Raw genomic sequence first — 55,181 nt, 5'->3', positions numbered from 1 at the left:
GCGCCACTGCAGCACCTTCACCGGGTCGAAATCGTGCCCCTCGATCTTCTTGACCAGATCCTCGTCGAACGGATCGACCTGGCCGGTGACGCCGAAGGTGCCGTCGCGCAGGTGTCGGCCGGCACGCCCCGCGATCTGGCCTAGCTCGGCGGCGGTCAGGTTGCGGTATTGGTAACCGTCGAACTTGCGGTTCTGGGCGAAGGCGACGTGCTCGAGGTCGAGGTTCAGGCCCATGCCGATGGCATCGGTGGCGACGAGATAGTCGACGTCGCCCGACTGGAAGATCTCCACCTGGGCATTGCGGGTGCGGGGACTGAGCGCGCCGAGAACGACGGCAGCACCGCCCTGCTGGCGGCGGATCAATTCGGCGATGGCATAGACCTCGTCGGCGGAGAAGGCGACGATCGCCGTGCGCCGCGGCAGGCGGGTGAGCTTCTTCGAGCCGGCATAGGCAAGATGCGACAGCCGCGGCCGCGTCACCACCGAGACGCCCTTCAGCAGGCGTTGCAGGATGCCGTGTATGGTGGCGGCGCCCAGAAGCAGCGTCTCCTGGCGGCCGCGCAGATGCAGGATGCGGTCGGTGAAGATGTGGCCGCGTTCGAGGTCGCCGGCGAGCTGCACCTCGTCGATGGCGACGAAGGCGGCATCGGTCTCTCGCGGCATCGCCTCCACGGTGCAGACGGAATATCTCGCGCTCGCCGGCACGATCTTCTCTTCGCCGGTGATCAGCGCCACCTTGCTGGCGCCGACCTTCTCGCAGACGCGTGTATAGACCTCGCGGGCAAGGAGCCTCAGCGGCAGACCGATGATGCCGGTGTCGTGCGCCACCATGCGCTCGATGGCGAGATGGGTCTTGCCGGTGTTGGTGGGGCCGAGCACGGCCGTCACGTCGCGGCCGGAAAGGATCAGCGGCTGGGAGGGTTTCGGCTGGATATTCATCGGCTCGGAAATGAGGCTTTCTGCCGCTCGTTGTCGGGGACGCGGCGGTGCCGCCGCGTGTGACAGGGCACACATAGGGATTTCAGACGCGAAGCGAAAGCGGAATGTTCTCATCAACAGATGGCGCGACGACAGGCAAGGTCAAAATCCGCGGTCGATTAACCGTTGGAACGAGTCTGGAACGAATCGGCGACGAATCACTGACTCACTCTGATTCAGGTTTTGTTCACGGCTATATGTGGATTTTTTGGCCATGAGTCTCACCACATGCTGAATCTGTGAACTGGCCCGTTTCGTGCTTGGCTCGCGCTGGTTCCGGAGCGTCGTTAACCTTTGCGGGGGAGCGACCGCGACGGACTCGAGCGCGGCCGCGAACATTATGAAATGGTTGATCTTTCCTAATCGTCGTTAATCTTTTTCGCGCTGTTTCCGGCGTGGCCCGTTAACCTTTTGGCCAAAGCCGGAACGAATCGGCGACGAATCAGCGATCTGCAAAAATTCCCGGTTTGTTCACCCCTAGATATGGTGTTGTCCAAAGCTTGTGCACCGAAAAATTCACAGCATGTGAACCGGGTTTCCACAGGGCGCGGGGAGGCCGTTAAGTATTGCGTGCCAAATTGAGGCATGCCCACCCGGTGCCGCCGGAGCGCAGACAAAAACAGGCGGCCCGTTTGCGGCGGGCCGCCTGCCATCGGTGTCAGAAGAGTTCAGCCGAATAAGATCTCAGGCGAAATACTGGCCGCCATTGGCGCTTATCGTCGAGCCGGTGATGAAGCCTGCGTCTTCCGAGGCGAGGAAGACGACGCAGCGCGCAATCTCCTCCGGCTCGCCGAGACGGCCGACCGGGATCTGAGCGATGATCGATTCCCGCACTTTTTCCGGCACGGCCATGACCATGTCGGTGGCGATGTAGCCGGGGCAAACAACGTTGACGGTGATGCCGGCGCGGGCGCCTTCCTGGGCAAGCGCCTTGGTGAAGCCGATGTCGCCGGCTTTCGAGGCCGAATAATTGACCTGGCCCATCTGGCCTTTCTGGCCGTTGATCGAGGAGATGGTGATGACGCGGCCGAACTTCCTATCGCGCATGCCGTTCCATAGCGGATGCGTCATGTTGAAGACGCCGGAAAGGTTGGTGTCGATGACCTCCTTCCACTGCTCGCGGGTCATCTTGTGGAACATGGTGTCGCGGGTGATGCCGGCATTGTTGACCAGCACCGAGACCGGACCGAGATCAGCCTCGACTTGGGCGATGCCGGCGGCGCAAGCGTCATAATCGGCGACCGACCATTTGTAGACGGGGATGCCGGTCTCGGCCTTGAATTTCTGGGCCGCCTCGTCATTGCCGGCATAGTTCGCGGCGACCGAATAGCCGGCATTCTTCAGGGCCACCGATATCGCCGCACCGATGCCGCGCGATCCGCCCGTGACGATTGCTACCTTGCTCATGCATTTCCTCCCTTTGGTCGGGAGAGCGAATAGGGAGTGGCGAACAGCGAGTAGGGATCCGATAGCCCGTCGTGCAACGCCATTTCCCCCTATTCGCTACTCCCCATTCGCTATTCGCTCAGTTCGCCATTCGCTCAGTTCAAGGCTTCCACACACATCGCAACGCCCATGCCGCCGCCGATGCAAAGCGTCGCGAGGCCCTTCTTTGCGCCGCGGCGGCGCATCTCGTAGACCAGCGTGTTGAACACGCGGGCGCCCGAGGCGCCGATCGGATGGCCGATGGCGATGGCGCCGCCATTGACGTTGACGATCGAGGGATCCCAGCCCATGCCCTTGTTGACGGCGCAGGCCTGCGCGGCGAAGGCCTCGTTGGCCTCGACGAGATCGAGGTCCTTGGCCGACCAGCCGGCCTTCTCCAGCGCCCGCTTCGACGCCGGGATCGGGCCGGTGCCCATGATCGCCGGATCGACGCCGGCGGTCGCCCAGGAGGCGATGCGGACCAGTGGGGTGATGCCGCGCCTGGCAGCCTCGGCCTCGCTCATCAGCAGCGCGCCGGCGGCTCCGTCATTGATGCCCGAAGCATTGGCGGCGGTGACGGTGCCGTCCTTGTCGAAGGCCGGCTTCAGCTTGGTCATGGCATCCAGCGTAGCGCCGTGGCGGATGTATTCGTCCTGGTCGACGATGGTGTCGCCCTTCTTGCCCTTGATGGTGACGGCGACGATCTCGTCCTTGAACTTACCGGCCTTCTGTGCCGCCTCGGCCTTGTTTTGCGAGGCCAGCGCGAACTCGTCCTGGACTTCGCGGGTGATCTGGAACTGACGAGCGACGTTCTCGGCGGTGTTGCCCATATGGTAGCCGTTGAAGGCATCCCATAGGCCGTCCTTGATCATGGTATCGATCATCTTGTAGTCGCCCATCTTGACGCCAGCGCGCAGGTGCTGGGCGTGCGGCGACAGCGACATCGATTCCTGGCCGCCGGCGACGATCACCTTGGCGTCGCCGGTGGCGATCTGCTGCATGCCGAGCGCAATGGCCCTCAAGCCCGAGCCGCAAACCTGGTTGAGGCCCCAAGCAGTCGTCTCCTTGGGCAGACCGGCATTGACGGAAGCCTGGCGGGCCGGGTTCTGGCCCTGAGCGGCGGTCAGCACCTGACCGAGGATGACTTCGTCCACCTCCGCCGGATCGACCTTGGCACGCGCGAGCAATTCCTTGATGACGACCGCGCCGAGCTCGTGCGCGGGCGTGGTGGCGAAACTGCCGTTGAAGGAGCCGACTGCTGTGCGGGCTGCGCTGGCGACGACGATTGAATTGGAAGCGGACATTTTCTTCTCCAGGCTTCGAGGTGTCGTTAGGCTATCCTTGGAGACTTTCTTGCCCGTTCAAGCACCTGAGTCAAACCGGAAATCGGCATGGCCGCCATGCGCGGCAAGCAAGTCGAGCGCTTATCGTGACGGCGTGGCCATCGCGCTGCAGCACAATTTGGCCCGCCCTTTCGGCATTAATTGATGCCGCACTGCACAAACCGCTTGGAATTGTGACGCTTTTGCGCATATCCTCGACAAATGGCGCAATCGTTACCGGCCGCTTACTGTGAACGCGCCGGTATCCTGGGGAGGATACGGATGGCCGCAAAAGACGACCCGATCGTCATCAAGAAGTACGCCAACCGCCGGCTCTACAACACCGGCACCAGCACCTATGTGACGCTCGAAGATCTGGCCGAGATGGTCAAGAAGGGCGAAGAATTCACCGTGCAGGACGCCAAGACCGGCGACGACATCACGCATCCGGTGCTGACCCAGATCATCTTCGAGCTGGAGAACAAGGACGGGCAGAACATGCTGCCGATCCCGTTTCTGCGCCAGCTGATCTCCTTCTACGGCGACCAGATGCAGATGATCGTGCCGAGCTTCCTCGAACAGTCGATGATCGCCTTCTCCAAGGAGCAGGAGCGCTTCCGCGAGCAGCTGAAGGGCGCCTTCGGCAAGGCACCGATCGACATGATGAAGACGCCGATGAAGGCGCTGGAGGAACAGACGCGGCGCAACGTCGAGATGTTTCAGAACGCGATGCGCATGTTCACGCCGTTCCCGTCGGGCGGCCCCAATTCCGCGGCGCCCGCCGAGCCGCCGAAGAAGGACGAGAAATCCGACGACCTGCAGGAATTGAAGGCGCAGATCGCCGCCATGCAGCGCAAGCTCGACACCATGTCGTGACGGCTAGCCGTCAGGTGTTCCTGCAGGGCCGTCATAGCGGGCTCGCGGCCTGATCGGCCTGTTGCTCGTCACCTGCTCGATGGCATGCGCCGTCCAGCCGATGCTGCGACCGAGCGCGAACAGGCGAAAGGGCGCGTCGGCGGGGAGATTGAGGCTGCGCGTCAGCGCGGCCAGCGCGAAGTCGACATTCGGGCGCATGCCGGTCGCGGCAAGGACGGCGTCGCGCAGATGAAGCAGATCGTCAGCGATGTCAAGGTCGGGCAGCAGAGCCTCGGCGCGCGGATCGCCTTCGGGATAGAGCTGATGGCCGAAGCCGGGCAGCGGCCGGTCGTGGGCCAGCCAGCGCGCGATCGTCTCGTCCGGCCCGAGCCGCTCGGCATCCTCGACCAGCGCGATGGCCGCGGCGCCGGCGCCGCCATGACGCGGGCCGGTAAGGGCAGCGAGCCCGGCAAGCAGGCAGGCCACGATCGGCGCGCCGGTCGAAGCGGCGACGCGTGCGGCGAAGGTCGAGGCGTTGAGCTCGTGATCGGCCAAAAGCACCAGCGCCTTGCGGATGAGATCGGCACCGGCAGCGTCGACCGACCAGCCGCGCGCCAGCCTTTCATGCACCGGCTCCGCCCCCGGGCTTGCACCGAGTGACGTCGCGAGCACGCTGGTGGCGCTGGCGCCATCCTGCTGCAGCATGCCCGGCCTGCGGCCGAGCGAAGGCCGGCCAGCCGCGGCAAGCGCCGACAATCTTGCAAAGGCCGTCGGGGTGCCGCTCTCGCGAACGATCGAAGCGGTCAGCGACGCGAAGGATATCGCGGTGCCGGATGCCCAAAGCAGGCTTGCTGCATCTTCCAGCGTCGCTGTCGCGGCAAGCGCAACGGCATCCTTGCCGCGATAAACGAGGCGGCCATGCAGCACGGTCGAGATGGCGGTGGTGATCGCTGGCTCGCCCCAGGCGATGGCGCTTTCGGCGATCGCCCGGGGGCTGCGCCCGCGCGCCCGGCGGGTGGCGAGCGCGGCTATGTCGTCGGCTCGATACTGGCTGCGGCGCGGATCTGCCCCGTCGGGCCGCATGCCGATGCGGCCGCGGCTGACATAGGCGTAAAGCGTCTGCGGCCGGACCTTGAGCCGCGCCAGCGCTTCCTCCCGCGTCAGCCATTCGGACAAGTTCGCACCGCCTCATATTGATTCAGTTGATCAAGATTGATGCGTTGATTGTAGAGCATTAACTGCAGTGCACAAAGGGTCAAGGAGACAGTCATGGCAAATGGGCTCGATGATGTTGTGGCGGCGGAGACGGTTCTTTCCGATGTCGACGGCGCGGGCGGCCATCTCACCATCCGAGGCCATTCGTTGACGGAACTCGCCGGGCACTGGCGCTACGGCCAGGTGGTCCGCCTGTTGTTCGACGGGTCCTTCGACGAGCTTCCCGGCGACAGCGAGCTGGAGAAGGCGATCGGCAATGCGCGTGTCGAGGTTTTCGAGCGGCTGCAGCCGATGCTCGCTGAACTTCCAGCGCTCGATGTCTACAGCGGCATGCGCGCCGGCATCGCCCTGCTGCCCGACGGCGACTCGCTCGCCGACGCGCTCCGGCTGATCGCGGCGCCGGCGGCGCTAACCCCGGCCCTGCTGCGGCTCGGACGCGGCGAGAAGCCTGTTCCTCCGGACGCACGCGCCGATCATGCGACCGACATGCTGCGAATGCTCTCCGGTACGGCCTCGCCGGCGCTTGCCAAGGCGCTCGATACGTATCTGGTGACGGTCTGCGACCATGGGCTCAATGCCTCGACCTTCGCAACGCGGGTGGTGGCGTCGACGCAGGCGGGCTTGACCTCGGCGATCCTGGCCGGGCTCGGCGCGCTCAAAGGCCCGCTGCATGGCGGCGCGCCGGGGCCGGTGATCGAGATGCTCGACGCGATCGAGGCGAGCGGCGACGCGGCCGCCTGGCTGCGAAACGAGATCGCGCGCGGCGAGCGCATCATGGGCTTCGGCCATCGCATCTACCGCGTGCGCGACCCACGTGCCGACGTGCTGAAAGCCGTCGTGCGGCGGCTGGGCACACGTTATGAGACCGGCAGCCGGCTGGCCTTCGCCGAGACGGTGGAACAGGCGGCACTCGACGTGCTCAGGGTCGCCAAGCCGCAACGCTCGATCCAGACCAATGTCGAATTCTATACCGCGCTCCTGCTCGAAGCCGCGGGCTTCCCGAAGGAGGCGTTCTCCAACGTCTTTGCCGCCGGCCGCGTCGCCGGCTGGATTGCGCATGCGCGCGAGCAGCAGGCGACCGGACGCCTGATCCGGCCGCAGTCGCGCTATGTCGGGCCGGTGCCCGATCTCGTCGCCTGACGCCGCGAGCAAACCCCAATGCAATACTCCGCGTCCGGCAGCGGACAGTTTTTTCATGAGCGAAATTTCACCCGATCACGCTTGTGTGCTCGTGTTCTTGCCTTGGTCCGTCCTTATATGCTGCGCTGCAACATAGGCTGACGGCAGCGGTCCCGCTCCAATGACGCAGGGGCAGGCCGGCACATCGAGACAAGGAACGCCATGGCGAAGAACGGCAAGGCGGGGGACAAGAAGAAGATCAACATCGCGCTTCAGGGCGGCGGTTCGCACGGCGCCTTCTCCTGGGGCGTGCTCGATCGTCTGCTCGAAGACGGGCGGCTTGAGATCGCTGCCGTGTCCGGCACCAGCGCCGGCGCGATGAATGCGGTGGCGCTGGCCGACGGCTTCGTGCGCGGCGGTGTCGAGGGCGCGCGCACAAAGCTCGATGATTTCTGGCGTGCTGTGGCCTCGAAGGGGCGGTTCAGCCCGGTGCAACGGATGCCGTGGGACGTGGTCTGGGGGAACTGGTCGATCGAGAACACGCCCGGCTATTTCTTCTTCGACACCATGTCGCGGGTCTTCTCGCCCTACGTCGCCAATCCGCTCGGCCTCAACCCGCTGCGCGATGTGGTCGAGAAGGAGATCGACTTCGGCAACGTGCACGCCTGCAAGTCGATGGAGCTCTTCATTTCGGCGACCAATGTCGAGACCGGGCAGTTGCGCGTCTTCTCGGATGGCGAGATCGACATCGACACGGTGATGGCGTCGGCCTGCCTGCCGCAATTGTTCCGCGCCGTCGAGGTCAAGGGCGTGCCCTATTGGGATGGGGGCTATGGCGGCAATCCGGCGCTCTATCCGTTCTTCAAGACTGCGGCGACCGAGGACGTGCTGCTCGTGCAGATCAACCCGGTGGTGCGCGAAGGCACGCCGAAGAGTGCCAACGAGATCCAGAACCGCATCGACGAGATCACCTTCAATGCCGGGCTGCTGCGCGAATTCCGCTCGATCGCCTTCGTCAAGGAACTGATCGCGGCGGGACGCCTGCCGCATGGCGAATACCGCGACATCCGCATGCACCGCATCGATGCCGACGAGGCTTTCAAGGATCTGTCGGCCTCGTCCAAGGTCAACGCCGAATGGGCCTTCCTCGCCTATCTGCGGGACCTTGGCCGCAGTGCGGCCAGCGACTGGCTGGAGGAAAACTACGACGCGGTCGGCAGCCGAGCGACGCTCGACCTCTCGGGCGAGCTCGACGACGGCTTCAAGCCGATGCGCGGCCCGGCCCCGGGCCGGCGGGTCAAGGAATTCCTCGCCGCGCGCATCAAGCCAGAGTCAGCGCGCCGGCGAGCCTAGTCGCCCAACCCTGTCGCACGTTTCAGCAGGCGCTGAGGTTTCCCTTGCGGAACCGGCGATATGCTGGATTCACCTCCGTCGCGCGAGTAGTTTACCTCGACGTAAACGGGAGGTAGCGATGCTGCAGACCAGACAGAACTCTCTCGGGGTCAAGTTTGAGGCGCAGTGCAGGGCCTTCGAGAAGGACCCCTTTCCTGGCCTCGCAGTGCGCAAGGACCGGCTGAAGCGGCTGCTGGCGCTGACCGAAAAGCATGAAGCCGAGATCTGCACGGCGATCGACAGCGATTTCACTGGACGGGCGGCGCAGGAAACACGGCTTGCGGAACTGTTCGTCGTTCGCGCCGGCATCAAGCACGCCATCCGGCATCTGCGCGGCTGGATGCGCGAGCGCCGCGTCGCCACCAGCCTGCCGTTCCTGCCGGGGCGCAACCGCCTTCTGCCGCAGCCGCTCGGGGTCGTCGGCATCGTCTCGCCCTGGAACTATCCGTTCCAGCTTGCCATCGCGCCGGCAACTGCCGCTCTAGCCGCCGGCAACCGGGTGCTGCTCAAGCCGTCCGAGCTGACGCCGAACTTTTCGGACCTGCTCGCCCGGTTGGTCGAAGAGCATTTTTCTTCCGACGAGATGAGCGTTGTGGTCGGCGATGCCGAAGTCGGCAAGACATTCGTGTCCATGCCTTTCGATCATCTCCTGTTCACCGGCTCCACCGCGGTCGGCCGGCAGGTGGCGTTAGCCGCGGCCGCCAATCTGACGCCGGTGACGCTCGAACTTGGCGGCAAGTCGCCGGCGATCTTCGATGCGTCGTGCGATCTCGACGCTGCGGTCGCGAGCGTCGCCTACGGCAAGCTCTTGAATGCGGGCCAGACCTGCATCGCACCCGACTATCTGATGGTCCCGCAAGGGCAAGGCGCGGCGATCGCCGCAAAACTTGCCGGCGCGATGGCGCAGCTCTATCCGCGCCTGGGCGACAATCCCGACTACACGGCGATCGTCAGCGAACGGCACCAGCGGCGCCTGAGCGACATGGTCGCCGAGGCGCGCGAAAGCGGCGCCGATGTCACCGAGGTCAACCCGGCAAATGAAAGGCTTGGCGTGAGCGACCGCAAGATGGCGCCGGTGCTGGTCAGGAACGCCGGCGAGAGTTTGCGGCTGATGCGCGAGGAAATCTTCGGGCCGGTGCTGCCGATCGTTGAATACGGCGCGGTAGATGAGGCAATCGATCACGTGAACCGCGGCGAGCGTCCGCTGGCCCTCTATTGGTTCGGCAAGAACAGCGCCAATCGCCAAAGGATCATGCGAGAAACCGTTGCCGGCGGCGTGACGATCAACGACAGCATGATGCATCTGGTGCAGGAACGGCAGCCATTCGGCGGCGCCGGCGAGAGCGGCATGGGCGCCTATCACGGCGAATGGGGTTTCCGCACCTTCAGCAAGGAAAAGCCGATCTTCGTCCAATCCAGGCTGAGTGCCGGGGCCCTGCTCAGGCCGCCTTATGGCCGCACATTCGAGCGGCTGTTCCGCTTGCTTAACCTGATCACCTGATCGGATTTATTTTCGGATTGGGCGCGTCCTCTGATTGCCCCATGCCAATACGACATGTCATTTCGCAAAAAAATTCTTCATCATACTGACGCCTGCTGCCATTGAGTGTCCGATCGGCTGAAAAACCGGCCCCGATTGAGAAAAGCCAAGCAGTCCAGCATGTAAAACGCGGAAAAAACCAGCGCCCCAAGCTCGGCGGCGCAATAATCCATCAAAGTTTCTGACTGTTTTGCGCAACGGCTTTGCGGTAGAAGCGCGCTTCGCCGATCACGGCAAATTGAAGATGGCTCTGCGCGCCCCCATATCGGCCGCGCGCCCGGGGATCGAAACCGTCGACCCCGCCCAAGCCTGCAACGGAAAAAATGACGATGCCGAAAATCAGGTTTCACAAGCTTGCAGCCATTGCTGTGCTCATCGGATCCGCTGCCTGGATGGCAACGGGCGAGTTCTCGTCCGTGGGCAGCGCCGCCGATCACCAGAAGGACGGAGAAGCAGGCAAAGCCGCGCAGTCCGGCGCCGAAAAGCCGAAGACGGCGGAGGCCGAGCAGAAGGCAGCATTGCGCACCGTCGCGGTGGTGACGCCGCCGCGCAAAACCTTCGCGCGGGCGATACGGATCTCGGGCCTGACCGAAGCTGACAAGCGCGCTGTGCTTGCTGTCCGCGTCGCCGGTGTCATCGATAAGCTCCCGGTCAAGCAGGGCGATCACGTCAAGACCGGCGACCTCGTGCTGATGCTCGCCGCCGAGGAGAAGCTCTCGAATGTCGACAATGCCAGGCAGTTGCTGGCGCAGCGCAAGGCCGAGCTCGACGCAGCCGAGCGGCTGGCCAAGACCGGCAACCTGCCCAAGCTGCAGCTCGACACTGCTCGGTCGAACCTGACGGCGGCGCAGTCCATGCTGGAGACGGCGCAGGCCGAACTCGACCGCAATGAAGTGAAGGCGCCTTTCGACGGCGTCATCGACCGCGTGCCCGTCGAGCTCGGCAGCTCGGTGATGCAGGGCGGCGAGGTGGCCACCATCCTCAAGCTCGACCCGGTGATCGCGCGCGGCGAGATCAGCGAGCGCGACCTGCGCTACATCAAGATCGGCGACCAGGCCAATGTGCGCCTTGTCAACGACCAGAAAGTCACCGGCACGGTGCGCTACATCAGCCGTGACGCCTCCTCGCAGACCCGCACCTTCCGTGTCGAGGTGGCGATCCCCAATGCCGACGGCTCCATCCCCGCCGGCATGACGGCCGAGATCACGCTCAGCGCCCAGCCGACCGATGCGGTCATGCTGCCGCGCTCGGTGGTGACGCTGGGCGACAAGGGCGACCTCGGCATCCGCGCCGTCGGCAAGGACGACAAGGTGGCGTTCTTCCCGATCGACCTCGTCGACGACACGCCGAAGGGACTGGTGCTCGGCGGCATACCGCAGGACGCGCGCATCATCGTCGCCGGCCAGGAACTGGTGAAGGAAGGCGATGTGGTGAAGCCGGTCGAGGCCGACCAGGCAACCATCAACAAGCTGATCAGTGAAGCCTCCGCCGGCACGCAATAGCGCGGTCGCCGCGCCGGCTCGGCCGGCGCCGCTGGCCAATGTCGCGGCTTCCAGGGAAACAGCAGGCATAAGTCATGGACATCGTCAGACTCGCCATTCACAACGCCCGCCTCACAATATCGGCGCTGATGTTCCTGCTCGTCGCGGGCTGGGTCGCCTATCAGTCGACGCCGAAGGAAGCGGAGCCGGACGTTCCGATTCCGATGATGTATGTCAGCCTGATCTACCAGGGCATATCGCCGGAGGACTCCGAACGGCTGCTGCTCAGGCCGATGGAAAGCAAGCTCAAGAGCCTGAAGGGGCTCAAGGAGATGCGCTCGGCCGCCTTCCAGGGCGGCGGCTACGTGCTGGTCGAGTTCCAGCCGCAGACCAATCTGGCCACCGCGCTGCAGGACACGCGCAGCAAGGTGCAGGACGCCAAGGCCGACCTGCCGCAGGCGGCGGAGGAGCCGACCGTCACTGAAGTTAACGTCTCGGAATTCCCGGTTCTCGTCGTCACGCTTTCCGGCGACGTGCCGGAGCGCGTGCTGACGTCGGCGGCGCGCGAATTGCGCGACCGCATCGAGGAGGTGCCAGGCGTGCTCGAAGGCTCGCTGCAGGGCGCGCGCGACGATCTGGTCGAAGTCGTCATCGATCCGGTGAAGCTCTCCTCCTACGGACTCCAGCTCGATCAGGTGATCCAGGGCGTCGGCGCCTCCAACAGCCTGGTCGCGGCCGGCAATCTCGAAGGCTCCGAGGGCAAATACGCGGTCAAGGTGCCGTCGCTCATCGAGACGCCCGAGGACGTCGCCAAACTGCCGGTCGTCGCCACGCCCAATGCCGTGGTGCAGGCCAAGGACGTCGCCACCATCCGCTCCACCTTCAAGGACGCCGAGACGGTGACCCGCCTCGACGGCAAGCCGGCGATCGCCATCGAGGTGAAGAAGCGCATCGGCGCCAACCTGATCGACACGCTGAACCATGTCCGGGAGGTGTCGGACACCTTCATCAAGACGATGCCGGAAGGCATGCACGTCACCTACACGCAGGACAAGTCGGTCTTCGTCAACCAGCTTTTGGGCGACCTGCAGAACCATGTGATGATCGCGGTCATCCTGGTGTTCATCGTGATCCTCTACGCGCTGTCGGGACGCGCCTCGCTGCTCATCGGCCTCGCCATTCCGTCATCCTTCCTGATCGGCATCCTGCTGCTTGCGATGATGGGCTACACGATCAACATGATCGTGCTGTTCAGCCTCATCCTGGCGGTCGGCATGCTGGTCGACGATGCCATCATCGTCACGGAATTCGCCGAGCGGCGCATGAGCGAGGGCATGCCGAAGGCCGATGCCTTCGCGCTAGCCGCCAAGCGCATGGCCGGCCCGGTCATCGCAGCGACAATGACACGCATCGCCGCGTTCTCGCCGCTGCTCTTCTGGCCCGGCATCATCGGCGACTTCATGAAGTACATGCCGATCACGCTGATCGTGACGCTGTCGGCCTCGATGCTCTATGCGCTGGTCTTCGCGCCGACGCTCGGCGCCATCTTCGCCAAGGCGCCGGCGCATCACGAGGACAGCGATCGCGACGGCTGGTATATGGCGCTGGTCAAGCAGGCGGTGCGTTTCCCGATGACCGTCATCCTGCTCACCGTAGGCCTGCTGGTCGGCGTCGGTTTCGCCTATTCGAAATACGGCGCCGGCGTCGAGTTCTTCCCCAGCGTCGAGCCGGATTACGGCCTGCTCTATGTGCATGCCCGCGGCAACCTTTCGCTGGCCGAAATGGACGCCGCAACCAAGACGGCGGAAAGCCGCCTGCTCGGCTGGCCCGGCGTGAAATCGGTCTACACGCGCGTCGGCAAGACGCAAGGCGGCGGCCAGGACATCCCGGAAGACGTGGTCGGGGTGATCCAGTACGAATTCGTCGACTGGCGCGAGCGCAAGTCCGCCAACCAAATCCTCGACGATTTGCGTGGCGTCATGGCCGGCATTCCCGGGGTCGACGTCGAAGTACGCGTGCCGGAGGCCGGCCCGCCGACCGGCAAGCCGATCCAGATCAGGCTTTCGGCCGCCGACCCGGCCGGGCTCGACGACAAGGCGCGCGCCGTCGCCGCGCGCATCGCCAAGGTCCGCAACGTGATCGATGTTTCCGACGGCCTGCCGCCGCCCGGTGTCGACTGGGCGCTTGAGGTCGATCGCGCCAAGGCGGCGCAATACGGCATCAGTCCGACCTCGGTGGGCACGGTGGTGCAGCTGGTGACGAACGGTCTCAAGCTGTCGGAGTACCGGCCGGCCGGCGCCGACGACGCCGTCGACATTCGCCTGCGTCTGCCGGAAGACCGGCGCACGCTCTCGACGCTCGACGAGCTCAGGGTGCAGACCTCGCAAGGCTCGGTGCCAATCTCGAACTTCGTGGTCAGGAAGCCCGAGCCGACAGTCGGCGTCCTCAACCGCATCGATGGCGCGCGCACCGTGGTGGTGCAAGCCAATGTCAGCGCCGGCGCGCAAGTGGCAGCGGTGCAGGCGGAAGTCACCAAGGCCGTGGCCGACATGGATCTCGGCAGCGGCATACGCTGGAAGCTCGCTGGCTCCAACGAGGACAGCGCGGAAGCCAGCGCCTTCCTCAGCAAGGCTTTCGGCGCCGCGATCTTCCTGATCTTCCTGGTGCTGCTCGCGCAGTTCAACAAGTTCACCAGCGTGTGGCTTGTTCTCTCCTGCGTCGTCATGGCGACGATCGGCGTGTTCCTCGGGCTGCTTCTGACAGGGGAGGCCTTCGGCATCGTCATGTCGGGCATCGGCGTCATTGCGCTTGCCGGCGTGGTGGTGAACAACAACATCGTGCTCATCGACACCTATGACCGGCTGCGCGAGGAAGGCTGGGACAAGATGGATGCCGTGCTGCAGACCTGCCGCGAACGCGCCAGGCCCGTGGTGTTGACGGCGGTCTCGGCGATCCTCGGCGTGCTGCCGATCGCCTTCGGCCTCGGTCTCGAAATCTTCCATCACGAGACGACGATCAACGCGCCATCGACGCAATGGTGGATTTCGCTGTCGTCGGCGATCGTCTTCGGCCTGTCCTTCGCCACCTTGCTGACGCTGGTGGTGACGCCCTCGATGCTGATGGTGTTCACCCGCGCCAAGGTGAAGCCGGGCGCCCGGCGTGGCTGGTTCGGCCGCCTGTTCCGCCGCGGCAAGGGCGAGCTCTCGACAGGCGAGCCGGTAGCGGAAGCCAATGCCGAGCCGGCGGTCGCCTTCCCGAAAGCCGCCGAGTAGGGCGACTTCGCAACTCAGGTACATGGAAGCCGCTCGGGAACTACCGGGCGGCTTTTTGCATTGTTCCCTCGAAGTTCAACCAGACGGCGAGGGTTTTCAATGACGATCGGTACAATTCTCGTAATAATCCTGATCCTGATCCTAATCGGAGCCGTGCCGGCATGGCCGCACTCGCGGTCTTGGGGCTATGGGCCTTCGGGGATTGTGGGAGTCATTCTGGTAGTGTTGCTGATCCTGCTTTTGATGGGCAGGATCTGAACCGACGACCATTTGCGGCCGGGCCTTGAAGTCCGGCCGTTTTCATCTTGAGGTTGTTCTTTGCTCAGGCGGCCTGACGCATGGGCGCGCCGGCTATGCCGATGTCTTGCATGGCTTCCGCCACTGCTCGGGCGAGCGGGGTGTGCGGGATTTCGCCGATGACCTCTTCCAGGCGCGCTGACGCCAGCCGGTGCGGCTCGAAGCGCAGGTAGGACATCGAGACGATCTCGCGCCACATGGTTACGAACGGGCTGCCGGCGCGCAGCACCCACCAGGGCATGAAGGTGAGTTTCAGCTTGCGGCCGAGCGCCTTTTCGGCGGCAGCCTTGATGTCGAGATCGGTGACGGCGTGGCCGGGGAAATTGATGGCCTCGTAAAAGCCGAGCTTATCGAGATTGCGCGCCAGTGCGACAAAAGCCACCGCGAAGTCGGGCAGATAGGCCCATTCGTGCACGAGCTTGGCCGGGCCGGCGGCGGTGTAGACCCCCTTTTCCATCTTGGCGGCGACGACGAGATCGAACCAGCCGCCGCTGCCGGTGCCGCCGAAGAAGTCGCCGGCCCTAAGCAGAATGGTGCGCACGCGGCCCGCATCGGCTTCGCGACGGAAAAGCTCCTCCATGGCGACGCGGATGCGGCCCTTGTCGGTGGTAGGATGGAAAGTCGTTTCCTCGGTGATCACCTGCGGCATCGGCGAGCCGTAATTATAGACAGTGCCCGGGAAAAGATGCAGCGCGCCGTTCGCCCGACAGGCTGCCATGACGTTCTCGGCCATCGGCAGGCATTTGCCCCAGTCGGTATAGATCGGGTTCAAGCCATTGAAGATGATGTCGACGCCTTGCGTGGCCCGGATCAGCGACTGGCGGTCCAAAGCGTCGCCAGCGACGGCAATAGCGCCCTTGAGCTCGGGCGGCACCTTGCCGGTGCGGGTGACAGCGCGGACGTCGAAACCGGCGTCGATGAAGGCCTTGGCAACCACGCGTCCGAGCCGGCCATTGGCGCCCAGAATTGCGATCTTGGTCATTGTTCGTCTCCGTTGTTTGCGTTTGCCCGCTTAATCTGACGTCTACAAAGCCGAATGGAAATTGACTAAGATCGGCACCCTGTTATGCAAAAACGAATGAATGAATTCGACTGGAATCTGATCAAGAGCTTCGTCGCGGTGGCCGAGACCGGCAGCCTTTCGGCCGCCGCGCGCAAGCTCGCATCAAGCCAGCCGACGCTCGGCCGCCACATCGCCGAGCTGGAGCAGGCGCTCGGCGTCACGCTGTTCCGGCGCGGGCGGCGCGGCTACGAACTGACGGAGGCAGGCAGCGCACTCTACGAGCGCGGAAAGGCAGTCAGCGAGCAGGCCAATGCATTCTCATTGCTTGCGCTGGGCTCGGTCGAGGCGATCGAGGGTACGGTGCGCATCGCTGCCTCGGAGGTGGTTGCGGCCTGCGTGCTGCCGCAGATCACAGCGCGCCTTGGCGAGGAAGAGCCGGGCATCGAGGTCGAGATCGTCGCTTCCAACCAGGTCGAGAACCTGCTGCGGCGCGACGCCGACATCGCCATCCGCATGGTCAGGCCGGCGCAGAACGAGCTGATGGCGCGCAAGGTCACCGATATCGCGCTCTGCATATGTGCTGCGAAATCCTATCTCGACCGACATGGACGCCCGCAGAAGCCGAGCGATCTCGTCGACCATCCTTTGGTCGGTTTCGACCGCAGCGATGAGATCGTTCGCGGCCTCACCGCGTTTGGCATCCCGGTCAGCCGCAGCAACTTCCGCTTCAGGACCGACAACCAGATCGTGCTGTGGGAGGCGGTGCGGGCCGGCAATGGCATCGGCATCGGCCAGGAGCCGCTCGCTAGCCGCGATCCTCGACTGGAGAAGCTGTTGCCGGAGGTTCCCTTGCCCGAGCTGCCGGTGTGGCTTGCAATGCACCGTGACGTGCGCACCAGCATGCGCATCCGCCGCGTCGCGGATTTCCTGCATGAAGAGCTGAAGCGCTACTCCGCCGGCGCAGGCTCGGCGGCAAATTCGGCGCGGTAAGCGAGGTTCGCCATCAACAGCACGATGACCAGCAGGCCGGAAAGCGCTACGAAGATCGGGCCGAAGCTCGAATGCTCGGCGACGAAGCCGATCGCCGACGGCGCCACCAGGATTCCTGAATAGCCCATCGTGGTGACGACGCTCATGCCGGTGCCGGAAGACAAGCCTTCCTGGTTGCCGCCGGCCGAAAACAGGATCGGCACCATATTGGCGATGCCGAAACCGCAGAAGGCGAAAGCGGCAATGGCAAGATAAGGCGAGGGGGAGAGGCCGGCCACCAACATGCCGGCGGCAGCGACAAGCGCCGAGCCGCGCAGCGTCGCCACCGCGCCGAAGCGGTTGCGCACGCCGTCGCCGAGAAAGCGCATGAGCGCCATGACGCCGGAGAAGGCAGCATAGGCGAGGCCGGCAATCGCAAGGTCGGCGCCGAGCTCCTGCTGGAGGTAGAGCGCGGCCCAGTCGAGCACGGCGCCCTCTGAGACCATGGTGAGCAGCGCCATCAACCCGACCAGATAGACAATTGTGTGCCGCGGCAGCGTAAATTTCTGATGCCCGGCGGCCTGCGGCCTGTCGTCGGCGATGAGGTAGCGAACAGCAAAGGCGATGACCAAAAAGGCGAGCGCCGTCACCGCAATCGCATGCGCGAGATAGCCGTAGTTCTGAATGGAATAGCCACCAAGCGCGCCGCCGGCGAAGCCGCCGAGGCTCCAGAAGCCATGCGAGGACGACATGATGGCGCGGGAGAGCCGTCGTTCGACGATCACCGCGTTGGAATTCATGGCGACGTCCATGCCGCCGATCGAGCCGCCGAAGACGAGCATCGCGAGGGCCGCGAGCGGCACGTTGGGCGCAAGTGCCACGACCAGCAGGCCGAAACTGCCGCAGATGCCGAACCAGCGCAGCACGGGGCGCGAGCCGTGCCTGGAAATGAGATGGCCGCACCAGGTCATCGCCATCACCGCGCCGACACCAAACAACAGGATCAGCAGGCCGAGGGTGAATTTCGAGATGTCCAGCCGGGTCAGAAACACCGGGATCTGCGGCGCCCAGCTGCCGGTGAGAAAGCCATTGGCCAGGAAAATGCCGGCAACGGCCCAGCGGCCGCGCGTCGCGGCTTGCCTTGTGGTTTGCACGCTCATGGTTTGAAGTCCGAATGGCTTTGCGCGGCAAATTAGATCGATTCAATTTGTAGTCAAGAAGCGCTATGGCAGAAGCGTTGGACCAAGAGGCGCGGACCTGTGAGGAATGGGCCCTACTTTGGAGATTTGGCCGAAACGCCTCCTTTGACATCCATGGGCGAAGCAGGAGCGAAGCGACGCGCGCAGACCCTGGGATGACAAAGCAGCAGCGGCGAGCCAAATAGGACGGTTCAATGATCCTTCGGCCGCCTGGCCTCGAACTCAGCCTTCGTGGCCTCGGAGGCTTCGGTCTGGTTGAGCGCCTGCCATTCGGCATAGGGCATGCCGTAGATGATCTCGCGCGATTCGTCCTTTGTCAGCGCAATGCCGTCGGCCTCGGCCGCCTCGCGATACCAGTTCGACAGGCAGTTGCGGCAGAACCCGGCCAGGTTCATCAGGTCGATGTTCTGGACGTCGCCGCGTGCGCGCAGATGCTCGACCAGCCGGCGGAAGGCGGCGGCCTCGAAATCGCGTTTCCGTTCTTCGCTGAGTTCGGTCATTTCGTGGTCCCCGGCCTCTCGGCCGTTTTTTAGGCCGGCCCGGTGCGCGAGCCGAACATCTTCACCTCGTGTATATCGGCACGGCGGTCGACGGCGTCAACGATCGGAGCCAATCGCTCCGCCCATTGAAGAGCGCCAGCGCGGTCGGCGATCAAGTCCTGACGGATCTCGAGCAGGGCATGGGCATAGCCGTTGACAATGGCATGGCGGAACATGGTGTCGCCGCGCAGCGCGCCGTCATAGGGCTCGTTGTCCCCAACGATGAGCGCCTTGTCTTCGGCCAGCATGTCGATCAGCGGCCGCGCAACGCGGTCGTCGCGGTCCCACAAGATGCCGACATGCCAGGGTCGGATGAAGCCTTGCATGCGAGGGGTGAAGGAATGCACCGAGAAGATGAACGGCGCTTTGCCGGAGGCGTGCGCGACCGAGGAAATCATCGCCCCGACGGCGTCGTGATAGGGGCGGTAGAAGCGGTCGAGCCGTCTCTCCCGCTCCTGGGCGGCCATGGGATAGTTTCCGGGCACGACGGTGCCGTCATAGAGCTGGCGGATCAGCGTCGGGTCGTCCTCGCCCCGGTTGGGGTCGATCAGAAGGCGGGAGAAGCCGGCCAGGACGGCCGGCGCATCGAGCGCCGCCGCCAACTCGCGCGTCACCGTCTCGACGCCGATATCATAGGCGATGTGGCGCTCGAACTCGGCAGGCGGCAGGCCGAGGCTGCCATATTCTTCCGGCAGGTCGCGGCGGGCGTGATCGGCCAGAAGCACGATGCCCTTCTTGCGGTCGCCCTCGACGATGTCGAAGGGCGTGAAAGCTGTGGATCGGGTCATCGGCTGAAAACGGTCTGTTCGCTGGCGTCCGGGCGGGGTGGTATCGTCATTCCACGAAGAGGACTGAGGCGCAATGCCGTTGTTTGGCCACGGTTTCTGCAAAGAATCCCGGATGGGACGCCAAATTGTCCACCGGACCCTTCTAAATCGATTGGAATTGAATAAAACGGCGCGTTGACATGCGCCCGGAGTTTGCTGAAAAGGTGCTTCGACGATGCAGATGTGGTTCGCCAAGGGTTTTGGATTGGGTTGCGCCGGCAGGCTGCGCAAGCGCCTGAGCCTGCCGGTCCTGATCTTTGGCGCGGGCCTGTGCGCGCTCGCCGCGACCTCGCCGGCGCTCGCCGACTTCCGCGTCTGCAACGCGACGCAGAACCTGGTCGGCGTCGGCATCGGCTATCGGGCGAAGGCCGGTTGGATCACCGAGGGCTGGTGGCACATCGAGGGATCGACCTGCAAGACGCTGATCGAGGGGCCGCTGTCATCAAGGTTTTACTATCTTTATGCAGAAGATGCCGAGCGCGGCGGGCGTTGGGACGGCCCGATCAACATGTGCGTCGCCGACAAAGAGTTCAAGATTGCCGGCGTGAATGATTGCGTCGCCCGGGGCTTTCAGCGCGCCGGATTTCAGGAATATGACACGGGCGAGCAGGCAAGCTGGATGGTCCAGCTGACTGACGAGCCCGCAACGGGCGGCGCGCCAGCGGCCCCCGCTCCGGGAACGAACAATCAATGAGACGTAACCGCAAGGTCAAGATCCTCGCCACCATCGGTCCGGCTTCCTCCTCCGAGGAGATGCTGCGAAAGCTCTTCGAGGCAGGCGCCGACGTCTTCCGCATCAATATGAGCCATACCGACCACGAGCTGATGCGCACGCTTGTCGGCCGCATCCGGGCCGTCGAGGCGGCGGTCGGGCGGCCGATCGGCATTCTCGCCGATCTTCAGGGGCCAAAGCTCAGGGTCGGCAAGTTCGCCAATGGCAAGGAAGCACTGACCGTCGGCCAGACCTTCACGCTGGATGACAGTCCGGAACCCGGCACGTCGAAGCGCGTCTACCTGCCGCATCCGGAAATCCTGAACTCGGTCGAGGCCGGTCACCGTCTTTTGATCGATGACGGCAAGCTGGAGCTCAAGGCGGTCAAGAGCGACGGCAAGTCGATCGCCTGCACGGTGGTCGCCGGCACCGGCATCTCCGACAAGAAGGGCGTCAGCCTGCCCGACACCGATCTGCCGGTCGGCGCGCTGACCGAGAAGGACCGCGCCGATCTCGACGCGGTGCTGGCGGCAAGCGTCGACTGGGTGGCGCTGTCGTTCGTGCAGCGGCCGGAGGATCTGGCCGAAGCGCGCAAGATCGCGCGCGGCCGGGCCCTCATCATGGCCAAGATCGAAAAGCCGCAGGCGGTGGCGCGCCTGGCCGAGATCATCGAACTCTCCGACGCGCTGATGGTCGCGCGCGGCGATCTCGGCGTCGAGATGCCGCTCGAGGCCGTGCCCGGCATCCAGAAGCAGATCACGCGCGCCGCCCGCCGCGCCGGCAAACCGGTGGTGATCGCGACCCAGATGCTGGAATCGATGATCACCGCACCCGTGCCGACCCGCGCGGAGGTCTCGGATGTGTCGATCGCCGTCTTCGAAGGCGCGGACGCGATCATGCTTTCGGCCGAATCCGCCGCCGGCGCCTACCCGGTCGAGGCGGTCGCGATGATGAACCGCATCGCCACCAAGGTCGAAGCCGACCCGACTTATGCCGGCATCATCAACGCCCAGCGCTCGGAACCGGAAGCGACCGGGGCCGACGCCATTTCGCTCGCTGCGCGCGAGATCGCGGAGACGCTGAAACTGTCGGCGATCATTTCCTACACCGCCTCTGGAACAACTGGTCTGCGCGCCGCGCGCGAACGGCCGCAAGTGCCGATCGTGGCGCTGTCGCCGATCGTCAACACGGCGCGCCGGCTCTCGCTTCTGTGGGGTACGCATTGCGTGGTCTCGGAGGACGCTATCGACCTCGACGATATGGTCGACCGCGCCTGCCGCATTGCCCTCGAGGAAGGCTTCGGCAAGCCGGGCGACCGCGTCATCATCACGGCGGGCGTGCCGCTGAGGACGCCCGGCTCCACCAACATGCTGCGCATCGCCTATGTCGGCTCAGAGACGCACTAAGGTATGCCCGTATTCAGGTGGGACCGGCCTGTGAGGCGCGCCTTTCCTGCGCTTCCGGGGCTCATGTGGTCAAGTCGCTCCGCTCCGGTTCTGGGAATCCGCTCTGCTCGGCTCGGCCTAATTTGAATCTCGACACCTTCCGGTCCCGAGCTTAGCCCGGCGCCAGCTCGGCGTCCGGCACCTTCAGTTCCGGGTACCTGTCAGCGCCTTGCGCGTCGCCGGCGATCCGGCTTTCCACAACTCGCCATCGACTGCAAGTCGACCGGCGCGCCGGCCGCCCTTTCGATGGCGCCGACGACGAGGTCGGGGGCGATCCAGTCGGGCTTGTGGCCGAGATTCGCGACCCAGACCAGCTCGGCGCCGGGAATGTCGCGTTCGAGGCCGACGGAATGGACCGTGGCATAGACCACCTTGTCGCGATCGCCGGAGATGACCAAGGTCGGCGCCTTGATCTCACGGTAGCCAGGCGAGGCAGCGCGCACATAATCGTAAAGTCGGGCCACATCGCGGGCGTTGGCGCGGAAGGCAGGCGGCCTCAGAACAAGCGGAATGGAAGCCTTGCCGATATAGCCCGTCGGCACATTGTTCGGTGAAAACACGCAGGCCGTGGCATTGCCGATCCGCAGCATGCCCGCCGCGTAAGCAATGGTCTCGGAAAACAGCCAGCCGACCACCGGAACAGCCGTCAATTTGTAATACCAGGCGGTCGCGCCGCCCGGCCACGGATGGCTCACGGGCGCCAGGAAGACGAGGCCGAGCGTCTTTTGCGGATGCTGGCGCGCGAAGGCGGTTGTGACCGCGCCGCCGAAGGAATGGCCTATGATGATCGCCCTTGCGATGCCGAGCCGATCCATCAACGCGGCGACAGTGTCGGCCTGCGCCGCCAGCGTTTCGTTGTCGCCGCGCTCCGACCAGCCGAAGCCCGGTCGGTCGAGGAACAGCAGCTCGGCGCGGCCCTCGAGCAAAGGCCTCAGCGGCAGCATCTGGTCCTTGAGATTGGCACTGGCGCCATGGATGAAGACGACAGGCGGCAGATCGGCGCCGGCGGCGGGGACGTGGACATAATGGATGCGGGCACCATCGATGTCGGCGAATGCGCCGATCGGCGGATTGCGGCGCTCGATCAGCCAGACGCCGGCGCGGGTAATGCCGGCAAGGGCGATGAGGAAGGCAACGAGGGGGAGGAGCGCGAGGCAGATGAGGTCCATGCGGAAAGTACGGGCGAGTGGATCTAATTTAGGAGCGCGATGAGTTTGGCGAGCTGGCGGCCTGCTGCCAGGCCAAATTATTGCCCGCTTCGGTGGAGTATCGCAAACGTTCGGCTTGGCCGGGCTTGTCAAGGTCGTCGTCACCTTGCGCGAAGGCTGCAGCGGAGCAGAGTTCTGCACCACCGTCGCGGCGCGGAAAAGTCACGGCATGGGTCGTTGGCTCAAGCCCGAGGATGACGAAAAGCTGCCCCTCAAATGCCCTCGCCGGCCAGGTCTTCCGACAGCGTCGAGACCTGGCCCTGGGCGCTGCGCATCATCGGATAGATGGTGAGCACCTTCTGCCAGGCTTCCAGCGCCGACTGCTTGTGGCCGGTCTCGGCCATGATCTGCGCGAGACCCGACAGCGCGCCGAAATGGCGCGGTTCGAGCCGCAGCGTGTGGTCGATGTCCGACATCGACTTTCCATAGTTCTTCATCAGGAAATGCACGGTAGCGCGGCGGTTCCAGCCTTCGGCATAATCGGGCTGCAAGGTCACCACCTGATCGAGGAAATCGAGCGCGACGTCGAATTTCTGGTCTTCCGCCGCCCTTTGCGCCCATCGCATCATCAGGTCGATCGAGGCGCTGCCGGACTGGTTCCACTCATTCCAGATGCGGCCGGCGATGCGTTCGGCGGCCTTCTCGTTGCGCTCGCGTCTGAGATCGGCAAAGAGCTGGTCGAGCCGTCCCTGCCTGGTCGAGGCGACCGGCGGAGGCGTGATGGCGGGCGGCGGCGAAGCGGCGGGCGGCGTGGCCTCATCCTGCGCCGAAGCGGGCAAGGTCGTTCCGGAAAGGACGAGGGCAATGAAGAATGCAAAAAGAATCCGCATGTCCGGAATCTAGTCCCGGACGGCGGATCGTCAAAATGATTTTAGCGTGAGGGTCCGGCGAACCGGCAGTCGACATCAGCGGCGCGGCGCTTAGCGCCGCGCGCAAGTCTCAGCCCTGGCGCGCCTTGTACCGCGGAGCGGTCTTGTTGATGATGTAGATGCGTCCCTTGCGGCGAACCAGCCGGTTGTCGCGGTGACGCGCCTTGAGCGCCTTGAGCGAATTCTTGATCTTCATGGTCTTGCCTGTTCGGTCGGGGGCCCGGTCCCGGGCCGAATTTTAAAGGCGCGCCCGAAAAAAGCGCGCCTTGAACTTGCGTGGCTCATAAACGAGGAGCCTTGCCCGTGTCAACCGCAAGCGGGCGGCTCTTATGCCGCAAATGGTGCGCTGATCAAATATTCGCCATAGGTAACGCGCGGCATTGCGCGACTCAGAGGCGGCTGGAATGTTGCGGGCCACGCCAGAGCGGGACATAGGTCCCCTCCGGTTATGTCTATTTGTTTAGCCGCATTTCTGCGACGCCAAGCGATTCCTCTAGGTTGCAGATGCTCTCAGCGAAACGGAGTCTTATCATGCGCCGTCTCTTTCTGCCCGCATGCCTTGTCCTCATCGCGACGGTTCCGGCTGCATGGGCCGAGGACTGCGATCGCAGCGACGACAGCCAGTCGATGATGAATATCTGCGCCAATGCCGATTATCAGGCGGCCGATGCCAAGCTCAACGCCGCCTACAAGGATATTGTCGGCCGCAATGACGAGAAGGCCAACAAGTTGCTGCAGACCGCACAGCGCGCCTGGATCACCTTCCGCGACGCCGAATGCGCCTATTCGACCGCCGACAGCGAGGGCGGTTCCATCCACCCGATGGAGGTTTCGCAATGCCTGACGGAACTGACCACCGAGCGCACCAAGCAACTCACCTCCGGCCCCAACTGCCAGGAAGGCGATCCGAGCTGCGCCAGCCCGGACGAGGACGAAGACGTGCAGTAGTCGGCGTTAGCGCCGACGCTCAATGCGCGTGAAATGGCCCATCTTGCGGCCGGGCCGCGACTCGGCCTTGCCGTAGAGATGCAGCATCACGCCGGGCTCGGCGAGCAGCGCCGGAACCTTCAGCATGTCATCGCCGATCAGGTTTTCCATGACACAGTCGGAATGCCGTGCAGGCGAGCCCAGCGGCAGGCCGGCGATGGCGCGGATATGCTGTTCGAACTGCGAAACGATGCAGGCGGCTTCCGTCCAGTGGCCGGAATTGTGGACACGCGGCGCCAGCTCATTGGCTAAAAGCGAACCGTCGGCAAGCACGAAGAACTCGACGCCGATGACGCCGACATAGTCGAGCGCCGCAAGGATTTTTGCTGCCGCTTGCTTCGCCGCCGATGCGGTGTCCGGTGCGATGGCGGCCGGCAATGTCGACGTTCGCAATATGCCTTCGCGATGGATATTCTCGGCCGGATCGTAGGCTGCAACCGAGCCGTCCTGCCCGCGCGCGGCAATCACCGAAATCTCGCGCTCGAAAGCGACCAGCGATTCGAGGATCAGCGGCACATTGCCCATCGCCTCGCAGGTGCCGGCAAAGCCGCCGGTCTCCATGTTGCGGAAGACGCGCTGGCCTTTGCCGTCATAGCCCATGCGGCGCGTCTTCAGCACGCCGCTGCCGCTGAATTTCTTCAGCGCGGCCGTCAGCTGCTCGTCATTGTCCACTGGGCAGAATTCGGCTGTGGGAACGCCGATGCCGTTCAGGAAGCTTTTTTCGGTCACGCGATCCTGCGCGATTTCCAGCGCGCGGGCCGGCGGACAGACGGGAACGCGCGCCGCGAGTGTCTGCGCCGCTTGAACCGGGACGTTCTCGAATTCGTAAGTGACGACAGCGCTGGCGCCGGCCAGTTCGGCAAGGGCCGCCGGATCGTCATAGGCGGCGACGATCTGCCGGTTGGCGACCTGCGCCGCCGGGCAATCGGCCTCCGGCTCCAGCACGACCGTGCGGTAGCCAAGGCGAGCGGCTGCCATAGCCAGCATGCGGCCAAGCTGGCCGCCGCCGATGATGCCGATGGTCGATCCCGGGGCCAGACTCACGGGGTATCTGCCGGTTCGGTGGCGACCTTGGCGGTCTGTGCGGTGCGCCAGGCATCGAGGCGGGCGGCGAGTTTTTCATCGCTCAGCGCCAGGACGGCTGCGGCGAGAAGGGCCGCGTTGGCAGCACCGGCCTTGCCGATGGCCAAAGTGCCGACCGGAATGCCGGCCGGCATCTGCACGATGGAGAGCAGCGAATCCTGGCCGGACAACGCCTTGGATTCCACCGGCACGCCGAAGACGGGCAGCGGCGTCATCGCCGCCGTCATGCCGGGCAGGTGCGCCGCGCCGCCGGCGCCGGCGATAATCACCTTGTAGCCGGCCGCCTTGGCGCCCTTGGCGAATTCATAGAGGCGGTCCGGCGTGCGGTGTGCCGAGACGATCAGTTTTTTGTGCAGGATGCCCAGCGCATCCAGCGTTTCCGCCGCCTGGCGCATCGTCGCCCAGTCGGACTGGCTGCCCATGATGATGGCGACGTCGGCACGCTGATCGGTCAAGGTTTTCGCTCCCGGCGGCAAAGGCGCGCCTTAGCGGAATTCGCCGGCAGCCGCAAGGATTGTCGCGGCTGTGGGCCGACGGTGGCGAGGTCTAGTCCGGCCAGCGCAGCGCCCCGGATGAATCCTTGCGCGCCGCTTTCATGGCATCCGCGGGACGCTCCTCCGCGGTCAGCACGGCTCGCAGCCGCTCGGCGACGATCTCGGCCTCGCCGGGATGCAGGTTGCACGGGTCGAGGAAGAAGTGTCCGCGCTCGACCTCATGGTTGCGCACGATGACGGGCGGTGAGCCGGCGGCCAAAGCCGAGGCTAGGCCCGCGGCGGTGAAGCGGCTCTCCGGACGGACGAAGACCTGCAGGCGGTCGAGCGGGTTGGCGGTTGGGTCGGGCACGATCTCAGCGCCGATGCCCGGAATGCCTTGCAGCGCATCCTTCCACAGATCGAGCGCCGCCTCTTCGCGCCGGCGAATGCCGGCATGGTCGCGCTTTTCCCAAGCGTCGAGCGCCGCCATGGTGCCGGCGATGCTTTCCTTGCCGACCTTCATGGCCCGCGCGACGCCGCGATTTTGCAGATAGGCGGCGCGCACCAGGTCCTTGCGGCCGGTGACGATGCCGCTGGTCGGGCCACTCAGGAATTTGTGGCCGCTGTAGACGACGATGTCGGCGCCGCGCGCGAGGAAGGTACGCAGATCGTATTCCGAAGCGGCATCGACGATCACCGGCACATTCTTGGCGTGGCAGATCTCGCAGAACTCCTCTAGCGAAAGCATGCCGTATTGCACCGTGTGGTGGGCGACGACGTAAAGCGCGGCCGCGGTGCGCTCGTTGATCGCCTCGCGCACGTGGTAATCCTGCGTGACGCTAACGGTGCCCGCCGGAATGACCTTGGCGCCGGCCACGCGGATCGACTGATCGATCGGCGCGCCGTAATTGACGATATGGCCGAGCTGGATGACGACCTCCGATTTCAGCCCTTCGGTGTCGTCGGGCAGCCTTTCGATGGCCAGCAGGTTGGTGCCGGTCATCGCTCCGGCGATCGCCATGGTGATGCCTGAGGCGCAGCAGGCGGTGATGAAGCCGGCCTCGCCGCCGGTGAGACGGGCGACGACTGCGCTCGCGGCGCGCTGCAAATCGTCCATCTCCACCCATTGCGAGGCGATCTCGGCCATGGCGCTGATCGCTTCCGGGACGATGATGGAAGCGCCGAGTGTCGTCATCGTGCCCGAGACGTTGATGATCGGACGCAGTCCCAGCCGCTCGCGGATCGTGGTGTTGGAGCCGGTCTCGGAATAGGTTTTCATGGCAGCAGATCCCAGTGTCAGGCGGCGATCTCGACGACCGCTTCGATTTCGACGGTGATGTTTCCAGGCAGCGAGCCGACGCCGATCGCCGAACGCGCGTGGCCGCCGATCTTGTCAAAGACATCGGCGAAGAGATCGGAGCAGCCGTTGACCACCTTCGGGTGATCGCTGAAGGTCGGCGTCGCATTGACGAAGCCGAGCAGCTTGACGACGCGCACGATGCGCCCGAGGTCGCCCGCCGCCGCGTGCATGACGGCAAGCAGGTTGAGGCCGGTGAGCCGGGCATGCTCATAGGCCTGTTCGACGGTGACGTCCTCGCCGACCTTGCCGGTGCAAAGCGTGCCATCGGCACGCAGCGGCCCCTGGCCCGAGAGGAAGATCAGCCGGCCGCTCTCGGCATGAGTGACGAAGTTGGCGATGGGCGTTGGCGGCTCGGGCAGCGTCAGGCCGAGTTCGGCGAGCCGGGTGTAAGGCGTCATGGAAGAATGCTCCTTGGATGGCATTTGCCATCCGATGTCAGAATTGCGAGGCACGGAAGCGCGCCAAAAAAGTCCGCAGGCGCTCGTTCGTGGTCTCCGCGGCAAGCACCTCCTTCGGCGGCCCGACGGCACTGACGCCGCCGTCGGCCATGAAGACGATGCGGCTTGAGGCGTCGCGGGCGAAAGCCATCTCATGCGTCACCATCACCATGGTCATGCCGTCCTCAGCGAGGCTTTTCACCACGGCCAGAACCTCGCCGACGAGTTCCGGATCGAGGGCCGAGGTGATCTCGTCGAGCAGCAGGATCTTTGGTTCCATGGCGACCGCACGCGCAATGCCGACACGCTGCTGCTGGCCGCCGGAAAGCTCGGCGGGCAGGCTGTCGGCCTTGTGGGCGAGACCGACACGACCCAGCCAGTGCTCGGCGATCGAGCGCGCCTCGGCGCTGCTCTTGCCGCGTACCTTGGTGAGGCCGAGCATGATGTTGCCGGCCGCCGTCAGATGCGGGAACAGGTTGAAGCCCTGGAACACCATGCCGGTCTCGGCGCGCATGGCGGCCAAGTCGCGCTCGCTGCGGCGCTGGCGCGCGCCGCCGTCGCGAAAACCGACCTCCTTGCCGTCGATGCGGATCGAGCCGCTGTCGTAGCTTTCGAGGAAGTTGACGCAGCGCAGCAGCGTGGTCTTGCCGCTGCCGGACGGTCCGATGATGGCGACCACCTCGCCCTTCGCCACCTTGAGGCTGACCGAGCGCAGCACCTCGACCGAGCCAAAGGATTTCGAGACCTCGGCGATATCGAGAAGCGCAGGGCTGTTATCGGAAGTGGGGGCCATCGTGCTATTCCCGGATGAAGGCAAAGCGCTGCTCCAGCCGTCGGCTGGCAAGCGAAAGCGCGTAGTTGACGCCGAAATAGAGAAGGGCGCCGAGGATATAGAGCGGCATGGCCTCATAGGTACGGCCAATGACCTGGTTGATGGCCTGCATCAGATCGGTGATGCCGAGCAGCGAGACCAGCGCGCTGCCCTTGACCGCGTCGGTGACGCCGTTGATCCAAGGCGGCAGGAAGCGGCGGAAGGCCTGCGGGAAAATCACGTAGGTAAGGCGCTGGCGAAAGGTCAGGCCGATCGCCATCGCCGCTTCCGACTGGCCTTTCGGGATCGAGGCGACCGCGCCGCGCAGATATTCGACGACCTGCGCGGTCTTGAACAAGGTCAACGCCAGCACCGCCGCCCAGAAGGACTGGAGATGCACGCCGACGGCCGGCATGCCGTAATAGACGAAGAAGATCAGCACCAGGATTGGGATGCCGCGGACGGTGTCGCTGAAGATCCGCACCGCCCAGCGCAAGGGTGCGGGCCCGTAGACGAGGCCGACGCCGAAGACAACGCCGGCGATCAGCGACAGCACCACGACGAGCAGCGACACCCAAAGCGTCAGCGCGAAGCCTTCGGCGAGGAACGGCAGGGCGTAGGCGATCTGGCCAAGCATCAGCGCGCCGTCCTATACCAGCGCTCGACCAGCCGGAGCGCGAAGAGCAGGGCGTAACCCGTCACCAGATACATCGCCGTCACCACCAGATAGACCTCGACGATGCGGAAGGTGTTGAAGTTGATCCACTGCGCGCCATAGGTCAGCTCGGGCACGGAGATGACGGAAGCGACGGAGGTGTCCTTGAACAGCGAGATGAAGGTGTTGGAAAGCGCCGGCAGGGTGATGCGCATCATCGTCGGCAGCCGCACATGGACCAGCCGCTGCCATGGCGTAAGGCCGATCGCCTTGCCGGCATCGATCTGGCCGCGCGGCACGGCTTCGAGGCCGGATCGGAACACTTCGACCAGATAGGCGCCGCTGTAGACGGCAAGCGTGGCGACGAAGGACGTCTGCGCGCTGTAGGCCAGGTCGATGACGGTCGGCAGACCGTAGAAGACCAGATAGACCAAGAGGATCAGCGGCACGTTGCGGATGAATTCGACGTAAGAGGCGATAATGCCGCGCACGACACGCCCGGCCGAGACATACCAGACGGCCAGTACCAGTCCGATGACAATGCCGATGGCGATCGAGATCACGGCAAGCTCGAGGCTGAGCAGCAGTCCGCCCCAGAGCTTGTCGAAATGGCGCCAGATCAGGTTGAAATTAAGCGTATAGCCCATGCGTCCGTCTCAATGGCCTGTGGTGACGATCCAGAATTCGCCACTGCAGGAGCCCGTGTCGAGGAGAACAGGCGGAAGGGCGCTTGCTGCGGCCCTCCGCCGGCTAAAGTCAGACAGGCCTCGTCAGATGACCGGGAAGCCCGGATGGCGCGGCGGCGGTTCCTGGCCGAAATATTCCTTGAAGGCAGCGTCGTAGAGTGCCGTCTCGTGGCCGAACATGGCGATGGTGAAGGTCTGGTTGACGTAGGTCAGCCAGTCGAGGTCGCCCTGCCTGATGGCCGCGCCGTAAAGCATCGAATACCAGCTCTTGCCGGCGTCGAAATATTTGTCCGGGTTGCGCGAGGCGAGCCAGCGCACGGTGGAGAGGTCGACCGCGGCGGCGTCGACACGCTTGGATTCCAGCGCCTGCAGCACGTTGGCCTGGGTGTCGATCTGCATGACCTGCGCCTGGGGCAGGGCAAAGTGCACCGAGTTTTCGGCATCGACATTCTGCAGGATCGAGATGCGCGTGGCGGAGCCGTTCGCCAGCAGCTTGTCGAAAGTCTTGTTCTCGGACCCCGGCAGCGTCAGCAGCGCGACGCCTTCGACATAGTAGGGGCGCGAGAAGTGGATCAGCTGCGAGCGCTGCCCCGTCATGGTCATGAACTGGATGGTGATATCGACCTTGTTGGTGGTCACGTTCGGAATGCGCTGCGCCGGATCCTGCATGACGAATTCGACCTTGGTCGGGTCATCGAAAAGGCCCTTGGCGAGGATGCGCCCCATGGTGATGTCCATGCCGACCAGCTCGCCGGCATCGTTCTCGAAATGCCACGGCGCGTTGGTGCTGCCGGTGCCGACGATCAGCTTGCCGCGATCGAGCGCGGTCCGCAGCACGCTGTCGGACGCGGCTTGCGCGGCGGCCTTCTCGGCGCTGACCGCGGTGAGCGCGCCGGCGGTAGCAAGTCCGGCCATTCCCAATTTCAGAAAATCACGTCTTCCGGATGTGTCGTTCACGGCGACCTCCTTTGGTGGTGTGTTCCCCATCAATACACGCGTCAGCAATCGACATACGATTGTCTCTTACAAGAGACGTATGTATCCTGTACAAGACAGATACTAACACCGGGAATCGACAATGCAAGATGGCGAAGCGCTGACCAAGTGGCAGGCCGCAGGTTCTGAGGAAGAGAGGCCCGCGAACTCTCGCGAAAAGGGTCTCAACCGCGCGCTGCACATTCTGGAGTTCCTGCATGCCACGCAGCGTGCGATCGGCATCGGCGAGCTGGCCAAGGGGCTCAACGCCCCCCGCTCGACGACCTACACGCTGGTTCGGGAACTGGTCGGTGCCGGTCTCCTGGAGATGGCCGGCGACGGCAACCGCGTCTATTTCGGCAAGAAGCTTTACCTCTACGGAATGGCCTATATGCGTGGCAACGACCTGCTCAGACGCGGGCGGCAGGAGGTCGACACGCTGTCGCGCGAGACGGGCGAGACCTCGGAGCTGTGCATGCTGCAGAGCGGCCGCTACACGATCGTCCATTCGAGCCCGGGCACCAGGCCGTTCCGCATCAGCTCGGCGACCGGTCTGCAGATCCCGCTGCCTTGGACCGCGTCGGGCCGGCTGCTGCTCGCCGGCCTGGAACGCAGCCGGATCGAGGCGATGATCTCGCGGGACGACCTCGTGCTGCCGGACGGCCGCAAGATCGAGCTCGACGACTTCATCGACGACATCGCGAAAGCCCGCGTCACCGGCTACTGCGTGACGTCGGGCCTTGTCGACGCCTATACCAAATGCCTGGCGGCGCCGGTCTTTTCAGCGCCCGGGAAGATCGAGGCGACGATGTGCCTGGTGGTTCCGATCGACACGTCGGAGGAACGGACAGGTGAGCTGGTCGCGCTGCTGCGTGACCGGGCCGCGCGGCTTTCGATCCCGTAGTCGTCGAGCGAAGGAAGCTGCCGGTCAGGCGATGATGTCGGGGATGATGCGGTCTTCCAGCGCCATCAGCCGGTCCTTCAGCATCAGCTTCTTCTTCTTCATGCGCTGGATCTGCAGCGGGTCGCAACCCATGGCGATCATCGCGTTGATGGCGGCGTCGAAATCGGCGTGTTCCTGTTTGAGCCGGGAATATTCGAGGCGTATCTCAGCCTGTTCCTGTTCGGACATTATCTACCGTCTGCGTATGCGTCGCCCAGGGATGGGCCTTTGGGCGGGGCCGGTGGGTTTGTGACCGGCGCGCCGCTGATATCACATTTCACATTGTCGTGGAATGCTACCACGCGGCATTCGACATCGAGATTGGTTGGTGGCAAACTGTCATCGTGCCGTCACAGTTGCGACCTGCGGTGGACGTGCCTGAGACGGCTGCAATCGAGGAATCCATGAAAGGGAGAACCAATCATGTCTCTTGCATCCCATCTTGATGAGCTGCAGCGGAAGCACGGCGACATCGAGCGCGAGCTTATCGACGCGATGAATCATCCTTCGGTAGACGACCTCGAGATCGCCACTCTGAAGCGGCGCAAGCTGGCAATCAAGGACGAGATTGAAAAGCTGAAGGCGAAACCGACGGCACACTGAAACTCCTCTAGGCAGCATAAACCGCACCCGTCGGGTGCAACCCAACCGGTGGCAAGAATGCCGCCGGTACGGTGAGTTTACGCTGAATTTCCCGAGTCTTCCCGGAATGCAACCGCAGCCCGATGTGGGCTGCTGAACCGCGCGGCCGCCAACCAAGCGCAGCCGATTTGCGGACCGTGGCTGTCACCGGCCATTGACAAGCCATCTTTGCTCCGCCACCTCATGCCCGGAACTTCCAGATGAAGGCGGCCGGCATGACCGGATATTTTTCTTCTCCTTTCCCGCGGCGCGCATCGGTCGGCGTCGATGTCGGCGGCGTGATGGTCGGCGGCGGCGCGCCGGTCGTCGTGCAGTCGATGACCAACACCGATACCGCCGACATCGATCAAACCGTTGCCCAGGTGGCGGCGCTGCATCGCGCCGGCTCGGAGATCGTGCGCATCACTGTCGACCGCGACGAGAGCGCCGCTGCCGTGCCGCGCATCCGTGATCGGCTGGCCCGGCTCGGCGTCAACGTGCCGCTGGTCGGCGACTTCCACTATATCGGTCACAAGCTGCTCGCCGATCACCCGGCCTGCGCCGAGGCGCTGGCGAAATACCGCATCAACCCCGGCAATGTCGGCTTCAAGGAAAAGAAGGACCGCCAGTTCGCCGCGATCGTCGAGATGGCGATCAGATACGACAAGCCGGTGCGCATCGGCGTCAACTGGGGCTCGCTCGACCAGGAGCTCTTGACCCGGCTGATGGATGACAACCAGGGCCGGGGCTCGCCGCTCACCGCCCAGGAAGTCACCCGCGAGGCGATCGTGCAGTCGGCGATCCTGTCGGCGGAGATGGCGGAAGAGATCGGGCTCGGCCGCGACAAGATCATCCTGTCGGCCAAGGTCAGCGGCGTGCAGGATCTGATCGCCGTCTATACCGAGCTTGCGACCCGCTCCAACCATGCGCTGCATCTCGGGCTGACCGAGGCCGGCATGGGCACCAAGGGCATCGTCGCTTCCTCGGCTGCCATGGGTATCCTCCTGCAGCAGGGCATCGGCGACACGATCCGCATGTCGCTGACGCCGGAGCCGAACGGCGACCGCACGCGCGAGGTGCAGGTGTCGCAGGAACTTTTGCAGACGATGGGCTTCCGGCAGTTCGTGCCGATCGTCGCGGCCTGCCCCGGCTGCGGCCGCACGACCTCCACCGTCTTCCAGGAGCTGGCCCAAAGCATCCAGGCCGACATCCGCAAGAACATGCCGGTGTGGCGTGAGAAATATCCGGGTGTTGAGAACCTCAAGGTCGCGGTGATGGGCTGCATCGTCAACGGCCCCGGCGAATCCAAGCATGCCGATATCGGCATATCTTTGCCCGGAACCGGCGAGACGCCGACAGCGCCGGTGTTCATCGACGGCAAGAAGGCGGCGACGCTGCGTGGCCCCTCAATCGCGCAGGATTTCGAAAAGATGGTCGCAGACTATATCGAGCAGCGGTACGGACACGGCAAAGCCGCCGCGGAATGAGCCATGCAGCGCTTGCTCAGGACGGCACTGATCCTGATTTGCGCGCTGATCCCTGCCGGTCAGGCATTCGCCGATCCGCCGCAGTCGCGATCGGCCGCAAAGCGGCTGATCAATCGCGTCTGTGACCTGATCGAGACCCAGGCCGAGCAAAATGGCCTACCCAAGGATTTCTTCGCCCGGCTGATCTGGAAGGAGAGCCGCTTCGATCCCAATGCGGTGAGCCCCGTGGGCGCCGAGGGCATCGCCCAGTTCATGCCGGGCACCGCCAAGCTGCGCGGGCTTGCCGATCCGTTCGACATCGGACAGGCGATCCCCGCCTCGGCCAAGTATCTTGCCGAGATGAAGGCGGGCTACGGCAATCTCGGCCTCGCGGCTGCCGCCTACAATGCGGGCGAGAATCGCGTGTCACGCTGGCTCTCCTCCGGCGGCTTCCTGCCGATGGAGACCGAAAGCTATGTCTTCGACATCATGGGCGAGCCGGTCGACAAGTTCTCGGACACCGCCTATGCCGGCACGATCCGGCCGCTCGATCCGAAGATGAGCTTCGCGGCCGCCTGCCGCAGGCTGCCGGTGATCATGTCGCGGACCGTCGCCATGGCCTCGATCAACGTCAAGCCGTGGGGCGTCCAGGTGGCCGGCAATTTCCGCCGCTCCGCCGCAATCAGTCAGTGGTTGCGGGTTCGCGGCCGATTCCCTTCCCTGCTTGGCAGCCATGATCCTGTGGTCAGCCGCGTGCGCACGCCGATCGGCCGGCGCGGCATCTATGCGGTCAGGATCGGTGCCGACTCGCGCGCCGAGGCCAACGGCATCTGCAATAAGCTGCAAAGCGTCGGCGGGGCGTGCCTGGTTATGCGAAATCGGTAGCTCAAGCCGTCTTCGCCGCCACCGTCTCGCTGAGCCAGGTGCCGATCTTGGCGCCGAGGCGGTCGGGAGAGACCGGCTTCGGCAGGTAGTCGTCCATGCCGGCTTCCATGCATTTTTCGCGGTCGCCCTTCAGCGCATGCGCGGTGACGCCTATGATCGGCGTATGGCTGCCGCTCTGCCCTTCGATGGCGCGGATGGCGCGCGTCGCCTCGTAACCGTTCATCTCCGGCATGGAGACGTCCATCAGCACCAGCCTCGGGCGCAGCGAGCGGTACATCTCAACCGCGGTGCGGCCATTGCCGGCAATGCGATAGCTGAGGCCGAGGCCGTTGAGGATCTGGCCGAAGACCAATTGGTTCACGTCATTGTCCTCGGCGATCAGGATATCGATCGGACCGCTCGGCGCCGCCGCCGGTTCGGGCGAGAGGACCGGAACGGCTGGACCACGGATGACGGTGAAGGGCGGCGGAGCCGACTGGACGACGACCGGCTCGCGCACGAAATGCGCCTTGCCGCCTTGCGTGCGCGCCTTCTGGATGGCGGAGATCACGGTGCCGAGCAGCACCGCCGAACGCGCCGGCTTGGTGAGATGCGCGACGATGCCGAAATCGATCACCAGTCGGCCGAAATCGACCTGGTCGACCGAAGTGAGCAGCACGACCGGAATGGAAGACAGGCGGCTGTCGGCGGCGATCGCCTTGGCGACATCGGCGCCGTTCATGCCGGGCATCTGGTAGTCAAGGATGATGCAGTCGACCGAAGCGCCGAGCTGGCAGGCGCGGTCGAGAAAGGCGAGGCCGACGGCGCCGCTTTCGGCCGCGGCGCAGTCGAAGCTCCAGCTGCGCAGCTGCTCGAGCAGGATCTCGCGATTGACCGGGTTGTCGTCGATGACCAGGACGCGGGCGCCGGTGACGTCGACCGGCACGATCTCGTCGCGCGCTTGCTGTTTGTGTGCCGGCAGCGGTACGGCGAACCAGAAGACCGAGCCGCGGCCGATCTCGCTTTCAACGCCGATCTTGCCGCCCATCAGGTCGACGAGGCGGGCGGAGATGGCAAGGCCGAGCCCGGTGCCTTCGTGACGACGGGTGGACGAGCCGTCGACCTGGGCGAATTTCTCGAACACGCTCTGCAGCTTTTCGGCGGGGATTCCGATGCCGGTGTCCTCGACGCGGACCTTGAGCTGGACGGTCCCATCGACCACATCGCCGCCGACATCGATCAGCACATGCCCCTTCTCGGTGAACTTCACCGCATTGCCGAGCAGGTTGGTAACGATCTGGCGGAAACGGCCGGCGTCGCCGACGACGAAGCCAGGCAGGCGCGGGTCGACGCGCACGATGAGCTCGAGGTTCTTTTCGGCAACGCGGGCCGAGACCAGCGTGGCCACGTCCTCGACCGCTTCGGCCAGGCGGAACGGGGCGGGGTCGAGCGTCAGCTGGCCGGCATTGATCTTCGAGAAATCGAGAATGTCGTTGATGATGGTGAGCAGCGCGTTGCCGGATTTGACGATGACGTCGGTGAAGGTCTTCTGGCGCGGCGTCAGCTCGGTCTTGGCGAGAAGCTCGGCCATGCCGAGCACGCCGTTCATCGGCGTGCGGATCTCATGGCTCATATTGGCGAGGAATTCCGATTTCGCCCGGTCGGCCGCCTCGGCCTTGAACAACGATGCGGCGGTTTCGGCGAAGGCGCGGCGGATCGCGTTCTCCATCGGCCGGAAGATCAGAACCGCGGCGATGGCGATGACGGCGATCAGCAGACCGCTCGCCCATAGGAGCAGCCGGTCGCTGGCGGCATCGGCGAGGCGCCGCTCGTCATCGAGCGCGGTGCGCACGCGAACCAGCATCGGCTGGGCGAAAAGATCGTTCTGGTTGCGGATCTCGCGGTAGCTCCATTCGTCGACTGTCTGGGCCACCGACATCAGGTTGAAATTGCGCACCATGTCGCGCGCCGACCAGAACAGATCGTCGTTCACCGAAGCGGATTCGAGCGCATTGAGCGTATTCTTCGACAGCCGCGGCCTGATCGCCGCGAGCTGCGCGTTCAGGATTTCGATCTCGCCCATCAGCCGTTCGGAATGGCCGCGCGCGGCTGCGGTCAGCCCATCGCGGGTCTCGGCCCGCCACACGGTTCCGGTCGTCTCGGCGAAATTGGTGGCGTTGCGCAGGTCGCGCGAGAAGATGACGAAATTGGCGCTCAAGGCATCGACTTCGTGGCGGTATGAGTTCACGCGGTTGAGCGCGAACATGACGGCCGCCGAGGCCAGGGCAAAGACGAGCAATCCCGAAATATAGCGGACCCGGATCGACCGGATGAAGGAGGAATACTCCGGCATGCGTAACCCCAACCCAAACGCACAATTTTAACGGTCGGGATTACGCTTGATTTACATTAAGATTTCGTTGGTGCGGCTGCCTGTCTTGCCTGCGCATTTAGGGCTCAGGGGCAGATTTAAGCACGTCAATCCGTCCACAGGGAAAACTCGTTGGCGATGGTGACGTGGTGGTGAATGCGTCCCTCGAAATACTTGGCCAACACCGCCTCGGTCGCGGCGCGAGATTCCGCGCGGGCGGGGCTCGCGAGCGCGGCCTCGACCGCGGCCATGTCGCGATAGTTGATTGCCAGGATCATCGGGAATTCCGGCGCGCCGTCGTCGCGCTTCTCGGCAAAGCTGACGCGTACGTCTAGTGCGCCCGGGAAAGCCTTCCACTTCGGCAGGACGGTTCTGATCACATCCTCGCGGAAGGCTTCGGTTTGGCCGTCCTTCACCTTGCCTTCAAACAGCGCATAGCGTGTGATCATGCTGCGGGCTCCTCATCCTTGCGTCGGAAAAATTCCATCAAAGCGGCCTGGTCCTCGCCACCCAGTCCGGCGGCCGTCAACAGCCGGTGCACTTCGGCGCAGACGGCCGTCAGCGGCATTGCGGTGTGCGTGCGCCGCGCCAGGTCCTGCGCGGCGTTGAGGTCCTTGACCATATTGTCGATGCGGCCGGTGCGCCGGTAGTCGAGGGTCGCAAAACGCGGCAGGTATTCCTGCAGAATGGCGCTGTCGGCGCGGCCGCCTTTCAGCGCCTGCGGGATCTTGAGAGCGTCCACGCCGGCGTCGAGCGCCAGCCGGGTCGCTTCCGCCACAGCCATGAAGTTCAGGGCGCAGAGCACCTGGTTGATCAGCTTCGTCGTCTGCCCCGCACCGGCCGGGCCCATATGCGTATAGTTGCTGGCGACGTGGTGGAGCACCTTGTGCGCGTCCGCCACATCTTCCGCCTTGCCGCCGGCCATCAGCGTCAGCTCGCCGACGAGGGCTTTCGGCGCCCCGCCCGAGAGCGGGGAGTCGACCCAGCGCAGACTCTTTTCGGCGGCGTCCGCCGCCAGCTGGCGCGTCGCGTCGGGGTCGATGGACGACATGTCGATGATCAGCGTGCCGGGCTTCGCGCCAGCGGCGACGCCGCCATCTCCGAACACGGCGCGGCGCACGATCGCAGCGGAATTGAGGCTGAGGATGACGAAGTCGGCCGCTGCGGCGGCCGCGGCCGCGCTGGCCGCGGCGCTGGCGCCCTTCGCAACCAGCGTTTCCACCTTGACCGTGTCGAGATCAAACACGAAGAGCCGGTTGCCGGTAGCGAGCAGGCGTTCGCCGATCGCTCCGCCCATGGCACCGGCACCGATTAGCGCGACTATGTTGGTCATGACGGTCGCTCCTCAAATCTGGACGTTATATCCGCGACAATCTTTTCGAGCGGTGCGTCGATCGCCACCGCGATGGCATACTCGTCCTTGCCTGGCACTTCCAACGTCGCGAACTGGCTGTCGAGCAGGCTGGTCGGCATGAAATGGCCGGTGCGCTCGCTCATGCGCCGGGAAATCAGTTCACGCGAACCATCGAGATAGATGAACAGCACCGGCGCGCGGGCCTGCTCGGTGATGAAATCGCGATAGGCGCGCTTCAGCGCCGAACAACCGACGATGACCGGTGCGGGCTGCAGCCTCAGCGTTCCGCCGACTTTCGCCAGCCATGGCCACCTGTCGGCGTCATCAAGCGGAATGCCTGCGCTCATCTTGGCGGTGTTGGCTTCAGGGTGCAGCTTGTCGCCATCCACATACGTCGCGTGGATCGCACGGGCCAGCGCCTCGCCAACCGTCGTCTTGCCCGAACCGGTGACGCCCATGACGACCATGCGCGGCGGCAGGTCAGATCGAAGCTGTGATGCCGCCATCGACATAGAGGACATGTCCGTTGACAAAGGAAGAGGCGTCGGACGCCAGGAAGACGCAGGCGCCGACCAGTTCTTCGACCTTGCCCCAGCGGCCAGCCGGCGTGCGCTTTTCAAGCCAGGCGCTGAAGGCCGGGTCGGCGACAAGGGCCGCATTGAGCGACGTGTCGAAATAACCGGGCGCGATGGCGTTGCATTGCAGGCCGTGCCTGGCCCAGTCGGTCGCCATGCCCTTGGTGAGATTGCCGACCGCGCCCTTGGTCGCCGTGTAGGGCGCGATCCCCGGCCGGGCGAGCGCGGTCTGCACGCTGGCGATGTTGATGATCTTGCCGCGGCCGCGCCGGATCATGTGGCGCGCCACGGCCTGGCCGACATGGAAGACGCTGGCGACATTGGTCTGCAGCAGGCGCTCGAACGCGTCGGCGGGAAAGTCCTCGAGCGGCGTACGGAACTGCATGCCGGCATTGTTGACCAGAATGTCTATCGCTCCGTGAGCCTGCTCGAACGCATCGATGGCGGCGCGTACCGCATCATGGTCGGTTGCATCGAAGGCCAGCGTCACAGCACCGGGGATTTGCGCGGCCGCAACGGCGAGTTTTGCCTTGTCGCGGCCGTTGAGGACCACTTTGGCCCCGGCACCGGCGAGCCCTTTTGCCAAGGCAAAGCCGATGCCTTGCGAGGAGCCGGTGACGAGCGCGGTGCGCCCGGTGAGATCGAACAAGGTGGACGACATTTTCTCGATTGCCTCTCGTCGCTGTCCGTTTTATGTTATCGATAACATCAGCTGTCAAGTCAAGTGGAGCGAAAACCGATGCAGCGGCCCCATATCCTTCAGGTTGGACCTTATCCCGCGTGGGACGAGGTGCCGCTCAACGAAGCCTTCGTGGTGCATCGTTATTTCGCGGCCGAGGACAAGCCGTCCTTCCTCGCCGACGTCGGGCCGCAGGTCCGCGCCATCGCCACCCGCGGCGAACTCGGCGCGAACCGCGCCATGATCGAGGCCTGCCCGGCACTCGAGGTCGTCTCGGTCTACGGCGTCGGCTTCGACGCGGTCGATCTGTCGGCGTGCCGAGAGCGCGGCGTGCGGGTCACCAATACGCCTGATGTGTTGACCAACGACGTCGCCGATCTCGGCATCGCCATGATGCTGTGCCTGTCGCGCGGCATGATCGGCGCCGAGCGCTGGGTGCGCGACGGCAGCTGGGCCTCTAAGGGCCTTTACCCGCTGAAGCGCCGAGTCTGGGGCCGGCGGGCCGGCGTGCTCGGCCTCGGCCGCATCGGCTATGAGGTGGCCAAGCGTCTGGCCGGCTTCGGCATGGACATCGCCTACAGCGACGTCGCGCCCAAGGATTTCGCCGCGGACTGGGAGTTCGTCGCCGATCCCGTCGCCCTGGCCGGCCGTTCCGATTTCCTGTTCGTGACGCTCGCGGCGTCGGCCGCGACGCGCCACATCGTCAATGGCGAGGTGATCGCGGCGCTTGGCGAGGACGGCATGCTGATCAACATTTCGCGCGCCTCCAATATCGACGAGGGTGCGCTGCTCGATGCGCTCGAGAAGAAGGCGCTGGGGTCTGCCGCGCTCGACGTTTTCGAGGGCGAGCCGAAGCTCAATCCGCGGTTCCTGGCGCTCGACAACGTCCTTTTGCAGCCGCACCATGCGTCGGGCACTATCGAGACACGCAAGGCGATGGGCAAGCTGGTACGCGACAACCTTGCCGCCCATTTTGCTGGCCAGCCGTTGCTGACGCCGGTGCTGTGAAATTGTTTTACACAAGTTTTCACGCAAAGCCTGCCTGCACAATCCGAGGAGTTCGCCTGCCATGAAGTCGATCGTCATCCACGCCGCCAAAGACCTGCGCATCGAGGACCGTCCGGTCGAGGCACCGGGGCCGGGCCAGGTGCTGTTGCGTCTCGCCGCCGGCGGCATCTGCGGCAGCGACCTGCACTACTACAATCACGGCGGTTTCGGAACGGTGCGCCTGAAGGAGCCGATGATCCTCGGCCACGAAGTCTCCGGCGTGATCGAGAGCCTCGGGCCGGGAGTGAGTGGACTGCAGACGGGACAGCTTGTCGCCGTGTCTCCGTCGCGGCCTTGCTATAGCTGCCGCTATTGCCGCGAGGGCATGCACAACCAGTGCCTCAACATGCGCTTCTACGGCAGCGCCATGCCGTTCCCGCATATCCAGGGCGCGTTTCGTGAAATGCTGGTGGCGGACGCGATTCAGTGCGTCCCGGCCGACGGCTTGACCGCCGGCGAGGCGGCGATGGCCGAACCGCTGGCCGTCTGTCTGCACGCGACGCGCCGGGCCGGAGAGATGCTGGGCAAGCGCGTGCTGGTCACAGGCTGCGGGCCGATCGGCCTGCTGTCGATCATCAGCGCGCGCCGCGCGGGTGCGGCCGAGATCGTCGCCGTCGACATCGCCGATTTCACGCTGTCGATGGCCATGCGCGCCGGCGCCGACAAGACCATCAACACCCGAAGCGAGCCGGAAGGTTTGGCGCCCTACCTTGCCGACAAGGGGACCTTCGACATCCTCTACGAATGTTCGGGCGCGGCGTCGGCGCTGGCGCAAGGCATCGCGGCGCTGCGTCCGCGCGGCACCATCGTCCAGCTCGGCCTCGGCGGCGCCGAGATGGCACTGCCGATGTCGACGGTGACCGCCAAGGAACTGTCGATCAACGGCTCGTTCCGCTTCCATCCCGAATTCGCCGTCGGCGTCGAGCTGATGCGCAAGGGGCTCATCGACGTGAAGCCGCTGATCACCCACTCGGTGCCGGTCGACGAAGCGCGTTCCGGCTTCGAGCTCGCCAACGACCGCGGCCAGGCGATGAAGGTCCAGATCGCGTTTGCGTGAGCCGCAACGGCGCGTTGCATTCCGCCGTGATATCGATAACGTACGGCCATGCAATCTTCGCCCAAAAGGCCGACCATGGCCGATGTAGCGCATCGCGCCAACGTCTCGACGATGACCGTGTCGCGCGCTTTCAAGCGCGACGCTTCGGTCAGCGCCGATACGCGCGACCGCATCCTCAAGGCGGCTGAAGAGCTCGGCTATGTCTTCGACAGCATCGCCGCCAATCTGTCGTCGCGGCGCTCCGGCTTCGTCGCCGCGACGATCCCCTCGATCAACAACGCCAACTTCGCCGACACGGTGCGCGGCATGACCGAGGGCCTGCGTGACAGCGGGCTGGAGATCCTGCTCGGCTTCACCGACTATAATGTCGAGGAGGAGGAACGCCTGGTCGGGCAATTGCTGCAGCGTCGCCCGGAGGCGATCATCGTCACCGGCGGCCGGCACACGCCGCGCTGCCGCAAGCTGCTGGCAAATGCCGGCGTTCCGGTCGTGGAGACCTGGGATTTGCCGGCCGACCCCATCGGCCACGTCGTCGGCTTTTCCAATGCCGAGGCCGGGCGGCTGATGGTCGATCATTTCGTTCAGCGCGGCTATTCGAGGCTGGGCTTTATCGGCGGCGACACCTCGCGGGACACCCGTGGTCTGGACCGCCGACGCGGCTTCGTCGCGGCGCTGGAGGACCGCGGCCTCGACGCTTCGCGCGTGATTGCCTCCGGCGTGCCGCCGATCTCGATGCGCGAGGGCGCGACCGCCATGGTCGAGATGATCTCGCGCTGGCCGGACACACAGGCGGTGATGTGCGTGTCCGACCTCTCCGCCTTCGGCGCCCTGATGGAATGCGTTCGACGCGGCATCCGCGTGCCGGACGACGTGGCGATTGCCGGCTTCGGCGCCTATGATCTCGCCGAGCAGTCGGTGCCTTCGATCACCACGATCGACGTCGGCGCGCATGAGATCGGCATCCGCGTCGCCGAGCTGGTGCTCGACCTGCTCAACGGGCGGCGAGCGCTCGATGACCGCGTCGTAGTCGGCATGACGCCCAAGGTTGTTGTGCGACACACGGCCTGAAGCGTCGGAAAAAACGAACGGCCGGCGGATGATCGCCGACCGCTCGCTGATCGTTCTGGATGGCGTCTATTTGCCCCAGATCTTCTTGTATTGGTCGCGGTAGCCGTTGCCCGGGTCGAAACGGTTGTCCGGGCCGCCGTCGAACTCGACATTGTCGGAAGTCACCACATGCAGCGGGGAGATGTAGCCCGACCATTTCTCGCCGGCCATGGCGCGGTTGAGCTCGTCGACAAGCTGCCAGCCCTGCAGGTTCAGCGGCTCGGCCACCGTCACCTTCTGGAACTGGCCGGAGCGGATGCGCTGGTAGGCCGATTCCGAACCGTCGCCCGCCGCGACGTTGATCGGCGCATCGGTGCCGGACTTGCCGGCCGCCGCGAGCGACGGCCCCATAAAGTCGAAATAGAGGTCGTTGATCGCCAGCGAATGGGTCCATTGATCGCCGTATTTCTGCAGCAGCGAGGTGGTGAGCTGCGGCATGCGCTGCGAGGTCTCGGCGATCGGCGTGTCGACATATTCGAGCACCTTCCCGCCGAGATCCTCGATCTCCTTCTTCATCCGGTCCGCCTTGGCGATAGCGATCTGGTAGGTGGAATCGGTGAAGATGATGACGCCGGGCTTGCCCTTGGCGTCGACAAAGGCCCAGTCGGCCGCCGCCTTCGAAACTTGCATTGGATCGGTCGAGACGTTGGCGACGATGCCGAGATCGTCGATCGGGCCGACGGTCGGCGCGGCGTGCCAGGCCACCATCGGGATCTTGGCCGCCTTGGCCTGCTCCATCGCCGGCTTCTGCTCGACGGCGTCGAAGCCGTTGATGATGATGCCATCGGGATTGAGCGCCAGCGCCTGGCCGAAGGCAGCGGTGCGGCCGCCGATGGAGCCGGCGCCGTCAAGCGTCTTGACCGTCCAGCCCAGGGCGGCAGCGGCTTCCTCGACACCCTTGGTGACGCCGAGGATGCCGCCGTTCTTCATGTCGGCGCCGAGCACGACGATGGTCTTGCCGGCAGCCCCTTTCGGTCCCGTGGTCGGTCCGTCCCACTTCTCGACCTTGCTGGCATATTTATCCACCACCGCTTTGGCGTCGGCCATCGGGTCGGCCAGCGCCGGCGAGGCGATGCCAAGCGCCAGGCAGGCAATTCCGAGCTGTAGGACTGTTCTGCGCTGCATATCGTTTCTCCCATTAAGCATTGTCGGTTGTATTTGTTGATTGGCTGGTGGCTGGTCGGCTGGTGGGCGCGGATGCCGGCACCACCGCGCCGCGGCGCCGCTGCGCGTAGCCGGCAATGCCGATCGCGACGAGCAGGGTGACGCCGTTGAACAACGGCTCTACCCAGAACGACCCGCCGAACTGCTGGATGCCGGAAATGCCTACGGCGAGGATAACGACGCCGACGATCGTGCCCCAGACATTGACGCGGCCCGGCTTGATGGTGGTCGATCCGAGGAATGCGCCGACCAGGGCCGGCAGCAGGTATTCGAGGCCAACACTGGCCTGGCCGATCCTGAGCTTCGAGGCCAGCAGCACGCCGCCCAAGGCGGTGAGCGCGCCGGAGGCGACGAAGGCCCCCATGACGAATTTCTGCACCGGAATGCCGTTGAGCGCGGCCGCCTTCGGATTGGCGCCGATGGCGTAGAGGTAGCGGCCAAGCGGCATATATTCGAGCACCAGCCACATCACCAGCGCCAGCACGACCACGTAGTAGCCGGTGATCGGCAGGCCGAACAGCATGGTGCCGTTGAGGGAAAGGAAACCGTCGGGAAGCACGCCGACGACCTGGCGGCCGCCCGTGTACCACATTGCCAAAGCGTAGAGCACCGTGCCGGTGCCGAGTGTGGCGATGAAGGAATCGATGCGCGCCACCTCGACCAGCAGGCCGTTGATGAAGCCGGTGAGCACGCCGAGCAGGATGACGATGAGCACCGCGAGCGGCCAGGGCACGCCGAATGCGGTTTGCAGGCTGATGGCAAGGATGTGCCAGAGCACGATGCCGTAGCCGACGGTGAGGTCGATGCGGCCCGAAGCCATCGGAATCATCGCCGCCAGCGACAAGAGCGCGATGATCGCCTTGTCGGAAACGATCGAGCGCAAATTGAGCAGCGTCGGGAACGTCCGCGGCAGGAGCAGCGAGAAGAGCAGGATCAGGAGCAGCGTCAGGATCGGCAGGCCGTAGACCGGCAGATAGCGCGCCGCCTTCTGGCCGTAGCTCAGTCCGGCGAGCTCCGAACGGGTCGGCTCCAGCGCCGTCGATTTGATCGAGTTCATGGATCCTCCTCAGGCGGCTTCGGACACGGAAGCGGCGCTGATGAGCGCCGCCGTCGTCAAGGCATCGCCGGCGAGCTCGCGCACGATGCGATTGTGCGAGAAGACGAGCGCGCGGTGACAGATGTGGGCGACTTCCTCGAAATCGGTGGAGACGACGATCACTGCCAGCCCGGCTTCGACCGCGGCGGCGATCAGCCGATAGATCTCGGCCTTGGCGCCGACATCGACGCCCGCAGTCGGATCCTCGGCGATCAGAAGCTTACGGCCCGTCGCCAGCCAGCGGCCGACGACCACCTTCTGCTGGTTGCCGCCAGAGAGCGCCTCGATCGGCAGGTGCGGGTCATTGGGCCGCAGCCCTAGCCGTGCGCCGAGCTCCCGCGTCAGCTCGCTTTCCCGGGCCGGCTTCATAAAGGAGAAGAGCCCGCGGCCGACGGCCGAGGGGTTGAGATACATGTTCTCGCGCACTGAGAGCGACAGCGCCACGGATTCCTCGGTGCGGTCACGCGCAATCAGTCCGACGCCGGCGGCAAGAGCGGCGCCGACCGAGGACAGGTCGAGGCGCTTGCCATCGAGCCAGACCGAGCCGTCGAAAGCTTCGGCCCCAAACAGCGCGCGGCCGACGGCTTCCTGCCCGGCGCCGCGCAGGCCGACCAGGCCAAGCAACTCGCCGGACCGTGCCTCGAAGCGAACCGGACCGACACTGCCGCAGGTGAGGTTTTCCACCCTGAGCCGCTCCGGACCGTCCTGCCAATGCGACTTGGCAAACATCTGGTGCGCCGGCCGGCCGACGATGAGATCGACCAGTTCCTGCGGCGTGGTCTCGGCCACCGGCTTGACCGCGACCATGCGGCCGTCGCGCATGACGGCGACGCGGTCGGCGATGCGGAACACCTCGTCCAGCCGGTGCGAGACATAGATCATGCCGACGCCGCGCGCGCGCAGCGGCCGGAGCGCCTCGAACAGGCGCTCGACCTCGTCCGCCGGCAGGCTCGCCGTCGGCTCGTCGAGGACCAAGACGTCGGCCTCGGTGGCCAAAGCCCGGGCAATCGCCACCAGAGACTTTTCGGTGCGGGAGAGGTCCTGCACTCGCGTCGCCGGATCGAAGGCACAGCCGACCAGCGCCAGCGCGCGCTCGGCGCGGCGCTCGGTGTCTTGCCAGTCGATCAGGCTGATGCGGCGCGAAAAACCCTGCGCCATGCCGACATTCTCGGCCACGGTCATCCATTCGATCAAGCCGAGGTCCTGATGGATGAAGGCGACCTTCTGCGGCTGATTGGGGCGGGGCGGGCGATGGTGATAATCCTCGCCGCGAAAGCGGATCGTGCCCTGGTCGCGCTTGTGGATGCCGGCGAGCGTCTTGATGAGCGTGGATTTGCCGGCGCCGTTCTCGCCGAGCAGCGCGACGATCTCGCCCTCATGGATGTCGAGCGAGACCGACTTCAGCGCCAGGGTGCCGCCAAAGCGCTTGGAGATGTCGATGAATTCGATGAGCTTGGGCCGCATTTTTTGGCCTCCTCCCAAGCCAAGCAAATGACTGAATTGCGACCGATGTTATCGCTAACATTTATGCAGGTCAAGTCTTGAAAATGGATCAACGCGCCGGCTATCGATGAGGCGGTTTTCGCGGAGAAGCACCATGTTCGGAGACATTGAAGGCGCTGGGTTCGAAGTTCTCAACGAGCGGTTCGAGCGGTGTTTCGTCGGTCACGTTGCGGTCGAGCGGCTGTGGACCGGCGGGCGCTGGCTCGAGGGCCCGGCGTGGTTCGCCGCCGGCCGGTATCTTCTTTTCTCCGACATCCCGAATGACCGCATCATGCGCTACGACGACACCAGCGGCACGGTCTCGGTCTTCCGCTCGCCGTCAAACAACGCCAACGGCAACACCGTCGATTTCCAAGGGCGGCTTGTCACCTGCGAGCATCGCGCGCGGCGCGTCACCCGCACCGAGCATGACGGCTCGATATCGGTGATCGCCGACCGCTTCGAAGGCAGGCGCTTGAACTCGCCCAACGATGTGGTGGTGCGCTCGGATGGCACGGTATGGTTTTCCGACCCGCCCTACGGCATCGCCACCGACTACGAGGGCGACCGCGCCGAGCAAGAGATCGAGGGATGTCATGTCTATCGTGCCGATCCTGCAACCGGTGAGGTAACGCGAGTTGTCTCGACTATGGCAAAACCCAACGGCCTCGCCTTCTCCCCGGATGAGACGATCCTCTATGTCGGCGACACAGGCGTCACGCATCAGAAGGACGGGCCAAGGCACATCCGCAAGTTCGCTGTCGAGGGCAACAATCTGCGCGAACTCGGCGTTTTCACCACCTGCACGGCCGGTCTGTTCGACGGGTTCAGGGTGGACACGACCGGCCGCGTCTGGGCAGGGGCCGGCGACGGCGTCCACTGCTTCGATCCAGACGGCACGCTGATCGGCAAGATCCGCATCCCGGAGACGGTGGCCAACCTGACTTTCGGCGGTCCCAAGCGCAATCGCTTGTTCATCACGGCGCGGCAGTCGCTTTACGCGGCTTTCGTGGTGGCGAACGCCGCGGGGCGGGGGTGAAAACCGCGACCTGAGCTCCGCGACGTCGGCTGCGGTCTCAGCTGCTCCGCGTGGCGATAAACGTTGCCGCCGCCTTCAGCAAATCCGCCTGCTCGCCATAGGGCTCCAGCAGCGCATGCGCCTGGTCGATCAGGCCGTGGAGCTGCTCGCGCGCCCAATCGGCGCCGTGCAGCGCAGCAAGTGTCGCCTTGCCGGCGGCGGCGTCCTTCTTGGTCGCCTTGCCCATCTGCTTTGCGTCGGCGGTGAGATCGAGCAGGTCGTCGGCTAGCTGGAAGGCAAGACCGATCGCCGAGCCGAACTCCGCCAGCCTTTCACGGTCGACGGCGGATGCGCCGGCGATGATGGCGCCTGCTTCGCAGGCAAAACGGATCAGCGCGCCTGTCTTCATCGCCTGCAGACGGATGATGCCGGCCTCGTCCGGCCGCTTGCGCTCGGCCTCGAGGTCGAGCGTCTGGCCGCCGACCATGCCGCCGGTTCCGGCGGCGCGGGCGAGCGCCAGCACCAGCGCCGCCCGCCGCTCGGCCGGCAACGCCGTCGCCTCGTCGGCGATGATGTCGAAGGCCAAAGTCAACAGCGCGTCGCCGGCAAGGATCGCGGTTGCCTCATCGAAAGCTTTGTGCACCGTCGGCTGGCCGCGGCGCAGATCGTCGTCGTCCATGGCAGGAAGATCGTCATGGATCAGCGAATAGCAATGCACGCATTCGAGCGCGGCGGCGACGCGCAGCGCCGCCTCGTCATTTGCCGAAAACAGCGCCGCGCTTTCCATCACCAGAAAAGGGCGGAGCCGCTTGCCGCCGTTGAGCACGCCATGGCGCATCGCCGCCATCAGGCGTTCCGGCCGGGCGATCTCGCCGGAGAGCAGAGGCGCATCGAAAACCTGCCGCAGCAGGACCTCGACTGCTGCGGCGCGCGTAAAAAGCGCGGATTCGAAGGCCACCTGGTCGTCTTTCAACATGGCCGGACCGGTAGCCGACACTCAGACGTTGCGCAAGCAGCCTCGCGCCATTATGCCGAAGTAGCGGGTGGCACGGGTGGGGCGACTTGACGGAACCGATCGTCGAACATGAAAGCGAAGGGCTGGACATGGCACGGCCGCGGAGCCTGAACCGCGCCGGTCTCAAGCGCCTTGGCCGGCGCTGCCTGGTCGCGGCGATCGTGCTGGCCGCGATGCCGGTCGCGCTCACCTTTCTCTATCTGCCGCCTTTCGTGCATCCGGTTTCGACGCTGATGCTGAAGGATCTTGTCACCTTCTCCGGCTACGACCGGCGCTGGGTTTCGATCGACGATGTGGCGCCGGTGCTCATGCATTCGGTGATCATGTCGGAAGACGGGCAGTTCTGTTTCCATCGGGGCGTCGACCTCGGCGAATTGCGCGGCGTGGTCGACGATGCGCTTGCCGGCGAGGCAACGCGCGGCGCCTCCACCATCACCATGCAGACGGTGAAGAACCTGTTTTTGTGGTCGCGGCCGCTCGGCAGCGTGCGCAAGGTCGTCGAGCTGCCTCTGGCCGTCTATTTCGATGCGGTGATGTCGAAGCGCCGCATCATGGAGATCTATCTTAACATCGCGGAATGGGGGCCAGGCATATACGGCATCGAGGCGGCCGCGCAGCATCATTTCGGCGTCTCGGCCAGGCAATTGTCGCGCCGGCAGGCAGCGTTGCTTGCCGTCAGCCTGCCCAACCCGATCGCGCGCAATCCGGCCAGGCCAGGCCCGGGCTTGAGGCGCCTCGCCAATCTGATCGAGCGGCGGGCCGGGCGTTCGGGCGCCTATGTCGGTTGCCTCGATTAAGGTGAACCGGCGCCGGCTCAAAAAAATTCGTGCCAGTGCTGGCCAAAACGGCGCAAGGCGTGTATAGGCACCCGACTTTCTCAGATTATGGCCTCGATGCGGCCCTTTCGCGAGGGTTGCCGGGGCATTTTGACCATGTAGTGGAGCATATCCATGGCCGTTCCAAAAAGAAAAACCTCTCCGTCGAAGCGCGGCATGCGCCGCTCGGCCGACGCCCTCAAGGCCCCGACCTATGTCGAGGACAAGAATTCCGGCGAAATGCGCCGGCCGCACCACATCGACCTGAAGACCGGCATGTATCGCGGCCGCCAGGTGCTGGAGCCGAAGGAAAGCTGAGAAGCTTGCACGGGAAAGCTGAGAAGCTTCCATGGTTGTGACGTTTTCAGAGGACCGGCCGCTGGCCGGTCTTTTTGATTCTGGCGACCGGATGAAGGTCCTCGCGCTGGCTGGGCACGAGCCGCCGAAAAGGCAGCGGGAAAACGGCTGACATCGTTATTTCATTAGGATTTAGAGCGTGTTCGGCGCCGTCGCCGAAAAGCCTTGACGGCGTGCCCGCCGCGCCTTTTACAAAGGGTGCCTCATTGGAGACGCCTAGATGTTCGGTGCCATCCCGCTGCTGATCGTGCCCTTCGTCCTCTACAACCTCGGACTCCTCGGCTTGTTCGGCGGCGGCGACGATCCGTGGACGATCGAAATGTTCTCGTTCCGGATGATGTCGGGCGGCGTCTTTTCGATGACGCTCGGCGACCTGATGGTGCTGATCGGGCTGATCTTCCTCTTCGTCGAGATATCGAAATCGGTGCGCACCACCAATGCGTCGATCCTGGATCATCTGTTGTCGACGCTGGTCTTCATCGCCTTCCTGGTCGAGTTCCTGCTGGTGAAGGGCGCCGCGCATTCGGTCTTCTTTTCGCTGATGATCATCGCGCTGTTTGATGTGCTGGCCGGCTTCTCCGTGTCGATGCGGTCGGCAAGCCGGGATATCAACTTAAACTAGGATTGCACCCGGCGACCCGCGGTCCAAAACGCCGTCAACCTGCGGCGGCCTGAGGCTTGCGGGCGACAACCGCCTCATAGGCGGCCTGCAGCTGCCGGCGCACGGTCGGCGTGCCGGGCGGCGTCTTCACCGGCGCTCCAAGATGTTCGTGGCGCAATTCGTCCATGAACCGATCCCACAACGGCGGGCCGCCTTTTTCGAGCAGCTCGGCTCGGATCGACAGCTCCTCGCTGACCGGCAGCCAGACGCGGCCCCAGGCGCCGAGATGCGCCATGATCGGCACAAGGGTGATTGCCATCTCGGTCAGGCTGTAGATCGCCTTCTGCTTGTGGCTGGGATCGCCCGCCTTGGTCAGGAGGCCGAGCTCCATCAGCCGCTTCAGGCGATCGGCCAGGATGTTGGAGGCAATGCCTTCGATCGAGCCGTTGAGCAATTCCCGAAAATGACGCCTGCCGCCGAAGATAATGTCGCGCAGGATGATCAGGCTCCAGCGGTCGCCGAAAACTTCCAGCGACAGATTGATCGGGCAGCCGGAGCGGTGCTCGGTGTTCATGCCAGTCTCCAAAAACCGGTTGCACTATGATATCAGCCTGCTTATCGTGCAACTGATTGCAATATGCAAGCAGATTGAGAGATAGAGGAGGGAAGGATGACCGTCTTGCCTCGCCCTGAGATCCATTCGGAAAGCTTCGGCGACCCGGCCGACCCGGCGATCCTTCTGATCATGGGCGCCATGGCCTCGATGCTCTGGTGGCCGGAAGCCTTTTGCCGGGCGCTTGCCGAGCGCGGCCGTTTCGTCATCCGCTACGACAATCGCGACACTGGTCTCTCAACCAAGTATACGCCGGGCGCGCCGCCCTACAGGTTCGAGGACATGGTCGATGATGCCGTCCGTGTGCTCGACGATCACAATATCGCCAAGGCGCAGGTCGTCGGCATGTCGATGAGCGGGATGATCGCGCAGATCGTAGCGCTGAAATATCCCGAACGGGTCAGCGCGCTCACCGTGATCTCCACCTCACCGCTCGGTGTCGATACGTCCGGTTTGCCGGGGACGAGCGAGGCCTACCGAGAGCATTCCGCCGAAGGTGCGGATGTCGATTGGTCGAACCGGCAACAAGTGATCGACTTCATGGTCAGGGACGCTCGCGCAATCGCTAGCACCCTGCATTCGTGCGACAGCGAACGGACACGTGCGATGATCGAGGAGGACTACGATCGGTCCGGCGGTCTCGCCAGCGCCACCAACCACTTCCTGCTGAAGAGCAGCGGCCCGGAGCGGCGAATAAGGGATTTGACCGTGCCGCTGCTCGTCATCCACGGCACTACCGATCCGCTCTTCCCGATCGAGCACGGCGAGGCGCTCGCCGGCGCGGTTGCCGGCGGCAGGCTGGTGCGGATCGAAGGCGGCGGCCACGAACTGCACCGCAACGATTGGCCGCAAATCCTCGAAGCAATCGCCGCATTTGGCTAGCCCGGCGGATTAGGATTGACACCAGCGGTCTGCGAAAATAGTTAAGTGATCACTTCAGTATTGCCTCGACCTCCGCCGACAGGAGAAAAAATGTCCCTGACGCTGTATTTCCATCCGCTCGCTTCCTTCTGCTGGAAGCCGCTGATCGCGGTCTACGAAAACAACACGCCGTTTGCGCCGCAGATCGTCGATCTCGGCGATGCGCCGTCGCGCGCGGCTTTCTTGAAGGTTTCGCCGACGGGCAAGATGCCGGCCCTGCGCGATGACGCGCGGGGCCGCACGGTGCTGGAATCGACCATCGTGATCGAATATCTCGGCGCCTATTATCCCGGGCCGGTCGAGCTCATTCCCGCCGACGTCGACCTCGCCATCAAGGTGCGCCAGGCCGACCGCTTCTACGACTTCTACGTGCAGGAGCCGATGCAGAAGATCGTCGGCGACCGGCTGCGGCCAAAGGACAAGACCGATCCGTTCGGAGTCGAGCAGGCGCGCGAGCAGCTGCGCAATTCCTACGCCATCATCGAACGGGAGATGCAGTCAAAAACGTGGGCGGTCGGCGATCACTTCACTTTGGCCGACTGCGCCGCCTCGCCTGCGCTGTTTTACGCCAACAAGGTCGAGCCGTTCGGCGACAAATTTCCCGCCGTGAAACGCTATCACGATCGTCTGCTCGAACGGCCGAGCTTCGCCCGCGTGATCGAGGAGGCGCAGCCCTATTTCAAGTTCTTCCCCTACAACAATGGCTAAGCCTCGATGCTGCACGATCCCGCCCAGCTCGATCTGATGTTCCAGGCGCTTGCCGATCCCGCCCGGCGCCAGATGGTGGAACGTCTGTCGCGCGGACCGGCATCGGTCAGTGAGCTCGCCGAGCCGCTGGCGATGTCGCTGTCGGCCGTCGTCCAGCATCTCGCCGTTCTTGAGACGAGCGGGTTGGTGAGGACCGAGAAGCTTGGCCGGGTGCGAACCTGCCGGATCGAGCCAAACGCATTGCGGGCAGCCGAGCATTGGATCAACGAGCGGCGACTGGCCTGGGAACGCCGGCTCGACCGGCTCGGCGATTTTCTCACGGACATCAACGACCAAACCTGAAGGGATCCGTCATGACCGAACGATCCGTCGTCCATTCCACCTTCGTCATCGAACGTCTCTATCCGGCGCCGCCCGAAAGGGTCTATTTCGCGCTCAGCGATCCGGCGGCCAAGAAATGCTGGTTTTTCGATCCCGACAGCCCGATGCCGAGCCGGCATGAAATGGATTTTCGCATCGGCGGCAAGGAGGTGAATGCCGGCTGCCCGAGCGACGGGCAGACGCATTTCTTCAACGCCGTCTACCAAGACATCGTACCGAACAAACGCGTCGTCTACAGCTATGAGCTGCTGTTCGGCGAAACCCGAGTCTCGGTTTCGCTGGCGACGATCGAGCTCATCGCGGAAGGCAAGGGAACGCGACTGGTTCTTACGGAGCAAGGGGCCTTCTTCGACGGCATCGACTCGCCGGCCACGCGCCAGCATGGAACGGGCGAACTGCTCGACGCGCTTGGCGCGGCGCTGCAGGCAGCGAACTGAGGCCTCCGGCTGGTGGCCAGCGGTCACTCTCCAGGGGAGAGTTCCCAAAATTGATCCAGCCAGACATTCAGCCTGAGGAAGCCGGCGGTGCTGACGGCGTAGACGCGTCTGGTGCCCTCGGCCCTGGCTTTGACCAGACCGGCGTCGAGCAGGACTTTCAGATGCTGGGAAACGGCCGGGCGCGAAACCGGCAAACCGGCCGCCAACTCATTCACCGTCTTGGGACCGCGCCGGAGCTCTTCCAAGAGATAGCGCCGGTTGGGATCGGCTATCGCCACGAAAGCGTCGGAAAACATCATGCCTCATTTGTGGGGCAAAGTTCCCCAAATCTCAACCATCGGTTTCAACCTTTGTGCGCGGGTCGAGCCGCAAGGCTTCCGGCGTGACGGCGCGGTCGGCCGGCTGCGTCTTGAAGGCATCGCGGTTCTCGATCGGAACCGGCGCGCGGGCGCGGATGCGGAGCAGGGTGTAACCGGCAAGGCAGAGATGCGCGAGCGCTGTCGCAAGGAAGAGCGCTTCGGGGCGCAGCCAGCCCATCAAAGCGGCGGCCAGCAGCGGTCCGATCATGGTGCCGAAGCCATAGAGCAACAGCAGGCCGCCGGAAACCTTGACGAAATCCTCCGCCCGCGCGTGGTCGTTGGCATGCGCGACGGCGATCGAATAGAGCGTGTATGCGAAGGCGCCGTAGGCGGCCGTCAGCAAGATCACGAAAACGCCGGAACGCGGCTCGACCAGAAAGACCAGCACGGCAAACAGTGCCGCGCCGAAGGCTGCGCCCGCCAGCACGAAACGGCGGTCCGTGGTGTCGGATAGCCGGCCCGCGGGAAGCTGCATGGCCGCGCCGGCGATGACCACCAGGCTCATCATGAGCGCGATCTCGGCGGTAGAGATGCCGATGCGGGCGCCATAGACGGCGCCGAGCGTGCCCCAGGCGCCATTGGCTATGCCGATCAGAAGGCAGGCAACCGCCGACACGGGCGAATTGGCGTAGAGGCCTTTGACGTCGAGCTTGACATCCTGCAGCGGCTTCGGATGCGACTGGGTCGACACCGCAGTCGGAAGGAGCGACAGGCAGAACAGGATGCCGGTGATCATGAACAGCGAGGCCGATTTCACATCGCCGCCGGCGACGATCATCTGGCCGCCCATGATCGAAGCATAGGTGACCATCATATAGAGGCCGAAGACGGTGCCGCGATTCTCGTTGGTGGCCTTCTCATTCAGCCAGCTTTCGATGACCATGAAGGCGCCGGCCATGGTGAAGCCGGTGAAGGCGCGCAGCAGGATCCAGAAATACTCGTCGATGATGAGGCCGGTGAGGAGCGCAATGATTGCGCCGGAGGCGGCGAAGGCGC

Annotated in this window: 57 protein-coding genes and 1 pseudogene (2 of these 58 running past the window's edge); 26 read left to right on the top strand and 32 right to left on the bottom strand. The window is 64.6% G+C overall.

Translation table 11 applies throughout. The features are described 5' to 3' along the window. The 3 genes from P9254_RS10300 to P9254_RS10290 all read right to left on the bottom strand — a co-directional run. On the bottom strand, positions 1-939 hold the beginning of the coding sequence (locus P9254_RS10300) for a helicase-related protein (RefSeq protein ID WP_278053462.1). Its footprint begins 2,475 nt before the window's first position; 939 of the gene's 3,414 nt are visible here — the first part of the coding sequence; its start codon is at positions 937-939; its stop codon lies off the left edge, out of view. 723 nt (positions 940-1,662) lie between these two features. Beyond that, the gene (locus P9254_RS10295) at positions 1,663-2,385 is read right to left on the bottom strand and encodes a beta-ketoacyl-ACP reductase (RefSeq protein WP_067319406.1); all 723 of its coding nucleotides are present in this window, start codon (positions 2,383-2,385) and stop codon (positions 1,663-1,665) included. A 134-nt stretch (positions 2,386-2,519) separates the two neighbouring features. Further along, positions 2,520-3,707, bottom strand: a complete 1,188-nt coding sequence (locus P9254_RS10290) for an acetyl-CoA C-acetyltransferase (protein ID WP_095799786.1) — start codon at positions 3,705-3,707, stop codon at positions 2,520-2,522. 300 nt (positions 3,708-4,007) lie between these two features. Here P9254_RS10290 and phaR point away from each other — a divergent pair, with 300 nt between their 5' ends. Further along, complete coding sequence (phaR, locus tag P9254_RS10285; RefSeq protein WP_095799787.1) at positions 4,008-4,601, top strand: polyhydroxyalkanoate synthesis repressor PhaR; 594 nt, start codon at positions 4,008-4,010, stop codon at positions 4,599-4,601. 3 nt (positions 4,602-4,604) lie between these two features. Here the strand turns inward: phaR and P9254_RS10280 are convergent, their stop codons facing one another. Then, entirely contained in the window at positions 4,605-5,756 is a 1,152-nt protein-coding gene (locus tag P9254_RS10280; RefSeq protein WP_095799788.1) for a citrate/2-methylcitrate synthase, read from the bottom strand. Positions 5,757-5,849: 93 nt separating this feature from the next. On the opposite strand from P9254_RS10280, the gene P9254_RS10275 reads away from it, so the two are divergent. From P9254_RS10275 to P9254_RS10250, 6 genes are all read left to right on the top strand, one after another. Beyond that, entirely contained in the window at positions 5,850-6,935 is a 1,086-nt protein-coding gene (locus tag P9254_RS10275; RefSeq protein ID WP_095799789.1) for a citrate synthase/methylcitrate synthase, read from the top strand. Between the two features lie 201 nt (positions 6,936-7,136). Then, a complete protein-coding gene (locus P9254_RS10270) occupies positions 7,137-8,267 on the top strand; it encodes a patatin-like phospholipase family protein (RefSeq protein WP_278053458.1) in 1,131 nt (376 codons plus the stop codon). Positions 8,268-8,385: 118 nt separating this feature from the next. Further along, positions 8,386-9,807, top strand: a complete 1,422-nt coding sequence (locus P9254_RS10265; RefSeq protein WP_278053457.1) for a coniferyl aldehyde dehydrogenase — start codon at positions 8,386-8,388, stop codon at positions 9,805-9,807. A 368-nt stretch (positions 9,808-10,175) separates the two neighbouring features. Next, positions 10,176-11,348 carry an efflux RND transporter periplasmic adaptor subunit gene (locus P9254_RS10260; protein ID WP_278053455.1) on the top strand — a complete coding sequence of 391 codons (1,173 nt, stop codon included), beginning with the start codon at positions 10,176-10,178 and terminating at the stop codon, positions 11,346-11,348. Between the two features lie 74 nt (positions 11,349-11,422). After that, positions 11,423-14,599, top strand: coding sequence for an efflux RND transporter permease subunit (locus P9254_RS10255; protein ID WP_278053454.1), 3,177 nt, complete (start codon positions 11,423-11,425; stop codon positions 14,597-14,599). A gap of 99 nt (positions 14,600-14,698) precedes the next feature. Beyond that, positions 14,699-14,857, top strand: coding sequence for a DUF3309 family protein (locus tag P9254_RS10250; RefSeq protein ID WP_040991775.1), 159 nt, complete (start codon positions 14,699-14,701; stop codon positions 14,855-14,857). A 64-nt stretch (positions 14,858-14,921) separates the two neighbouring features. Here the strand turns inward: P9254_RS10250 and P9254_RS10245 are convergent, their stop codons facing one another. Beyond that, positions 14,922-15,878, bottom strand: coding sequence for an SDR family oxidoreductase (locus P9254_RS10245; protein WP_278053452.1), 957 nt, complete (start codon positions 15,876-15,878; stop codon positions 14,922-14,924). 96 nt (positions 15,879-15,974) lie between these two features. Here P9254_RS10245 and P9254_RS10240 point away from each other — a divergent pair, with 96 nt between their 5' ends. Further along, positions 15,975-16,889, top strand: coding sequence for a LysR family transcriptional regulator (locus tag P9254_RS10240; protein ID WP_278053450.1), 915 nt, complete (start codon positions 15,975-15,977; stop codon positions 16,887-16,889). Here P9254_RS10240 and P9254_RS10235 read toward each other — a convergent pair. The 3 genes from P9254_RS10235 to P9254_RS10225 form a co-directional block, all read right to left on the bottom strand. Then, complete coding sequence (locus P9254_RS10235; RefSeq protein ID WP_067319386.1) at positions 16,847-18,028, bottom strand: MFS transporter; 1,182 nt, start codon at positions 18,026-18,028, stop codon at positions 16,847-16,849. The two genes, P9254_RS10240 and P9254_RS10235, sit on opposite strands and share 43 nt — an antisense overlap. A 230-nt stretch (positions 18,029-18,258) precedes the next feature. After that, positions 18,259-18,567 (bottom strand): DUF1244 domain-containing protein, encoded by a 309-nt coding sequence (locus P9254_RS10230; protein ID WP_095799795.1) that lies wholly within the window; start codon positions 18,565-18,567, stop codon positions 18,259-18,261. Positions 18,568-18,596: 29 nt separating this feature from the next. Next, positions 18,597-19,394 (bottom strand): N-formylglutamate amidohydrolase, encoded by a 798-nt coding sequence (locus P9254_RS10225; protein WP_127325121.1) that lies wholly within the window; start codon positions 19,392-19,394, stop codon positions 18,597-18,599. Between the two features lie 214 nt (positions 19,395-19,608). Here P9254_RS10225 and P9254_RS10220 point away from each other — a divergent pair, with 214 nt between their 5' ends. Together P9254_RS10220 and pyk are read left to right on the top strand one after the other, a co-directional pair. Continuing rightward, positions 19,609-20,127, top strand: coding sequence for a DUF1036 domain-containing protein (locus P9254_RS10220; protein ID WP_206517027.1), 519 nt, complete (start codon positions 19,609-19,611; stop codon positions 20,125-20,127). Further along, positions 20,124-21,551 carry a pyruvate kinase gene (pyk, locus tag P9254_RS10215; RefSeq protein ID WP_067319379.1) on the top strand — a complete coding sequence of 476 codons (1,428 nt, stop codon included), beginning with the start codon at positions 20,124-20,126 and terminating at the stop codon, positions 21,549-21,551. The genes P9254_RS10220 and pyk overlap by 4 nt, the downstream gene beginning before the upstream one ends. A gap of 151 nt (positions 21,552-21,702) precedes the next feature. Here the strand turns inward: pyk and P9254_RS10210 are convergent. The 3 genes and pseudogenes from P9254_RS10210 to ykgO all read right to left on the bottom strand — a co-directional run bounded on the left by P9254_RS10210 (position 21,703) and on the right by ykgO (position 23,863). Further along, positions 21,703-22,759: pseudogene (locus P9254_RS10210) on the bottom strand (alpha/beta fold hydrolase). 251 nt (positions 22,760-23,010) lie between these two features. Beyond that, positions 23,011-23,628 carry a tetratricopeptide repeat protein gene (locus tag P9254_RS10205; protein ID WP_067001924.1) on the bottom strand — a complete coding sequence of 206 codons (618 nt, stop codon included), beginning with the start codon at positions 23,626-23,628 and terminating at the stop codon, positions 23,011-23,013. Between the two features lie 109 nt (positions 23,629-23,737). Beyond that, positions 23,738-23,863: a type B 50S ribosomal protein L36 gene (gene ykgO / locus P9254_RS10200; protein ID WP_040974291.1), complete on the bottom strand. Its 126-nt coding sequence runs from the start codon at positions 23,861-23,863 to the stop codon at positions 23,738-23,740. 335 nt (positions 23,864-24,198) lie between these two features. On the opposite strand from ykgO, the gene P9254_RS10195 reads away from it, so the two are divergent. Continuing rightward, positions 24,199-24,615 (top strand): lysozyme inhibitor LprI family protein, encoded by a 417-nt coding sequence (locus P9254_RS10195; protein ID WP_067002206.1) that lies wholly within the window; start codon positions 24,199-24,201, stop codon positions 24,613-24,615. Positions 24,616-24,621: 6 nt separating this feature from the next. Here P9254_RS10195 and P9254_RS10190 read toward each other — a convergent pair whose 3' ends face one another. The 8 genes from P9254_RS10190 to P9254_RS10155 all read right to left on the bottom strand — a co-directional run bounded on the left by P9254_RS10190 (position 24,622) and on the right by P9254_RS10155 (position 31,116). Then, entirely contained in the window at positions 24,622-25,698 is a 1,077-nt protein-coding gene (locus P9254_RS10190) for a 5-(carboxyamino)imidazole ribonucleotide synthase (RefSeq protein WP_278053446.1), read from the bottom strand. Next, complete coding sequence (purE, locus tag P9254_RS10185) at positions 25,695-26,192, bottom strand: 5-(carboxyamino)imidazole ribonucleotide mutase (protein ID WP_067001929.1); 498 nt, start codon at positions 26,190-26,192, stop codon at positions 25,695-25,697. Before purE ends, P9254_RS10190 begins: the two co-directional genes overlap by 4 nt. 91 nt (positions 26,193-26,283) lie before the next feature. Beyond that, positions 26,284-27,489 (bottom strand): aminotransferase class V-fold PLP-dependent enzyme, encoded by a 1,206-nt coding sequence (locus P9254_RS10180; protein ID WP_278053444.1) that lies wholly within the window; start codon positions 27,487-27,489, stop codon positions 26,284-26,286. A gap of 17 nt (positions 27,490-27,506) precedes the next feature. Then, a complete protein-coding gene (locus P9254_RS10175) occupies positions 27,507-27,968 on the bottom strand; it encodes a RidA family protein (RefSeq protein WP_067001934.1) in 462 nt (153 codons plus the stop codon). Between the two features lie 37 nt (positions 27,969-28,005). Continuing rightward, complete coding sequence (locus P9254_RS10170) at positions 28,006-28,800, bottom strand: amino acid ABC transporter ATP-binding protein (RefSeq protein ID WP_278053441.1); 795 nt, start codon at positions 28,798-28,800, stop codon at positions 28,006-28,008. Between the two features lie 4 nt (positions 28,801-28,804). Continuing rightward, positions 28,805-29,455: an amino acid ABC transporter permease gene (locus P9254_RS10165; RefSeq protein ID WP_095782532.1), complete on the bottom strand. Its 651-nt coding sequence runs from the start codon at positions 29,453-29,455 to the stop codon at positions 28,805-28,807. Then, a complete protein-coding gene (locus tag P9254_RS10160; RefSeq protein WP_067319366.1) occupies positions 29,455-30,120 on the bottom strand; it encodes an amino acid ABC transporter permease in 666 nt (221 codons plus the stop codon). The genes P9254_RS10165 and P9254_RS10160 overlap by 1 nt, the downstream gene beginning before the upstream one ends. Before the next feature lie 123 nt (positions 30,121-30,243). Beyond that, a complete protein-coding gene (locus P9254_RS10155; RefSeq protein ID WP_127215240.1) occupies positions 30,244-31,116 on the bottom strand; it encodes a transporter substrate-binding domain-containing protein in 873 nt (290 codons plus the stop codon). Positions 31,117-31,237: 121 nt separating this feature from the next. Between P9254_RS10155 and P9254_RS10150 the strand changes: the two genes are divergently transcribed. Further along, positions 31,238-32,038 (top strand): IclR family transcriptional regulator, encoded by an 801-nt coding sequence (locus P9254_RS10150; RefSeq protein ID WP_278053437.1) that lies wholly within the window; start codon positions 31,238-31,240, stop codon positions 32,036-32,038. Between the two features lie 24 nt (positions 32,039-32,062). Here P9254_RS10150 and P9254_RS10145 read toward each other — a convergent pair whose 3' ends face one another. Beyond that, positions 32,063-32,266: a YdcH family protein gene (locus tag P9254_RS10145; protein ID WP_067001951.1), complete on the bottom strand. Its 204-nt coding sequence runs from the start codon at positions 32,264-32,266 to the stop codon at positions 32,063-32,065. 234 nt (positions 32,267-32,500) lie between these two features. Between P9254_RS10145 and P9254_RS10140 the strand changes: the two genes are divergently transcribed. The 3 genes from P9254_RS10140 (at position 32,501) to P9254_RS10130 (ending at position 35,049) form a co-directional block, all read left to right on the top strand. Further along, on the top strand, positions 32,501-32,680 hold the full coding sequence (locus P9254_RS10140; protein ID WP_040998838.1) for a YdcH family protein: 180 nt from the start codon (positions 32,501-32,503) through the stop codon (positions 32,678-32,680). A gap of 254 nt (positions 32,681-32,934) precedes the next feature. Further along, positions 32,935-34,185 carry a flavodoxin-dependent (E)-4-hydroxy-3-methylbut-2-enyl-diphosphate synthase gene (gene ispG / locus P9254_RS10135; RefSeq protein WP_278053434.1) on the top strand — a complete coding sequence of 417 codons (1,251 nt, stop codon included), beginning with the start codon at positions 32,935-32,937 and terminating at the stop codon, positions 34,183-34,185. A gap of 3 nt (positions 34,186-34,188) precedes the next feature. Further along, positions 34,189-35,049 (top strand): lytic transglycosylase domain-containing protein, encoded by an 861-nt coding sequence (locus tag P9254_RS10130; protein ID WP_278053433.1) that lies wholly within the window; start codon positions 34,189-34,191, stop codon positions 35,047-35,049. 1 nt (position 35,050) lies between these two features. Here the strand turns inward: P9254_RS10130 and P9254_RS10125 are convergent, their stop codons facing one another. The 5 genes from P9254_RS10125 to P9254_RS10105 all read right to left on the bottom strand — a co-directional run bounded on the left by P9254_RS10125 (position 35,051) and on the right by P9254_RS10105 (position 39,989). Continuing rightward, complete coding sequence (locus P9254_RS10125) at positions 35,051-37,381, bottom strand: response regulator (protein ID WP_278053432.1); 2,331 nt, start codon at positions 37,379-37,381, stop codon at positions 35,051-35,053. A 125-nt stretch (positions 37,382-37,506) separates the two neighbouring features. Then, positions 37,507-37,848 (bottom strand): hypothetical protein, encoded by a 342-nt coding sequence (locus P9254_RS10120; protein WP_278053431.1) that lies wholly within the window; start codon positions 37,846-37,848, stop codon positions 37,507-37,509. Continuing rightward, a complete protein-coding gene (locus P9254_RS10115; protein ID WP_278053430.1) occupies positions 37,845-38,732 on the bottom strand; it encodes an NAD(P)-dependent oxidoreductase in 888 nt (295 codons plus the stop codon). Before P9254_RS10115 ends, P9254_RS10120 begins: the two co-directional genes overlap by 4 nt. Then, entirely contained in the window at positions 38,729-39,265 is a 537-nt protein-coding gene (locus tag P9254_RS10110; RefSeq protein WP_278053429.1) for a gluconokinase, read from the bottom strand. The genes P9254_RS10115 and P9254_RS10110 overlap by 4 nt, the downstream gene beginning before the upstream one ends. Further along, the gene (locus P9254_RS10105; RefSeq protein WP_278053428.1) at positions 39,234-39,989 is read right to left on the bottom strand and encodes an SDR family oxidoreductase; all 756 of its coding nucleotides are present in this window, start codon (positions 39,987-39,989) and stop codon (positions 39,234-39,236) included. Before P9254_RS10105 ends, P9254_RS10110 begins: the two co-directional genes overlap by 32 nt. 78 nt (positions 39,990-40,067) lie before the next feature. Between P9254_RS10105 and P9254_RS10100 the strand changes: the two genes are divergently transcribed. The 3 genes from P9254_RS10100 (at position 40,068) to P9254_RS10090 (ending at position 43,179) form a co-directional block, all read left to right on the top strand. Beyond that, positions 40,068-41,015, top strand: a complete 948-nt coding sequence (locus P9254_RS10100) for a 2-hydroxyacid dehydrogenase (RefSeq protein WP_127241083.1) — start codon at positions 40,068-40,070, stop codon at positions 41,013-41,015. 61 nt (positions 41,016-41,076) lie between these two features. Then, positions 41,077-42,111, top strand: a complete 1,035-nt coding sequence (locus P9254_RS10095) for an L-idonate 5-dehydrogenase (protein WP_278053425.1) — start codon at positions 41,077-41,079, stop codon at positions 42,109-42,111. Positions 42,112-42,186: 75 nt separating this feature from the next. Then, positions 42,187-43,179: a LacI family DNA-binding transcriptional regulator gene (locus tag P9254_RS10090; protein ID WP_278053423.1), complete on the top strand. Its 993-nt coding sequence runs from the start codon at positions 42,187-42,189 to the stop codon at positions 43,177-43,179. 66 nt (positions 43,180-43,245) lie between these two features. On the opposite strand, the gene P9254_RS10085 is transcribed toward P9254_RS10090, so the two are convergent. The 3 genes from P9254_RS10085 to P9254_RS10075 are packed head-to-tail and all read right to left on the bottom strand — an operon-like array spanning position 43,246 to position 46,942. Beyond that, positions 43,246-44,343, bottom strand: a complete 1,098-nt coding sequence (locus P9254_RS10085; RefSeq protein ID WP_127241085.1) for an ABC transporter substrate-binding protein — start codon at positions 44,341-44,343, stop codon at positions 43,246-43,248. A 13-nt stretch (positions 44,344-44,356) separates the two neighbouring features. Continuing rightward, entirely contained in the window at positions 44,357-45,439 is a 1,083-nt protein-coding gene (locus tag P9254_RS10080) for an ABC transporter permease (RefSeq protein ID WP_095799814.1), read from the bottom strand. Between the two features lie 9 nt (positions 45,440-45,448). Beyond that, positions 45,449-46,942, bottom strand: a complete 1,494-nt coding sequence (locus P9254_RS10075; RefSeq protein ID WP_278053421.1) for a sugar ABC transporter ATP-binding protein — start codon at positions 46,940-46,942, stop codon at positions 45,449-45,451. 133 nt (positions 46,943-47,075) lie between these two features. Between P9254_RS10075 and P9254_RS10070 the strand changes: the two genes are divergently transcribed. Next, a complete protein-coding gene (locus P9254_RS10070) occupies positions 47,076-47,999 on the top strand; it encodes an SMP-30/gluconolactonase/LRE family protein (RefSeq protein ID WP_095824049.1) in 924 nt (307 codons plus the stop codon). Between the two features lie 37 nt (positions 48,000-48,036). Here P9254_RS10070 and P9254_RS10065 read toward each other — a convergent pair whose 3' ends face one another. After that, positions 48,037-48,954, bottom strand: coding sequence for a polyprenyl synthetase family protein (locus P9254_RS10065; protein WP_278053419.1), 918 nt, complete (start codon positions 48,952-48,954; stop codon positions 48,037-48,039). A gap of 128 nt (positions 48,955-49,082) precedes the next feature. Here P9254_RS10065 and P9254_RS10060 point away from each other — a divergent pair, with 128 nt between their 5' ends. The 3 genes from P9254_RS10060 to P9254_RS10050 all read left to right on the top strand — a co-directional run bounded on the left by P9254_RS10060 (position 49,083) and on the right by P9254_RS10050 (position 50,787). Further along, the gene (locus P9254_RS10060) at positions 49,083-49,790 is read left to right on the top strand and encodes a biosynthetic peptidoglycan transglycosylase (protein ID WP_278053578.1); all 708 of its coding nucleotides are present in this window, start codon (positions 49,083-49,085) and stop codon (positions 49,788-49,790) included. Between the two features lie 153 nt (positions 49,791-49,943). Then, positions 49,944-50,126, top strand: coding sequence for a 50S ribosomal protein L32 (gene rpmF / locus P9254_RS10055; protein WP_006203806.1), 183 nt, complete (start codon positions 49,944-49,946; stop codon positions 50,124-50,126). Between the two features lie 259 nt (positions 50,127-50,385). Then, positions 50,386-50,787, top strand: coding sequence for a hypothetical protein (locus P9254_RS10050; RefSeq protein ID WP_095782517.1), 402 nt, complete (start codon positions 50,386-50,388; stop codon positions 50,785-50,787). Between the two features lie 34 nt (positions 50,788-50,821). Here P9254_RS10050 and P9254_RS10045 read toward each other — a convergent pair whose 3' ends face one another. After that, positions 50,822-51,340, bottom strand: coding sequence for a winged helix-turn-helix transcriptional regulator (locus P9254_RS10045; protein ID WP_278053417.1), 519 nt, complete (start codon positions 51,338-51,340; stop codon positions 50,822-50,824). Positions 51,341-51,436: 96 nt separating this feature from the next. On the opposite strand from P9254_RS10045, the gene P9254_RS10040 reads away from it, so the two are divergent. From P9254_RS10040 to P9254_RS10025, 4 genes are all read left to right on the top strand, one after another. Beyond that, the gene (locus P9254_RS10040) at positions 51,437-52,261 is read left to right on the top strand and encodes an alpha/beta fold hydrolase (RefSeq protein ID WP_278053416.1); all 825 of its coding nucleotides are present in this window, start codon (positions 51,437-51,439) and stop codon (positions 52,259-52,261) included. A 90-nt stretch (positions 52,262-52,351) separates the two neighbouring features. Continuing rightward, positions 52,352-53,008 carry a glutathione S-transferase family protein gene (locus P9254_RS10035; protein WP_278053415.1) on the top strand — a complete coding sequence of 219 codons (657 nt, stop codon included), beginning with the start codon at positions 52,352-52,354 and terminating at the stop codon, positions 53,006-53,008. A 6-nt stretch (positions 53,009-53,014) separates the two neighbouring features. Beyond that, positions 53,015-53,350 carry an ArsR/SmtB family transcription factor gene (locus P9254_RS10030; protein WP_127247177.1) on the top strand — a complete coding sequence of 112 codons (336 nt, stop codon included), beginning with the start codon at positions 53,015-53,017 and terminating at the stop codon, positions 53,348-53,350. An 11-nt stretch (positions 53,351-53,361) separates the two neighbouring features. Then, entirely contained in the window at positions 53,362-53,826 is a 465-nt protein-coding gene (locus tag P9254_RS10025) for an SRPBCC family protein (RefSeq protein ID WP_278053414.1), read from the top strand. A 23-nt stretch (positions 53,827-53,849) separates the two neighbouring features. On the opposite strand, the gene P9254_RS10020 is transcribed toward P9254_RS10025, so the two are convergent. Both P9254_RS10020 and P9254_RS10015 read right to left on the bottom strand, forming a co-directional pair. Then, positions 53,850-54,125, bottom strand: a complete 276-nt coding sequence (locus P9254_RS10020; protein ID WP_067319326.1) for an ArsR/SmtB family transcription factor — start codon at positions 54,123-54,125, stop codon at positions 53,850-53,852. Between the two features lie 31 nt (positions 54,126-54,156). After that, positions 54,157-55,181: the 3' portion of an MFS transporter gene (locus P9254_RS10015; RefSeq protein ID WP_067002026.1), read on the bottom strand. It continues 223 nt past the right edge of the window; 1,025 of the gene's 1,248 nt are visible here — the last part of the coding sequence; its start codon lies beyond the right edge, outside the window — the gene reads right to left on this strand; it ends in the stop codon at positions 54,157-54,159.

This window comes from Mesorhizobium sp. WSM4983 (genome assembly GCF_029625765.1).
Classification (GTDB): domain Bacteria; phylum Pseudomonadota; class Alphaproteobacteria; order Rhizobiales; family Rhizobiaceae; genus Mesorhizobium.
Note: the sequence above shows the minus strand (reverse complement) of the source record. Positions and strands in the feature narration are given on the sequence as shown.

Bases quoted from the DNA above. Each gene is read 5' to 3' on its own strand.
- P9254_RS10035 (WP_278053415.1), top strand. From the start codon at position 52,352: ATGTCCCTGACGCTGTATTTCCATCCGCTCGCTTCCTTCTGCTGGAAG.
- P9254_RS10160 (WP_067319366.1), bottom strand. From the start codon at position 30,120: ATGGGCTATACGCTTAATTTCAACCTGATCTGGCGCCATTTCGACAAG.
- P9254_RS10090 (WP_278053423.1), top strand. From the start codon at position 42,187: ATGGCCGATGTAGCGCATCGCGCCAACGTCTCGACGATGACCGTGTCG.
- P9254_RS10025 (WP_278053414.1), top strand. From the start codon at position 53,362: ATGACCGAACGATCCGTCGTCCATTCCACCTTCGTCATCGAACGTCTC.
- P9254_RS10195 (WP_067002206.1), top strand. From the start codon at position 24,199: ATGCGCCGTCTCTTTCTGCCCGCATGCCTTGTCCTCATCGCGACGGTT.
- P9254_RS10030 (WP_127247177.1), top strand. From the start codon at position 53,015: ATGCTGCACGATCCCGCCCAGCTCGATCTGATGTTCCAGGCGCTTGCC.
- P9254_RS10070 (WP_095824049.1), top strand. From the start codon at position 47,076: ATGTTCGGAGACATTGAAGGCGCTGGGTTCGAAGTTCTCAACGAGCGG.
- ykgO (WP_040974291.1), bottom strand. From the start codon at position 23,863: ATGAAGATCAAGAATTCGCTCAAGGCGCTCAAGGCGCGTCACCGCGAC.
- P9254_RS10100 (WP_127241083.1), top strand. From the start codon at position 40,068: ATGCAGCGGCCCCATATCCTTCAGGTTGGACCTTATCCCGCGTGGGAC.
- phaR (WP_095799787.1), top strand. From the start codon at position 4,008: ATGGCCGCAAAAGACGACCCGATCGTCATCAAGAAGTACGCCAACCGC.
- P9254_RS10165 (WP_095782532.1), bottom strand. From the start codon at position 29,455: ATGCTTGGCCAGATCGCCTACGCCCTGCCGTTCCTCGCCGAAGGCTTC.
- P9254_RS10240 (WP_278053450.1), top strand. From the start codon at position 15,975: ATGAATGAATTCGACTGGAATCTGATCAAGAGCTTCGTCGCGGTGGCC.
- P9254_RS10080 (WP_095799814.1), bottom strand. From the start codon at position 45,439: ATGAACTCGATCAAATCGACGGCGCTGGAGCCGACCCGTTCGGAGCTC.
- P9254_RS10260 (WP_278053455.1), top strand. From the start codon at position 10,176: ATGCCGAAAATCAGGTTTCACAAGCTTGCAGCCATTGCTGTGCTCATC.
- P9254_RS10095 (WP_278053425.1), top strand. From the start codon at position 41,077: ATGAAGTCGATCGTCATCCACGCCGCCAAAGACCTGCGCATCGAGGAC.
- P9254_RS10075 (WP_278053421.1), bottom strand. From the start codon at position 46,942: ATGCGGCCCAAGCTCATCGAATTCATCGACATCTCCAAGCGCTTTGGC.
- P9254_RS10245 (WP_278053452.1), bottom strand. From the start codon at position 15,878: ATGACCAAGATCGCAATTCTGGGCGCCAATGGCCGGCTCGGACGCGTG.
- P9254_RS10295 (WP_067319406.1), bottom strand. From the start codon at position 2,385: ATGAGCAAGGTAGCAATCGTCACGGGCGGATCGCGCGGCATCGGTGCG.
- P9254_RS10125 (WP_278053432.1), bottom strand. From the start codon at position 37,381: ATGCCGGAGTATTCCTCCTTCATCCGGTCGATCCGGGTCCGCTATATT.
- P9254_RS10170 (WP_278053441.1), bottom strand. From the start codon at position 28,800: ATGGCCCCCACTTCCGATAACAGCCCTGCGCTTCTCGATATCGCCGAG.
- P9254_RS10110 (WP_278053429.1), bottom strand. From the start codon at position 39,265: ATGTCGATGGCGGCATCACAGCTTCGATCTGACCTGCCGCCGCGCATG.
- P9254_RS10270 (WP_278053458.1), top strand. From the start codon at position 7,137: ATGGCGAAGAACGGCAAGGCGGGGGACAAGAAGAAGATCAACATCGCG.
- P9254_RS10175 (WP_067001934.1), bottom strand. From the start codon at position 27,968: ATGACGCCTTACACCCGGCTCGCCGAACTCGGCCTGACGCTGCCCGAG.
- P9254_RS10130 (WP_278053433.1), top strand. From the start codon at position 34,189: ATGCAGCGCTTGCTCAGGACGGCACTGATCCTGATTTGCGCGCTGATC.
- P9254_RS10120 (WP_278053431.1), bottom strand. From the start codon at position 37,848: ATGATCACACGCTATGCGCTGTTTGAAGGCAAGGTGAAGGACGGCCAA.
- P9254_RS10205 (WP_067001924.1), bottom strand. From the start codon at position 23,628: ATGCGGATTCTTTTTGCATTCTTCATTGCCCTCGTCCTTTCCGGAACG.
- pyk (WP_067319379.1), top strand. From the start codon at position 20,124: ATGAGACGTAACCGCAAGGTCAAGATCCTCGCCACCATCGGTCCGGCT.
- P9254_RS10275 (WP_095799789.1), top strand. From the start codon at position 5,850: ATGGCAAATGGGCTCGATGATGTTGTGGCGGCGGAGACGGTTCTTTCC.
- P9254_RS10265 (WP_278053457.1), top strand. From the start codon at position 8,386: ATGCTGCAGACCAGACAGAACTCTCTCGGGGTCAAGTTTGAGGCGCAG.
- P9254_RS10020 (WP_067319326.1), bottom strand. From the start codon at position 54,125: ATGATGTTTTCCGACGCTTTCGTGGCGATAGCCGATCCCAACCGGCGC.
- P9254_RS10085 (WP_127241085.1), bottom strand. From the start codon at position 44,343: ATGCAGCGCAGAACAGTCCTACAGCTCGGAATTGCCTGCCTGGCGCTT.
- P9254_RS10050 (WP_095782517.1), top strand. From the start codon at position 50,386: ATGTTCGGTGCCATCCCGCTGCTGATCGTGCCCTTCGTCCTCTACAAC.
- P9254_RS10060 (WP_278053578.1), top strand. From the start codon at position 49,083: ATGGCACGGCCGCGGAGCCTGAACCGCGCCGGTCTCAAGCGCCTTGGC.
- P9254_RS10045 (WP_278053417.1), bottom strand. From the start codon at position 51,340: ATGAACACCGAGCACCGCTCCGGCTGCCCGATCAATCTGTCGCTGGAA.
- P9254_RS10220 (WP_206517027.1), top strand. From the start codon at position 19,609: ATGCAGATGTGGTTCGCCAAGGGTTTTGGATTGGGTTGCGCCGGCAGG.
- P9254_RS10290 (WP_095799786.1), bottom strand. From the start codon at position 3,707: ATGTCCGCTTCCAATTCAATCGTCGTCGCCAGCGCAGCCCGCACAGCA.
- P9254_RS10115 (WP_278053430.1), bottom strand. From the start codon at position 38,732: ATGACCAACATAGTCGCGCTAATCGGTGCCGGTGCCATGGGCGGAGCG.
- P9254_RS10105 (WP_278053428.1), bottom strand. From the start codon at position 39,989: ATGTCGTCCACCTTGTTCGATCTCACCGGGCGCACCGCGCTCGTCACC.
- P9254_RS10225 (WP_127325121.1), bottom strand. From the start codon at position 19,394: ATGACCCGATCCACAGCTTTCACGCCCTTCGACATCGTCGAGGGCGAC.
- P9254_RS10150 (WP_278053437.1), top strand. From the start codon at position 31,238: ATGCAAGATGGCGAAGCGCTGACCAAGTGGCAGGCCGCAGGTTCTGAG.
- P9254_RS10040 (WP_278053416.1), top strand. From the start codon at position 51,437: ATGACCGTCTTGCCTCGCCCTGAGATCCATTCGGAAAGCTTCGGCGAC.
- P9254_RS10140 (WP_040998838.1), top strand. From the start codon at position 32,501: ATGTCTCTTGCATCCCATCTTGATGAGCTGCAGCGGAAGCACGGCGAC.
- ispG (WP_278053434.1), top strand. From the start codon at position 32,935: ATGACCGGATATTTTTCTTCTCCTTTCCCGCGGCGCGCATCGGTCGGC.
- P9254_RS10230 (WP_095799795.1), bottom strand. From the start codon at position 18,567: ATGACCGAACTCAGCGAAGAACGGAAACGCGATTTCGAGGCCGCCGCC.
- P9254_RS10065 (WP_278053419.1), bottom strand. From the start codon at position 48,954: ATGTTGAAAGACGACCAGGTGGCCTTCGAATCCGCGCTTTTTACGCGC.
- P9254_RS10255 (WP_278053454.1), top strand. From the start codon at position 11,423: ATGGACATCGTCAGACTCGCCATTCACAACGCCCGCCTCACAATATCG.
- P9254_RS10235 (WP_067319386.1), bottom strand. From the start codon at position 18,028: ATGAGCGTGCAAACCACAAGGCAAGCCGCGACGCGCGGCCGCTGGGCC.
- P9254_RS10180 (WP_278053444.1), bottom strand. From the start codon at position 27,489: ATGAAAACCTATTCCGAGACCGGCTCCAACACCACGATCCGCGAGCGG.
- rpmF (WP_006203806.1), top strand. From the start codon at position 49,944: ATGGCCGTTCCAAAAAGAAAAACCTCTCCGTCGAAGCGCGGCATGCGC.
- P9254_RS10250 (WP_040991775.1), top strand. From the start codon at position 14,699: ATGACGATCGGTACAATTCTCGTAATAATCCTGATCCTGATCCTAATC.
- P9254_RS10145 (WP_067001951.1), bottom strand. From the start codon at position 32,266: ATGTCCGAACAGGAACAGGCTGAGATACGCCTCGAATATTCCCGGCTC.